The 57,671-nt window shown below is 38.9% G+C and carries 26 protein-coding genes (2 of these 26 cut by a window edge); 19 read left to right on the top strand and 7 right to left on the bottom strand.

The window, feature by feature from the left end; translation table 11 throughout:
* From H6G97_RS09660 to H6G97_RS09675, 5 genes are all read right to left on the bottom strand, one after another.
* Positions 1-1,204, bottom strand: the 5' portion of a protein-coding gene (locus tag H6G97_RS09660; RefSeq protein ID WP_190940404.1) for a 16S rRNA (cytosine(967)-C(5))-methyltransferase. Its footprint begins 212 nt before the window's first position; only the first 1,204 of its 1,416 coding nucleotides appear in the window; it begins with the start codon at positions 1,202-1,204; the stop codon falls past the left edge of the window.
* Positions 1,205-1,303: 99 nt separating this feature from the next.
* On the bottom strand, positions 1,304-2,758 hold the full coding sequence (locus H6G97_RS09665) for a glycoside hydrolase 100 family protein (protein ID WP_190940438.1): 1,455 nt from the start codon (positions 2,756-2,758) through the stop codon (positions 1,304-1,306).
* 810 nt (positions 2,759-3,568) lie between these two features.
* The gene (locus H6G97_RS09670; protein ID WP_190940405.1) at positions 3,569-5,350 is read right to left on the bottom strand and encodes a DnaJ domain-containing protein; all 1,782 of its coding nucleotides are present in this window, start codon (positions 5,348-5,350) and stop codon (positions 3,569-3,571) included.
* Positions 5,351-5,485: 135 nt separating this feature from the next.
* Complete coding sequence (locus tag H6G97_RS54705) at positions 5,486-5,611, bottom strand: hypothetical protein (protein ID WP_277883277.1); 126 nt, start codon at positions 5,609-5,611, stop codon at positions 5,486-5,488.
* A gap of 27 nt (positions 5,612-5,638) precedes the next feature.
* Positions 5,639-6,985, bottom strand: coding sequence for an NAD(P)/FAD-dependent oxidoreductase (locus H6G97_RS09675; protein ID WP_190940406.1), 1,347 nt, complete (start codon positions 6,983-6,985; stop codon positions 5,639-5,641).
* A 271-nt stretch (positions 6,986-7,256) separates the two neighbouring features.
* Between H6G97_RS09675 and H6G97_RS52315 the strand changes: the two genes are divergently transcribed.
* From H6G97_RS52315 to H6G97_RS09700, 6 genes are all read left to right on the top strand, one after another.
* Positions 7,257-7,682 (top strand): MOSC domain-containing protein, encoded by a 426-nt coding sequence (locus tag H6G97_RS52315; protein WP_338421643.1) that lies wholly within the window; start codon positions 7,257-7,259, stop codon positions 7,680-7,682.
* A complete protein-coding gene (locus tag H6G97_RS52320) occupies positions 7,615-7,914 on the top strand; it encodes an MOSC domain-containing protein (protein WP_338421644.1) in 300 nt (99 codons plus the stop codon). Before H6G97_RS52315 ends, H6G97_RS52320 begins: the two co-directional genes overlap by 68 nt.
* A 761-nt stretch (positions 7,915-8,675) precedes the next feature.
* Positions 8,676-8,885: a hypothetical protein gene (locus H6G97_RS52325; protein ID WP_242054871.1), complete on the top strand. Its 210-nt coding sequence runs from the start codon at positions 8,676-8,678 to the stop codon at positions 8,883-8,885.
* Between the two features lie 244 nt (positions 8,886-9,129).
* A complete protein-coding gene (locus H6G97_RS09690) occupies positions 9,130-9,912 on the top strand; it encodes an iron-siderophore ABC transporter substrate-binding protein (protein WP_338421645.1) in 783 nt (260 codons plus the stop codon).
* A 36-nt stretch (positions 9,913-9,948) separates the two neighbouring features.
* Positions 9,949-10,827, top strand: coding sequence for a ferric iron reductase (locus tag H6G97_RS09695; protein WP_190940407.1), 879 nt, complete (start codon positions 9,949-9,951; stop codon positions 10,825-10,827).
* A gap of 36 nt (positions 10,828-10,863) precedes the next feature.
* Positions 10,864-12,195, top strand: coding sequence for an MFS transporter (locus H6G97_RS09700; protein WP_190940408.1), 1,332 nt, complete (start codon positions 10,864-10,866; stop codon positions 12,193-12,195).
* A gap of 251 nt (positions 12,196-12,446) precedes the next feature.
* Here H6G97_RS09700 and H6G97_RS09705 read toward each other — a convergent pair whose 3' ends face one another.
* On the bottom strand, positions 12,447-15,137 hold the full coding sequence (locus tag H6G97_RS09705) for a TonB-dependent siderophore receptor (RefSeq protein WP_242054872.1): 2,691 nt from the start codon (positions 15,135-15,137) through the stop codon (positions 12,447-12,449).
* Positions 15,138-15,718: 581 nt separating this feature from the next.
* Here H6G97_RS09705 and H6G97_RS09710 point away from each other — a divergent pair.
* From H6G97_RS09710 to H6G97_RS09770, 13 genes are all read left to right on the top strand, one after another.
* On the top strand, positions 15,719-21,094 hold the full coding sequence (locus tag H6G97_RS09710; RefSeq protein WP_190940409.1) for a non-ribosomal peptide synthetase: 5,376 nt from the start codon (positions 15,719-15,721) through the stop codon (positions 21,092-21,094).
* 65 nt (positions 21,095-21,159) lie between these two features.
* Positions 21,160-22,026 (top strand): TauD/TfdA family dioxygenase, encoded by an 867-nt coding sequence (locus H6G97_RS09715; protein ID WP_190940410.1) that lies wholly within the window; start codon positions 21,160-21,162, stop codon positions 22,024-22,026.
* Positions 22,027-22,090: 64 nt separating this feature from the next.
* Entirely contained in the window at positions 22,091-28,075 is a 5,985-nt protein-coding gene (locus H6G97_RS09720) for a type I polyketide synthase (protein ID WP_190940411.1), read from the top strand.
* Between the two features lie 45 nt (positions 28,076-28,120).
* Entirely contained in the window at positions 28,121-28,999 is an 879-nt protein-coding gene (locus tag H6G97_RS09725; RefSeq protein WP_190940412.1) for a class I SAM-dependent methyltransferase, read from the top strand.
* A 58-nt stretch (positions 29,000-29,057) separates the two neighbouring features.
* The gene (locus tag H6G97_RS09730; protein WP_190940413.1) at positions 29,058-34,655 is read left to right on the top strand and encodes a non-ribosomal peptide synthetase; all 5,598 of its coding nucleotides are present in this window, start codon (positions 29,058-29,060) and stop codon (positions 34,653-34,655) included.
* Between the two features lie 50 nt (positions 34,656-34,705).
* Positions 34,706-41,080, top strand: coding sequence for a non-ribosomal peptide synthetase (locus H6G97_RS09735; protein WP_190940414.1), 6,375 nt, complete (start codon positions 34,706-34,708; stop codon positions 41,078-41,080).
* The gene (locus H6G97_RS09740; protein WP_190940415.1) at positions 41,077-45,915 is read left to right on the top strand and encodes a non-ribosomal peptide synthetase; all 4,839 of its coding nucleotides are present in this window, start codon (positions 41,077-41,079) and stop codon (positions 45,913-45,915) included. The genes H6G97_RS09735 and H6G97_RS09740 overlap by 4 nt, the downstream gene beginning before the upstream one ends.
* A 7-nt stretch (positions 45,916-45,922) precedes the next feature.
* Entirely contained in the window at positions 45,923-46,951 is a 1,029-nt protein-coding gene (locus tag H6G97_RS09745; RefSeq protein ID WP_190940416.1) for a TauD/TfdA family dioxygenase, read from the top strand.
* Between the two features lie 14 nt (positions 46,952-46,965).
* Complete coding sequence (locus H6G97_RS09750) at positions 46,966-50,193, top strand: non-ribosomal peptide synthetase (RefSeq protein ID WP_190940417.1); 3,228 nt, start codon at positions 46,966-46,968, stop codon at positions 50,191-50,193.
* A gap of 10 nt (positions 50,194-50,203) precedes the next feature.
* A complete protein-coding gene (locus H6G97_RS09755) occupies positions 50,204-54,709 on the top strand; it encodes a non-ribosomal peptide synthetase (RefSeq protein ID WP_190940418.1) in 4,506 nt (1,501 codons plus the stop codon).
* Positions 54,710-54,753: 44 nt separating this feature from the next.
* Positions 54,754-56,178 carry an aspartate aminotransferase family protein gene (locus H6G97_RS09760; protein WP_190940419.1) on the top strand — a complete coding sequence of 475 codons (1,425 nt, stop codon included), beginning with the start codon at positions 54,754-54,756 and terminating at the stop codon, positions 56,176-56,178.
* A 49-nt stretch (positions 56,179-56,227) separates the two neighbouring features.
* The gene (locus H6G97_RS09765; protein ID WP_190940420.1) at positions 56,228-56,989 is read left to right on the top strand and encodes a class I SAM-dependent DNA methyltransferase; all 762 of its coding nucleotides are present in this window, start codon (positions 56,228-56,230) and stop codon (positions 56,987-56,989) included.
* Positions 56,990-57,013: 24 nt separating this feature from the next.
* Positions 57,014-57,238: an MbtH family protein gene (locus tag H6G97_RS09770; protein WP_190940421.1), complete on the top strand. Its 225-nt coding sequence runs from the start codon at positions 57,014-57,016 to the stop codon at positions 57,236-57,238.
* Between the two features lie 79 nt (positions 57,239-57,317).
* On the opposite strand, the gene H6G97_RS09775 is transcribed toward H6G97_RS09770, so the two are convergent.
* On the bottom strand, positions 57,318-57,671 hold the 3' portion of the coding sequence (locus tag H6G97_RS09775; protein WP_422394176.1) for an EamA family transporter. It continues 18 nt past the right edge of the window; the window shows 354 of its 372 coding nt (coding positions 19-372); the start codon falls outside the window, past its right edge — the gene reads right to left on this strand; the stop codon is at positions 57,318-57,320.

Raw genomic sequence — 57,671 nt, forward strand, 5'->3', positions numbered from 1 at the left:
CATAAACTAGTACACCACCAGCTTTGACAAAAGTTGATGTATGTGTTAATAATTCTTGTTGCAACACCGAAAGTTCTCGGACAGATTCTGGTGTCTGTCGCCAACGCGCATCAGCGTGACGGTGCATGGTTCCCAAACCAGAACATGGGGCATCGAGTAATACACGGTCTGCGGTGTTTTGAAATTGGTTGAAGTGGCGGCTGTCGCCAGTGTAGATTTGAATAGATTGTAAATTTAACCGTTGAGAATTTTCTTGGAGTTTGCGAAGACGAGAAGAAGTGCGATCGCAAGCCCAAATTTTCCCTTTATCCCCCATTAACTCAGCGATGTGGGTTGTTTTACCTCCTGGTGCAGCACAGGCATCAATTACCACCTCACCCGGTTGAGGGTCGAGCAAATGACCTACTAATTGGGCACTGCTATCTTGTACAGTCCACCAACCTTCTCTAAAACCCGGTAGTTTTTGAATTGATCCAGCATTACCAATCAATCGTAAAGCTTGGGGTAAATAAGGAATGCGTCTTACCAAAACACCAGCAGATTGCAAAGCTGTTTCAACTTCCTCAATTGAAGTGCGAAGTGGGTTGATGCGTAAGTCAATTGTTGGTGATTGGTTCATCCATTCACACAGTTTTTCTGTGTCAGCCAAACCCAATTGTTCTAACCAAACTTGAATAATCCAGTCAGGAAAGCTGTGTAAAATACCCAAGCGTTCCACAGGGTTTTCTGGAAGCTGTAACGGATCAACATCGGGGGCTGGGGACTGGGGGAGCAACAATGAATTTTTCTCCGCTACTCCCCCTGCTCCCCCTGCTCCCCCTGCCTTTCTAAGATACTGGCGTAATAGACCGTTAACAAAACCCGTGAGTCCAGAAAAACCGTTTTCTTTAGCGAGTTCGACGGTGGTATTGACAGCAGCTGAGGCGGGAATACGCTCTTGATAACGCAGTTGGTAGAAGCCTAGATGTAAGATGGTGCGGACGTCTTGTGGTTGCTGATGAGATTTCTTTTTGGCGAGTTGGTCAATGAGAGTATCAAGAGTGCGTTGCCTTCTGACGCTCCCATAAATCAATTCTGTCAGCAAGCGGCGATCGTTATCAGGCAAGTTAACTTTTTGCAGCACTCGATCTAGGGCAACATCAGCATAAGCCCCCTTATGAACATCTCGCAGGGCGATAAAAGCTAGTTGACGGGGGTTTGTCATGGAAAGAAACAAGATTCAGGAGTCAGGAGGCTTTTGTATTCTAACTCCCAACTCTTGTACAGACGCGATTAATCGCGTCTCTCTCAACTCCCAACTTCTTTATCGAGTCAGATACGGATCTACACTGGCGATTTCAAACTCACATGCTCTAGAAACTTGTTCTGCTGGTAATTTTCCAAAGCTGATTAATGGTAAATATGTAGGGTTTGCCATCAATTCTTTTGCCAATAAAAACCCAGTAATTGTCCAAGTTTGATATTTTCTAGCTTGTTTGCCAATCAATCGCCCTTTCTTACCGTCGTAATATTCTGGCCATTCATCTGTACTGAGGCGTCCTTGGGCAACTTGAATCGCCTTTTGTGCAAGACTTGTTCTATTAGTTTTTACCGCCGCTGCTGCCAACATCCACATTAGAACTGGCCAACTACCAGCATTATGATACGACCAGGGTATATTTTTGGGGTCACATCCAGTTACAATTCTGTATTCTTCATGTTCCAAAGCTGGGAAACATATTTTCATTGGCATATCTCCCACTAAGTCATCCCATCGTTCCTCAATGAGAGTCATAATTGCTTGTGACTGTTCTTCGGTGGCTAAGTCGGAAATGATTGCCATTAAGTTTCCGAGTGAAAAGAAGCGAGTATCTAGCTGCGATGGGCCAACATTACCTGCTAGATAACCACCTTTTTTTGGCAGCCACTTATCTAATTCATAATAGGGAACAGAATCTACATATATGTTGAACAGATTAACAGCAGCCTTGCCATATTCTTCACTTTTGAAGCGATAAATTGCATTCAGACGATTAATATCTATCCAATAATGCTGGCGAATATGAGCGCATAAAAGAGGCAATCGGTTATCAATGGCTTCAACAATATCGTAATTACCTTGACAAACTAGCAGTTCACGAGATGCACGCAATGCCGTGTAAAAGAGAACTTGTAGTTCTATAGGATGCCCATAAATGCCCATACGACGGTCAATCATACAAGCACCATCTGGAACCAACAGCGTTGGGTACATATCAAAACGATTTGCCAAGCAGATTTCCATGATTAACCTAATTCCATTTTGGAATTCAGGTTGATAGGCTAGAGAAAAATCTTCTGTGGCGATTACATAAGCACGCAATAAAATAATCCACCATAGGCAAGAATCTACAGGTGTAACTCTAGCGATCGCATGTTCACCAAAGTCTGCTTCTAAATATTCGTGCCCATTGTCTGATACCACTTTAAAGCTAGCTGGTATTAATCCTCGTCCTGGCTTATAGGCATCTAATGCCTTTTCTTTAGGTTGCAACTTTAAGGTTTCTTCTAAGAAATTACGAACAATATCTGTTCTACCTTTGATCAGAAAAATTAAAGCGGAAGAGACAAAATCCCGGACGAAGCACTGATCGTAATTGAGCGCTTCTACAGATGCATCATAAGCGGCTACCGTCCCAACAGGGCGGCCTTGATAGTAGAGAATTGATTTTTCGAGTGCTTGCCACGCTTCATCCACTTCTTTTAAATTCTCAGTAGTTTCCAATTCGTTTATGTGCATCGCCAGAATAACTCCATTTGGATTTTGAATTTGTGGTAGAGGCGTCTTCATTTATTATTTTTGCTATTTTCAGGATAACAAAAACCATTCTTTGAATAGCAAATATAATTGTCCGATAAATTAATCAACTAACAAAAAATAAATCTGCTGACATTTACACAGATTTATTGCTAGATTAATTTCCTTATAATCAATTACTCTTTTGATGAATTATAGTTGTTTTTTTCATCGCAAGTAGTAACATGATTCTCCAAAACAGTCATACAAGATATATTTTTAGATTATTTATTATTCCCTTGTATGCCCGGAATCTTCGCTTTACCAAAAAAATATATCTTCAGTGCTGTTTGTGGTTTGTGTGAAGTTAAAACTAGTTGCAGTATATTTACTTGCACCGGATTACTTTTTGACACGAATAGGTCAGATTATTCCCCTATAATCTAATAATTTATAACGTTTTTTCAGAATATGCAAGATAAATGCTTAAAAATTTTAAGATGTCAATACTTCTAAAGAGTTGTATATTTTAGCCTGCGGGCAGACGGAATGGGAAAATTATAGGAGTAATTCCAACAATAGTAAACAAAACAGAATTAATGCTTATAGCAATTTCTTATAGCAATCTTTATTTAATTGAATTACAATCCTCGGTAAGGTCGCATAGCCGTGCAACTCTACAGTATGGTTTAATAGTATGGTTTAATTACCTAAAAATTTCTGTAAGTCTGATGCAGAGAAAGAGGAGAAGTGCGTAGACACTGAGTAGCTTGTTGTCAAACATGGCACTGTCAGTTTAATTTGATTGGTAATTTATTTATCAACGTTAATATATTTATGAGCGTTTAACTGCTCCTGAAATTCTTTATAAGCTTGATTAATTGCTTGCATTGAGACTTGTGCAATCGCAGAAGTATTAACATCAGGATGATACTGTCTTGCTAACCGGAGATAAGCAAATTTGACATCTTTGGGATGCTCGCTCTGATTTACGCCCAAGACTTCCCACCATTCCCCAGACAATCCAGAGTCGAGAGTAAATTGCTTAAAGCTTTGCATTTGACTCCAAATCTTGATGCTTCCGCCATTACCGCCACTTACCAGCGTCTTGCCATCAAGGCTGAAAGCAACAGGATTACACCCTAAAAGACTTTGTAGTAGTTCCCCTGTGTGGAGATTCCAAAGTTTGATCGTACCGTCTCTGCTGGCACTGGCGAGGGTTTTTCCATCGGGGCTGATGGCAACAGACAAAACCGCCGTTGAGTGTCCAGTCAGAGTAGCAAGTAATTCTCCGGTTTGGAGATTCCACAGCTTTATTGTGGTGTCTGTGCTACCACTAATAAGAGTTTGACTGTTAGGGTTGATGGCAACTGTATTTACTGCTTCTAAATGTTCAGTGAGAATGCAGTGCTGTTGCCAAGTTTTGACATCCCAAAGCCTAATAGTTTTATCAGCGCTACTGCTTGCAAGGATTTTACCATCGGGACTGATGGTGATAGACAAAACTGCATCTGAGTGTCCATTCAAGGTGCGTTTTACTGTTCCCGTGTAGCGTCCCCAAATTCTAATCGTTTTATCGGCAGCACCACTAGCAAGAATCGCGCCATCAGGACTGTAGGCAATCGAGTTAACAAAACCATTATGACTACAGGCATTTAAATAAAAGAATGTATGGAGAAATTTTTTTGTGTCCATCTGCCAACTGGTAATTTTGCAATCGACACTACCACTTGCAATTTGCTTTCCATCAGGGCTGATAGCAACAGATAAAACTGCTTCTGCTTGTCCAGAAAACGTGTAAAGCCATTTTCCGGTTTTCAAATTCCACAAATTAACTTGTCTATCATCACTGCCACTAATTAAGGTAGTACCATCAGGATTGATAGCGATCGCATTAACTGCCGCTAGATGTCCTTTAAGTGTGCGTACACATCTCCAAGTTTCAGGTAGCTGGGTTGTCAGAGATATTATTTCTGGTTCAATATTGGGAGTAAAAGTTTTAGGGGTAACAAATTCTGATTTTTCCTTGAATTCAGCCTTGAGTGCTTGTAACTCATCTTCCACCGCCAAAACAGCAAATTTTTGGTTGAGATCCTCACCAAATAAAAATGCTTCTAATTCCATCACTGCTTCTGAATAAGCATCCATCAGCAAAACTTTCTCTTCCATTCGCTCAAAAAGCTGTGTTGGAGTTTCGCTAACTTCAGATTCATCTAACAGTTTGGCAATACCATAGGCGGCGAGTCCCACCACTGCACCAATTCCCGCCATCGGTACTGCACCAATGCCAAACGCCAGCCCTACTTTAGGTGCAACTAAACCCATACTACCGACGACGCTATACACACCAGCACCGCCGACTGCACCAATTCCCATTGTAGCGATCGCCGCGGCATCTCCTTTTGTTATGGCTTTAAAAGCGCCATAAGCAGCTGCACCAGCCACAGCGCCAGCACCAACTACAGGAGTTGTACCAATGCCAACTGCACCAAATCCACCTGCTAGTCCCATCCCGCCTACCGTTGCGGAAACACCAGCACCTCCGATAGTTCCACCTGTAATAAATGCTGCGCCTGTTTTAGAGTTTTGTGTCACTGATTTTTGTTTTTGAAGTTTCTCCTTTAGACTAGCTTTGCTATGGCCAACTGTCTCGATTTTCCTTTATCTGCCCAAAGGCTAGAAAAGTAAGCACTTGCCTTTGTTTGCTCCTATTCCTGAACTGTTGCGGTGTTATCTGCGATCGCCTAGCTTGTGAGTACTATCGAGTATCTTTGTACGGGTAAGATGGTCTGATTTGGCAGTGCTGAGTGTTCTGTCGGATCTACCGTAAGTTTTATCGTCAACACTTTGTAGCATCGTTGACGAATGCTGTGATACCTGAAGTTACAGAGGTGTCACAGAAGGTTCTTGCACCCTATCATTAACAGTTTTTGGTTCTACAAAAGCTTCTCGACCTGTAATCAATCTAGAGCGACGATTACGAGTGATATAATTCCACGCCCACTGAAATACTACTAGTAATTTAGTGTCAAACTCGATTAAGAAGTAGATGTGAACTAATAGCCAAAAGGCCCAAGCAATGAAACCCGTAAGTTTGATTAAGCTTAAATCTACAACAGCTAAATTTTGCCCAATCATCGCCAAACTACCCACATCGTTGTAATTAAATTGTGGCAAAGTCTTACCTTGAAGCCGTCGTTGAATTAGTTTACCTACATACTCTCCTTGTTGTTTAGCTACGGGTGCAACACCAGGTAAAGGTTTAGCATCTTGATGGGAGAAGTTGGCTAAATCTCCAATTACGAAAATGTTGTCATAACCCTCGATAGACAAGTCAGGTTCTACAATTACACGCCCAGAGTAATCGCGCTCTACACCTGTAGTTTCTGCTAAGACTTTACCCATTGGGGAACCTTGAACACCTGCTGCCCACAATATAGTTTTTGAGGCAATTTCTGTAAATTCATTGTCTTGCTTGAAAGTAACAATATCACCTTCAATATTTGTCACCCTGGTGTGAGTGTGGAGTTCTACACCCAACTTTTGCAAAGATACTGCTGCTGATGCCGATAACTCTGGCACCATGTGTGGGAGGATGCGAGGGCCCCCTTGTAATAGTAAAATTTTCGTTTCTGAGGTGTCGATGCTGCGAAAATCTTCTTTGAGAGTTTTGTATGCCAGTTCTGCGATCGCACCTGCTAATTCTACCCCAGTCGGGCCACCCCCCACAATCACAAAATTCAAGAAAGCACGGCGTTTTTCTGGATCGGTTTCTTTTTCTGCTGCTTCAAATGCACCAAATATCCGGCGACGCATTTCTATGGCATCTTCCACAGTTTTCAAACCAGGAGCAACTTTTTCCCAGTGATCTTTACCAAAATAGGAATGGTTAGCACCTGTGGCAACAATTAATGTATCATACGGTACTACTTCATCACCCAAAATAACTTGTTGCGCTTTTGGATCAATATTATTTACTTCTCCCAATAACACCTTTGTATTCTTGCTTTTGCTAAATACAGACCGCAATGGTGCAGAAATATCAGAAGGTGATAGCGTACCTGTGGCAACTTGATATAAAAGCGGCTGAAATAGGTGAAAGTTACGTTTATCAATGAGAGTAACATTTACATTCGCTGCATTCAAAGCCTTTGCTGCATACAGTCCACCAAAGCCACCACCAACAATTACAACCTGATGTTGTGCATTATTATTAAGTGAGACTGCCATAAGACATATTTCCTTGTGTTAAGAAGCTGTAACTATTCTTAACAAAGATGTAACAGCATTATGATAGAGGTTGCTGTTTATTTAGAACAATTGAAAAAATAATGAAAGTAGCCAAAGTTAGTTTGGTAGAGCGGATGAGCAATCCAGAAGTAATTTAAAAATCAGCACTAATTTAAGTATCAGTCAAAGCACCGTCAAATCTCACGTTAATCGAATTTTATGCTACGAGAACATAGCAATTCTCTTAGGACAATAAACATTAAATATGAAAATGAAACTCATCTCTGTTAACGTAGGGCTTCCCCGTGAAGTGATCTGGAAAGGGAAAACAGTTACAACTGGAATCTTTAAAGAGCCAGTTAGCGATCGCGTCATGGTGCGATCGCTTAATTTAGACGGTGATGGACAGGCTGATTTAACCGTTCATGGAGGAGCAGACAAAGCAGTTTATATATACCCCTTCGAGCATTACGATTACTGGCGAGGCGAATTGCCTGACACAGAGTTGCCACTAGGCATTTTTGGTGAAAATTTCACAACCACTGGGCTAAAAGAAGACGAGGTGAACATTGGCGTTCACGAAGTGTGCGCGATAGCGCTCTCGCTTTCGTATCGGCACTGTAACATTAATGGTGACACAGCCTCGCCTACCCTGCTACAAACTGGGAATTCGCTTTGGACGAGCGGATATGGTTAAACAATTTCTCGCAAGTCGTCGAACCGGCTTTTACTTTCGTGTTTTACAAGAGGGCGAAGTTGGAGCCGGAGACACTTTAGAGTTAGTGAGCCGGGATGATAACAATATCACGGTTGCCAATATTACTCAACTTTATGTGCGTGAGCAGGACAATCCAGAGTTAGTTCACCGCGCCACTCAACTTGAAGCTTTACCCGCAAGTTGGCGCGACTATTTCCAGCGAATGGAATGAAATATAGGGCTTGTGTAGATTGGTTGAGACACGAAACCCAACTAAAAAAGGAGAGTAGTTGCAATGACAATTCATCAAAACGGACTTTTTGTGTAACCTAATCAAGCTCGTTCTTACTACTTTGGTCAAGACCTCTTGGTGAAGAGACAGGGGAAGCTTATGCGCTTTGTGAGGTAATCGTTGCACCTGGTAGCGGTACACCTCCCCATCAGCACACCAGAGAAAATAAATCATTTTATGTTCAAGAGGGAGAGATTGAATTCCAATTATTAAACCCTTTCTACATAGGCTTTACGTCAAGTGTTTCTTGAAAAAGCACTAATCATAAGTGATTAACCGGACTTGAAATTATATGTCAAATGGGTTTCATAGCGTTTGCTTGCTAGCTTACGACTTAGGTATGAGTAACCAAAAAGCAAGAGCTTGGGCAAGGTATGTAGGGGTATTTCTTTATTTTCCATTGATACAAGTCCAAAAATAGTTGAAAAAAAATACTAATAAGTATAAAGTATAATCTTGAAGCTTTACAGTCACATCAAGCTGTTAATCTAAATATTGGTAGAAAAGACTTCGCTTAGACGCTTGATAAATGTATAAAATTCTCAATTAAGATACCAAAAATTAAATGTAAAATAAAGCACATTTAACTTACTTAAATAAATAGATTTTTCGATTATAAGATAATGACAAGAGCAACCACAGCATTACCCAGAAACTGGAGTATACAAAAAATCTCGTCATTAGCAGGCCTGATTCTTGGAATGTTGCTCCTGCTAAATTTCTTAGTGTACAGTGCCATGCTGGGTACAACAAAAAACAAGATTCTGGAACCCCTTATCATCTTTGATGGTTCCTATGAACATTTAGTGGTTCAGACTGTCATATTACCGCGATCGCTCTCAGAGTGTCGTGTTGTTGCTGACCCAGTTGTCGGAACATCGATGTGTGTACTAATAAGAAAAAGTTATTAGAGGATGTCTGACTAGTTAATTTCCACAGTTATTGCTAAAGTACACAATGATAAATAAACGCTGGTATAAACAAATCAAATTATTCTTGATAATAACCCTGAATGTAATGCTCTTTAAGGGTTGCTATAATTTTTTGCCTCAACAAATATACTCATCAAATGTAAATTCAATAGTATCAGAATGCCGAAAAATTAAGCATGAGTTAGGAGAAAGCTGTATTCCTCTCAATCCCCAACGGATCATTGTGACTGACCAAGAAAGTTTAGAATCATTAGTGGCTTTGAACTTAAAACCAATAGCAACAACAATCTCAAACCGAGTTGGGAATAAAGCACGTATATTGAAGGATAAAATCGATGGTATTACTTATTTAGGCAAGGAAAGCCAGATAAACATCGAAAAGATTGTACAATTAAATCCTGATTTAATTTTAGGTTTTTCAATTAATCCTCAAGAATATAAATTGTTTTCTCAAATAGCCCCAACAATTTCAATAGTTTATACAGAAACTGGTTGGAAAGAAACTTTCAAACAGATAGCTGAAATAGTATATAAAAGTTACGAAGCAGAAAAAACACTAGAACAATATCAACAAAGGATTGAAAAATTAAAATTAGCTTTTGCTCAAAAACTTGGACAAAAAGAAGTTTCGGTAATGCGATTTTATACAGATATTCAATTCACTCAGTTTCTTAGCCAATTATCATTCCCTGTTAGTATTTTAGAGGAACTAAAACTATCTATTCCCCTTGCACAGCGTCAAGTTAGCAATTCAAATGTAAGTTATGAGAATGTTAGTTTAGAACGTGTAGACTTGCTAGAAGCAGATGCAATGTTTATAGCTTTAGACCCAGGTGCAGAAGAAAATTTTCAAAAATATAGCAATAGTCCTTTATGGCAAACGTTAGATGTAGTTAAAAAAAATAGGGTATACACTGTTGATTCTGGTTACTGGATTTTTGGCAGCGTCCTATCAGCAAATGCCATTTTAGATGACGTTGTTAAATATTTGTTAGAAGCCTCTTAAAGGGATATTAAGTTTGAGTTATAAGGAAGTTTAGAGATGCCAAAACCACTAATTATCCCTAATGAGTGTAATTTTATAGAAGAAATATTTACACATGCTCAACATACTTTAAATAGTTTCTACAGTGACTGCATGATCTTGACTCAGCCTCCTGATGGTGCTGAGGTCATCGCACTTAACGATTACTTACAACCAGAAAGGCTTATATCTGCTATAAAAGCAAGGTCTGAATACGAAAGAACTCAAGATATTCGCATTGCTGCATCTATCTGGAACAAAGTTTACAGCTGGACAACATTACCAGGTGTTTTAGCTTTGATGACTTGGGCGGGTGTAGGACTTGATGCTGCTGTTGAAAATATAAGTTTTGTTTTGGAAGACGGTCAACCAAAGGCAGTATGGTTTCACGATCTCAGCCGTACTGTAATTTATCCTAAGCGATCGCCTATCCCAATCCCCAAAAACTATCCAGGAAAAATAGTCAACAGCGTTGATGCTTTACACCAAGCCGTATTCACTGGCTTGTTTCAACAAAATTTAGCACCAATGATTGACCGCGTTCATAGTTTAACCAAACTCTCCAAAAAAACTATGTGGGGTAATGCGGTTAACGCGTCTGAAGGACAGTTTGCCGAACTTAGTAAGTGTACTAGCCCAGAAGCAATAGAAACAGATTACTCGGTCTTGTATGAACAACCTTACAGTTCAGTAATGCCGGGTCGTAATCCCCTTTACAATTTGGTACGCACCGAACAACTCAATGAACCGGGTTTACCTACCCAAGTTACAGTTCGACTTACTTGCTGCTTATATACTTTCATTCCTCCTTATGATGAAAAGTGTGCTAACTGCCCTCTTATAGAACCGCAGGAAAGAATTGCACTCATCAAAGAAGAGTTGACTGAAAATAGCTGAAATAACACTAATCTAACTATTGCAAAAATACTACAAATGCCACAACAACCAAACCCTGCCAGTATGCGTAATTTTATGATCGTCTGGGTTGGTCAGCTAGTATCTACTATCGGTAGCAGTATGACCAGTTTTGCGATTGAAATTTGGGCATGGGAAATTACAGGTAAAGCAACTACTATCGCTTTGGTCGGTTTTTTTAGTTTGCTTCCCAGTATTATTATTACACCCATTAGCGGTGTCATTGTAGACCGTTTTAATCGAAAACTATTAATGATGGTAGGTGACACAGTAGCAGTTTTGACTACTATTATTATTTTATTGCTGTATCTCACCAATCATTTGCAAATTTGGCACTTTTATCTTACGGGCGCTATCGTCGGGACTTTCAATCAATTTCAGTCTTTGGCATACTCGTCATCAGTATCGCTGATGATTCCTAAAAAACACTATACCCGCGCTAGTAGCCTAGAATTTCTGTCTAGTTATGGAAGCAATATAATTGCACCCGCGTTGGCTGGATATCTCTACACAGTGATTGGTTTTTTAGGAATTTGGTTGATTGATATATTTACTTTTACCATCGCAATTAGCAGCTTGTTGTTAGTAAGTATTCCTCAACCACTACCAACAACAGCGAATGAAAATGTAGCCCATATTTGGCGAGATTTAGGATTTGGTTGGCGCTACATTAATACCCAAAAAAGCTTACTGGCTCTGTTAGTAGTTAATTTATTATTTTGGCTTCCTCATGACATTGGTAATTCCCTATACTCACCGATGATTCTTTCAAGAACAAATAACAGTACTTTAGTGCTAGGTAGTTTAGCTTCTGCTGCTGGTTTTGGCGGCGTAATGGGAGCAATAGTTCTTAGCACTTGGGGTGGTTTTAAACGTAAAATTAAAGGCGTTTTATTGGGGATGATAGGTGCAGGTTTAAGCAAAATTTTCTTTGGTTTGGGTAGAACTCCTTGGGTTTGGATTCCTGCACAATTTTGCTCATCTTTCAATTTTCCTTTAAATGGGAGTTCGGATACTGCTATTTGGTTAGCTAAAGTACATCCTAATGTGCAAGGAAGAGTTTTTGCAGCGCGATCGCTACTTTTGCAGATAGCCTCTGCGGTGGGCTACTTAATAGCAGGGCCTTTGGCAGATAAGGTTTTTACACCTGCGTTAGAATCAGGGGGTGTTCTGGTTGGTATGTTCGGAGGATTACTTGGGACTGGTACTGGTGCAGGGATAGCCCTTTTATATGTAATTTGTGCTGTTTGGATGTTATTGGTTGGTTTGGTTGGGTTTTCTGTACGCGTGCTGCGGGATGTAGAAACTATTGTGCCAGACTATGATGCAGAATATAGTCAGTTGAAATAGTCGTTATGCTCAAAATCTTATTCACGCAAATAAATGAATAGATTTATATTATTTTGTGGACTTAGTACTCCTTTTCTCACTCAATCAATAATTCATTATGTTTTTCCCTCCAATGTTGTGCGGGTCTGAAATATATCACATTTTGGAATTAAGCGATAAATTTTAAAATAAAGCAGCCCTTCATTTACAGTAGGGCTGGCTTAAAACCTAATATGGCAAACTAATCGATCAAAAAATCCTTTTATCCTCTATTACAACTGCCAACCCAATGTAAATTTTATGGTGCGCGGTGCGCCAGGAAAAACCCGCAGGTCGCTTTCAGCTGCCTCAAAATATTCATTATCAAACAAGTTCTGGAAATTCAGAGCCGCTCTAAAGTTATTCCTGCTGTAAAACAAGGCTGCATCAGTGCGTACATAACTTGGTAAACTGAAGCTATTATTTAAATCTCCCTGTCTTTCTCCTACATAAAAAAGCCCTAAACCAAATCCTAAGCCTTGCAGATTACCTTGTTGAATATCGTACCTACTCCACAAACTAAAAGCGTGTTCTGGGACATTATTAATGCGGTTTCCTTCAGGAATCTTATTGTCTTCAGTTACTTGTGCATCGGTATAAGCATAGCCACCAATAATTCTCCATCCTGGTAAGATTTCACCTGTTATATCTAATTCAATACCCCGACTTCTTTGTTCTCCTGCCTGAAGTGAAGTTCTTCCACTCGCATCGCTTAAATCTGTAAAGAGAACGTTTGAGCGTGTAATTTGGTATAAAGCTAGAGTTGAAGAAAGATTATCTGTCCAATCTACTTTCATCCCCACTTCATACTGAGTACCTCGTTCTGGTACAAACAGTGTGTTGCTAGTTAAGTCCGTAACCTGTTGAAATGAACGGCTATAGTTAGCATAAAGAGACACTGCTTCACTCGGTTGATATACAATACCAACACGAGGACTAAATGCTTCATCCTGTTGAGAAGAAGCTCCGAGAGGATCTTCTAGTTCCTGCGTGACGATATCAAATCTTCCACCTAGAACCAATTTCAAGTTTTCTAACAAAGAAATTTGGTCTTGTAAATAAATTCCTAAACCTTGAGAGATTGTAGGTGCATCAGCAAATTCTTCAAGGTCTGCTCCAGCACTCTCGCGTCGATAAATGGGATTAAAGATATCTATGGGGTCAAGTTCTCGCAAGAAGTTTCTTCCTTCTTGGTAAGAAACATCTCTCGACAGATCAACACCAAATAACAGTTTGTGATCAATGCTTCCTGTTTTAAAATTTCCCACAATATTTGTATCTAAATTGTAGGCTTGTTGGGCAAATTCCGCAATGAACAAACCTCGTTCGAGAGTGTCCCCTAAAAGGGCTGATGGAAACAAAGAATTTTGTTCCACACTCAGGTATGAGAAATTAAAGTTATTGCGGAACTGCCAGTTTTCACTAAAACGATGCTCAAAATTGTAACCGATTCGTAGAGATTGGCGATTATTTTTGTCGATTTCATCAAAAGGCTCGCCGATAAAACGATTGATTGGTAATTTTCTATTATTTGGGTTAGGTAAGACTGTACCAACAGCAGGTAAACCCCGGTCATTGGGTTGCTTTTGATTTGAATACTCAGCCTCTAAAGTCAATTCGGTGTTCTTACCCATCAGCCAAGTCAAACTGGGAGCAATGAAGTAACGCTCTGTTTCAAAAAAATCAACAAATGTGTCTGTTGTGTATGCTGATGCGTTCAAGCGATACAGCAAAGTTCCGTCATCATTTAATGGCCCTGTAAAATCTATAGACCCACCGTAGGTATCAAAACTGCCGATAGTTCCCTCAATAAAGTAATAAGGGGTACTCTGAGGTTTTTTCGTGACAATATTAATCGTACCTCCAGCACCACCCTGACCAAATAGAACTGAAGCTGGCCCTCGCAGAACTTCTATCTGCTCGATATTCTCAATGTTTACGTTAGTTGTGATGTTAGTATCGTCTCTTAAACCGTTGCGGATAATGTTGCGGTTGCTAAAACCACGAATGGTAAATCCTTCAAAAGGAGAACGTTCTGAGTTATTTGATATAACACCTGGTGCATTTCGTAAAGCTTCATTCAAGCGCCTCACCTGCTGATCTTGCAGTACTTGTCGAGGAATCACTTGAATTGCTTGGGGTACATCACGCAGGAGAGTGTCTGTTTTAGTTGCGGTGCTGGCTGTAGGTACACGATACCCGTCTTGTTCACCTGTCACTACCAATTCAATCGGTTCATCACTCTCCGCAGTTGGTTGCTCTGGTGGTGTTTCACTGGTCGGTTGTTCTGGTGGCTGCGATCGCTCTGTTTCACTCGTCGGTTGTTCTGGTGGCTGCGATCGCTGTGTCGCTGAAGCAACAGGAGCAAGTTCAAAAACTAAACCTTCATCACTATCAAATAACTCTGCTGTTGGTAAACCCGCCTCACCCGTGACTGTTACTCGAACAGTATTAGCATCAGCTTGAGTGACACTCACAGACACAACCCCACTTGCCGGGTTAGCAATGCTAAAATCTTTACTTTCGGGCAGTTCTAGCACTGCATTGGGTATATCCGCTATAAAACTGTTGCCTTGATTACTATTGACTGGTTTGAGTGCTTCTGCGTTAGGACTTTCTAAAATAACTTCAATGCCTTTGTCTGTAGAATTTACCCTAACAGCCGTAACTTTAGTTATTGAGCTATCATTGCGTTGTCCGAGCAATTGTGTCGAATTGGTAGAGTGAGATTTTTGGCTATCAATAATAGATAGTTCTGTTGTATGCGTCCCTGCATGGGCTGGTTGTACCAAGCTGCCAATTACCGCTAATGCCAACCCTACCGAACGTATATCACTCATCAATCCAGACTTCATTCGTATTGCTCCTGAAACTAATCCTTTAAATAACAGGCTTTTAACTAACGGCTCTAATGGCATCTTCATACTCATCCTCACACCCAATGAAAAACGTCACATCGAAATGAATAACGCCATATTTTATCGATAGTACTTGACAGCATATCTATAATTTTTCTCAAGTTTAGCTGCAAAATATTTGCAGCTAACTTGGAAGTATTAGGAAACATTATCATAAGGAGTGGACGTAGGCAAGTATTTATTCAAACTTTCCCTGATCAGATAGCTCATTAGTATTGTCTGATAAAAAGCCTACTGTTTAAGGATCTGGCAACAATTTCTTATTCTTTTTAAGCAACAAAAATGAGAAAATTAATATTTTATCATCTACCCACAGATATACTTTGAACCTATCTCCATATTTATATTGTTACAAGATGATGATAAGCCTTATTGATAGAACCTAATAGTTGCTTGCTATTTTGACTAAGTTGATTTATGCTGCAAACAATTGACAATTAATAGCAATAGTTTGATATTATTGTTAAAAGCTAAAGATTAACGTAATACCAATGGGGCAGTATAAAGGCGTTTAATCCCTTTAAACAAGCTACTACTGCTAGTTAACTATAAGAATTCGCTCTGTGCATCAGGGCTTTGAAAGTACAATGACTCAATATGTCAACGATTTAGAAGAAATAATCTGTAAGTGTTCGACAGTGGTAGAACTACTGCGTTACAGGTCTATAGAACAAGCAAACACTGAGGCTTTTACCTTTCTGTACGATGGCGAAGCGCAAGCAACGACTTTAACTTATCAAGAGTTAGATCGGCACAGTAGAGCGATCGCATCTCAACTGCAAATATTAGGTTTAAGCGGTGAGCGTGCCTTATTGCTTTATCCACCGGGGATCGATTACTTACCAGCCTTCTTTGGGTGTCTATATGCTGGTCTGGTAGCAGTTCCAGCATATCCGCCACGCAACCAACGCAACACCCCCAGAATCTTGGCAATTTTGCAAGATTCACAAACAGCAGTAATCCTGACAACAACGGCCATCTTGGCTCAGTTGAAGTCTTTGCTTGCCGATAAATTTGATATAAACAATCTCCTCTGGCTAACTACCGACAACCTCACACCAGGTATAGAAGAAGGTTGGCAAGAGCCTGTTATCAATACAGATACTCTGGCGTTTTTGCAATACACTTCTGGTTCTACTGGCACACCCAAAGGTGTCATGGTCACTCATGGCAACTTACTACATAATGCTGAGGTGACACGCCAGTATATGGAGCATACATCTAGTAGTAAGTTTGTCACTTGGCTGCCTGTTTATCATGATATGGGACTGATTGGCGGCGTACTGCAACCTTTGTATGGCGGTTTTCCTTGTATTATGATGCCACCCGCAGCTTTTCTTCAACGTCCTTACCGTTGGTTACAGGCGATTTCTCGTTATAGAGGAACTACCAGTGGCGCTCCCAACTTCGCTTATGAACTTTGTATTGAAAAAGTTACGCCTGAACAACGCTCAAATCTAGATTTAAGCAGTTGGGATGTGGCTTTTAATGGCGCTGAACCAATTCGCCAAGAAACCTTAGAGCGTTTTGCAACTACCTTTGCTGAATGCGGTTTTCGTCGAGAAGCTTTTTATCCTTGTTACGGCATGGCAGAAACCACTTTGATGGTATCTGGTAGCGTCAAGTCTGCGTTAGTAAGAACCAAGCATGTATACAAAAACGCTTTAGAACACAATCATGTAATTGAAACTGTTACTAACAATGATAATAATTCAATAGTATTAGTCGGCTGTGGTCGCAGTGTGCCACAACAGCAGGTTGTAATTGTCAACCCAGAAACTTCAACTCGTTGTCAGGATAAAGAAGTAGGAGAAATATGGGTATCTGGCCCCAGTGTTGGCAAAGGTTATTGGAATCGTCAAGCAGAAACAGAACAGACTTTCCATGCCTTTTTGCAAGACACAGGGGAAGGGCCTTTTCTTTGCACAGGTGATTTAGGCTTTTTGGATAATGAGGAAGTCTTTATTACCGGTAGAGCCAAAGATTTAATTATTATTCGTGGTCGCAACCTTTACCCACAGGATATTGAACTGACCGCAGAACGTTCTCATCCATCATTACGTGCTGGTGGTAATGCAGCCTTCTGTGTAGAAGTTAATCATCAAGAACAATTGGTAGTCGTACAAGAATTAGAATTTCGTGCCAAACCAAATTTAGAAGAGGTTACAGCTGCAATTCGTCAAAGAGTAGCAGAAGAGCATGAAGTGCAAGTTTATGGGGTGGTTTTGATTAAACCAGGTAGTATTCCCAAGACTTCTAGTGGTAAAATTCAACGCCGTGCTACGAAAGCAGAGTTTTTGGCTGGTGAATTACAGATAATAAGTAGCAATATTACTCAAAGAATTAATTTTGTAGAAACCGAAAATAATCTCCAGCTAAATCGCATAACTCTTTTGTCGCTTACCCCGAATGAGTCTCAACTATTATTAGAGTCTTATCTAGTTGAACAAGTAGCGCGAGTGTTGAAAATAACACCCATGCAAATAGATAGTAAGCAAGCTTTAAGTAGCTTAGGATTTGACTCTTTAAGAGTTTTTGAGCTAAAAAACCTAATTGAAAGCCATTTAGAAGTCGCTGTGTCCGTAGCAGACTTTTTTGAAGGTTTGAGTATTCAAGGATTGGCAACAAAGATCCTGGCTGAAATTACAGCGGGTGATGTGCCATTAATAACTTTGACTAAAGTTGAGAAAAGCACTGACTATCATCCTTTATCTTTTTCGCAGCAGGGACTGTGGTTTATTCATCAGTTAGCACCTGACACTCCTGCTTACAACATTCCTATTGTTATTAATTTAACAGGAAAGATAAACATAGCTGCACTGAGACAAAGCCTCAGCGAAATTATCCAACGTCATGAAGTCTTGCGAACTAAGTTTGTATTAGTTGATGGTCAACCCGTTGAGGTAATTAATCCGACTGTTAGCTTTAGCTTACCGATAGAAGATTTGCGGGAGTTGTCAGAGGATAATGCGGTAGTTGCAGCACAAAGTCTAACGACAGAGTTAGCTCAATATCAGTTTGACTTGTCTTGTCAACCACTATTGTGTGGCTTGCTACTACGCTTGACAGATAATGAATACAGGTTGCTGATTACCTTCCATCATATAGTTTCAGATGGCTGGTCTGTTGGGGTGTTCATTCGAGAATTAGCAGCGCTATATGATGCATTTGCTAATGGGAAACTCTCTCCACTCCCTGAACTGCCTGTTCAATATGTAGATTTTGCTTATTGGCAACGAAATAATTTACATTCTGAGCGCATTCAAACCCTACTTACATACTGGAAACAGCGATTAGGTGGTAAGCTGCCTATATTAGATTTACCTTGCGATCATCCGCGTAGACGCGGAGCGGCTTGTCGCAAGACATCGCCTGTACAAACCTTCAACGGTGCTAAAGTCCAACTATCCTTACCCAAAAATCTTACAGACTCATTAAAGCAACTGAGCCATCAAGAAGGCACAACTCTATTTATGACCCTGTTGGCGGTGTTCAAAACGTTGTTGTACCGCTACACAGGACAAACAGACATCTTAGTAGGTTCGCCAGTTGCTAATCGTAACTCTGTTGAAGTTGAATCATTAATAGGATTATTTGTCAATGTTTTAGTGTTGCGTACTGATTTATCTGAGCAACCTACTTTTAGAGAATTACTCGCACGAGTCAAATCCACAGCTTTAGAAGCATATATTCATCAAGACTTACCTTTTGATAAGTTAGTAGAAGAACTACAGCCTGAACGCGATCTCAGTCATAACCCCCTATTTCAGGTGATGTTTGTTCTTCAGAATGTGGCGATCGCTACACCAAAGTTATCAGATGTTTCTCTAACTTTCGCGGAGGGTGATAACGGCTCGGCTAAGTTCGACTTAACTCTGTTCATGGAAGACAGAGAACAGGGATTAGTTGCAACATTGGAGTACAACACAGATTTATTTAACACCGATACTATCCATCGGATGCTAGGACATTTCCAGACATTACTAGAAAGTGTAGTTAGCAAACTCGATACTAAAATTGCAGAATTGTCGTTGTTAACAGAAGTTGAAAGACATCAGTTACTTATTGAATGGAATGATACTAAGAGAGACTACCCGCAAAACCAGTGTATACACCAACTATTTGAGCAGCAAGTAGAACATACACCAGATGCGATCGCTCTCATCTTTGGAAATCAAAAACTTACCTATCGAGAGTTAAACGAACGTGCCAACAAAGTTGCTCGCTATCTCAAAACTCTGGGTGTAAAACCAGACGTATTGGTGGGTATCTGCATGGAACGTTCTTTAGAGATGGTAATTGGGATATTAGCAATTATTAAAGCAGGTGGTGCTTATGTACCTTTAGATCCTACTTATCCCAAAGAGCGTTTAGCATTCATGCTGGGAGATGCTCAAGTGTCGATGCTGTTAGTGCAACCACATCTAGTCCCAGAACTACCGCCACATCAAGCACAAGTAGTATGTCTAGACTCCGACGCTCAAGAGTTTGCTGCTTACAGCCTTGAAAACCCAACTAGTGAAGTTACAACAGAAAACCTAGCTTATGTAATTTACACCTCCGGTTCCACAGGAAAACCCAAGGGTGCAATGAACACTCACAAAGGTTTATGCAACCGCTTACTGTGGATGCAAGATACATATCAACTCACAGCAACCGACAAAGTTTTACAGAAAACACCATTCAGCTTTGATGTCTCTGTTTGGGAATTCTTCTGGCCTTTATTGACAGGTGCGAGTTTAGTTCTAGCCAAACCAGGTGGACATCAAGATAGCCGTTATTTAGTTCAACTAATTGCCCAAGAAAAAATTACGACGCTTCACTTTGTTCCTTCAATGTTGCAAGTATTTCTAGAAGAAATAGAACTAGAGAAATGTGGTAGTATTAAACAGGTGATTTGTAGCGGCGAAGCGCTATCTTTTGACCTACAAGAACGTTTCTTTGAAAGATTAAACGCCGAATTACACAACCTCTATGGCCCAACCGAAGCGGCAATAGATGTAACTTATTGGGCTTGTCAACCTAATAGTAATGAGAAAATAGTTCCCATTGGCCGTCCGATAGCCAATACACAGATATATATCTTAGATAAACATTTACAACCTGTTCCCATTGGTGTAAGTGGTGAGTTACATATTGGTGGTGTAGGATTGGCGCGTGGTTATTGGAATAAACTTGAATTGACTCAAGAAAAGTTTATTTGTAGTCCATTTCAATCAGGACAGTTTTTATACAAAACAGGTGATTTAGCGTGTTATCGTTCTGATGGAAATGTTGAATATTTAGGCAGAATTGACCACCAAGTTAAAATTCGTGGTTTCCGCATTGAACTAGGAGAAATTGAAGCAGTCTTAAGACAACATCCAAAAGTAAGAGAAACGGTAGTAATAGCTAGAGAAGATATCCCAAAAAATCAGCGCTTGGTAGCTTATGTAGTTCCCGATTCAGAAATGACATTTGCTTTGCATGAATTACGCGATTATCTCAAGGATCAACTACCTGATTATATGGTGCCTTCTGTTTTTGTGGAGTTAAAAACATTACCACTTTCACCTAATGGTAAAATAGACCGCCATGCCTTACCTGTACTAGACATTCAACGCCCTGATTTAAAAGAGGCTTATGAAGCACCAAATTCTGAAGTAGAAAGAGCGATCGCTAAAATTTGGCTTGAGATATTACACTTAGAACAAGTGGGTATTAATGATAATTTTTTTGATTTGGGTGGTAATTCGTTATTAATGGTTCAGGTTAATTATAAATTACGAGAAGTTCTACACAGTGAGATTTCAGTTGTAGAAATGTTCCAGAACCCAACTATCAAATCTTTGGCTAAGTATATAAATATAAGTTCAAAAGAAACATCAGCTTTTGAATCTTTAAATAACCGCATTCAAAAGCAAAGAGAAGCTGTAAATAGACAAAAAAGCTTGATGAAACGCGGCAGAAATCTAAATAACTAACTATTGTACTGATGCCATAAATACCAATTAATACCAATTACTTAAATTAGGGAATAAAGACTATAATGTTTGAAATTGATACATTATCAATCAGCAGTGCAAAAATAATTCATAACAATACTTCGCAATCAATTTTGCAACTGCCTGTACAAGAAACTTTAGACTACTTTAAATCAAATGGTGTTTTATTATTTCGAGGATTTAGTGTTAACTATGAACAGATGAAGGCATTTGCCGAAAAATTCAGTTCAAGATTTATCTTAGATAAAGATAGACCAGTAGTTGATCCACGCAATAAATATGTCACTTTAGTAGACCCAGGGATGCACTATGTTAGCCCCCATTGCGAGAATGCAAATTCTCCATTTCGTCCTGATGTGATCTGGTTTTGCTGTGGTGTACCAGCTTCTCAAGGCGGTGAAACTTTATATTGGGATGGTGTACAAGTTTGGCAAGAATTAGATGAAGAATTGCGACAATTATTTATTGCTAAAAAAATCAAATTCTTCCAAAAATTTCCGGCTGCTGACTGGAAGCGCTTTTTGGGAGTTGGCGCTACTCTAGTTGATGTCAAACGCACTCTCAATGGTATTCCTGGATTAACTTACAAAATTAATGAAGACCAGTCTATTTCTATAGAATATGTTTGCTCGGCTGTAGTCAAAACAAAATATGGTCATCAAGACGCATTTGCTAATAGTCTAATTGCTGAATACAAAAATCCTAGAGGAGCCGTCACTTTTGATGATGCTTCACCTATCCCATCAACAGTTATCAACCAAATTCAGCAAGTGATGAATAACTTAACTGAGGTGATACCCTGGCAAGGTGGCGATTTAGTGATGATAGATAATTCTAGATTTCTGCACGGTCGCCGCTCATTTACTGATATAAAACGCAGAATTTACTCTCTCCTCAGTTACATGAAATAATCGAAAAGTCTCTCTAAGCTTCTGCGTTAAAAAAATTATTTTAAACCAACCCAAGTAAGAAAAGATGGGTAGTACAGCATCTGAAACATCAATGGAAGGAATAGCAATTATTGGCATATCAGGACGTTTCCCTGGAGCTAATAACGTTAAAGATTTTTGGCACAATTTACAAGCGGGAATAGAATCAATTTCTCAGCTTACAGATGAAGAGTTATTATTAGCAGGTGTTGCTCCTAGCTGTGTGGATGATAGTAACTATGTCAAAGCAACCGGTGTTTTAGAAGATATTGATTTATTTGATGCTGCATTTTTTGACTTTAATCCTAAAGAAGCGGAAATTACAGATCCACAACACCGTTTATTTTTAGAGTGTGCTTGGGAAGCATTGGAAAGTGCTGGTTATGACTCTAATAGATGTGAAAGTCGGATAGGAGTTTATGCTGGTGCTAGTTTAAATAATTATTTATCCTTTGACTTAAATGCTGACAAATTTGGCTCGGCACAGTCTTATCAAAAATTAATTGGTAATGATAAAGATTTTCTGTCTACCCGTGTCTCTTACAAATTAAATTTAACTGGCCCAAGTCTGACTGTTCAAACAGCTTGTTCTACTTCATTAGTAGCAATAAACTTGGCTTGTCAAAGTTTAATTAATTATCAATGTGATATGGCTTTGGCAGGAGGGGTTTCGATTCGAGTTCCTCACAAAACTGGTTATTTGTATCAACCAGGAGGAACTTTATCTCCTGATGGCCATTGTCGTGCTTTTGATGCTCAAGCCCAAGGTACAACTGTTGGTAATGGTGTAGGGGTTGTTTTACTCAAACGGCTAGAAGATGCGATCGCCGATGGTGATCACATCTATGCAGTCATTAAAGGTTGGGCTACCAACAACGATGGTTCACTGAAAGTTGGTTATACAGCGCCTAGCATTGATGGGCAAGCAGAAGCGATCGCCGAAGCCATTATGTTAGCCGACGTTGAACCGGAAACCATCAGCTATATTGAAGCGCATGGTACTGGTACAACTTTAGGCGATCCGATTGAAATTGCGGCTTTAACCAAAGTTTTTCGCTCTAGTACAGACAAAAAAGGTTTTTGTGCGATCGGTTCTGTCAAAACAAATATTGGTCATTTAGATGCAGCCTCTGGAGTCACAGGACTAATCAAGACAGCTTTAGCCCTAAAAAATCAACAAATACCACCCAGCTTGAATTTTGAACAACCCAATCCCCAAATTGATTTTGACAATAGTCCTTTTTACGTCAATACAAAACTAACCCAATGGAAACAAGAACTATCTCCGCGTCGCGCGGGTGTTAGTTCTTTGGGAATGGGGGGAACGAATGCTCATGTTGTTCTTGAAGAAGCACCAGTTATTGAGCAGGGGTGCAGGGGTGCAGGGGCGCAGGGGAGAAAATATAATCTGTTAGTCATCTCTGCCAAGACGGAATTTGCATTAGAAACTGCTACTGATAATCTAGCTCAACATCTTATACAACATCCTGAGCTAAATCTGGCGGATGTTGCTTATACCTTGCAAGTAGGGCGTAAAGAGTTTAATCATCGTCGTATCTTGGTGTGTGAGAATATTCAAGATGCGGTCAGTGCGTTAGAAAATAGAGCTTCTCAACGCGTTTTTACTCACTACCAAGAACCATGCGATCGCCCGATTACCTTCATGTTTCCTGGGCAAGGTAGTCAGTATGTCAACATGGGCAAGGAACTCTATCAAACAGAGTCAGTCTTTCGTCAAGCTGTAGACCGTTGCTGTTTGATACTTCAGCCTCTATTGAGTCTAGATTTACGTACAGTCATCTATCCCCAAGAGTCTGACACAGAAACAGCACAAGAAAAGCTCACGCAAACATCCCTAACCCAGCCAGCATTATTTGTCATCGAGTATGCCTTGGCGCAGTTGTGGATGTGGTGGGGCATTTCTCCCAGTGCAATGATTGGTCATAGCATCGGCGAATATGTGGCTGCTTGTCTTGCTGGTGTGATGTCCATAGAAGACGCATTAACTCTTGTTGCCATGCGTGGGCGACTCATGCAGCAATTGCCAAGCGGGAGTATGCTATCGATTCCTCTCTCAGAAGTAGAAGTCAAACCTTTACTAAATGAAAACTTATCTATAGCTGCCAATAATTCCCCTTCTTCTTGTGTAGTGTCAGGAACTCATGCCGCTATAGATGCACTTTCTGAGCAACTAATTGCTCAAGGAATAGAATGCCGTCGCCTGTATACTTCCCATGCTTTCCATTCTCAGATGATGGAACCGATTTTACAGGCGTTTATTGCGGAAGTTAAGAAAATTACTTTAAATTCACCGCAAATTCCCTTTATCTCCAATCTCACCGGAACTTGGATATCGGCACAGGAAGCTACAGATCCGCATTACTGGGCAACTCATTTACGACAAACAGTGCGGTTTGCAGATGGTATCTCTGTGTTACTGCAAGAGCCAAACCGCATTCTCTTAGAAGTAGGGGCGGGGCGGACGTTGTGTACCTTTGTCAAACAACAAGCCGGAGTAACTCAGCAGCCGATACTGTCTTCATTACGACATCCTAAAGAAGAACAAGCAGATACAGCGTTCTTGCTCAATACACTTGGTCGCCTCTGGTTTTTCGAAGTTGTAGTAGATTGGTCTAACTTTAATACTTCTGAGCGCCGTTATCGCATCCCGCTACCGACGTATCCTTTTGAACGTCAGCGTTATTGGATAGAACCTCAGAAAAAATCTAGTGAATCTCTGGCTGCTAACAAGAAAAAGCCCGACATAGCAGACTGGTTTTACCTACCTATTTGGAAACAAGCAATTGCTCCCCAACCTGTAAAATCTGAAAAACAGGTCTTGGTATTTGCTGATACTTATCAAGTAGGTTCACAAATAGTCAAACGTTTAGAAAGTGAAGGGCAAAATGTTATTACTGTCTGGCAGGGAGAGCAGTTTGGCAAATTAAGTGAAAGGGAATATACCATCAATCCCAGTCAGTCTGATGATTATGATGCTCTAATCGAAGAATTGCAATTTTTTGGGCAAATTCCAGATGTAATTCTACATTTATGGAGTATCACACCAACTGAACAAACAATATCAGGAATTGAGTTATTTGAGAATTGCCAAAACCCAGGTTTCTATAGCTTGTTATTTTTGGCACAGTCTCTGAGTAAACAAAATATTACTCAAATTGTAGATATTTTGGTCGTTACCAATGATATATACGATGTGACAGGGCTGGAAAAATTAAATCCAGAGAAAGCAACTGTTTTAGGAATGTGTAAAACAATTCCGCAAGAGTATGCCAATATTTGCTGTCGCAGCATTGATATTGTGCTTCCTCTGGCTGGAACTGTTGCAGAAAGCCAACTGTTAGACCAACTTTTAGCTGAGTTAAATGCTAAAGAATTTGAGAGTGCGATCGCTTATCGTGGGCATCATCGTTGGGTACAATCTTATGAACCATTACGGCTAGATAACGACCAACCGCCCAAGTTGCGACAAGAAGGAGTCTATCTAATTACTGGTGGTTTAGGTGGTATCGGTTTAGAAATTGCTGAGTATTTAGCTCAGACAGTCAAAGCGAAACTAGTACTGATTAGCTCTTCGGCTTTCCCTAGCACAGATGAATGGCAGCAATGGCTGGAAACACACGACGAACAAGATAAATTCAGCAGTAAGATTCAGAAATTACAAGCACTAGAACAACTGGGTGCAGAGATTATAGTCCTAAACGCTGATGTAGCCAATTTAGCCCAAATGCAAGCGGTTATTACTCAGGTTGTAGACCGTTTTAGTCAGATAAATGGTGTCATTCATGCTGCTGGAATTAAGCTGTTTAAAACAGTTCAAGAGATAACTAGAAACGAATGCGAACAACAGATCAGAGCTAATGGTCATGGACTGTTTATTTTAGAAACAGCATTGCAAGGAATAAACCTTGACTTCTGTGTCTTGATATCTTCCTTATCATCTGTTTTAGGTGCATTAGGAATGGCAGCGTATCCAGCAGCCCATCACTTCACCGATGCCTTTGTTCACAAGCACAACCAGACAAGCTCTACACCTTGGATTAGTGTGAATTGGGATAACTGGTTAACCAGTCAATTAGCTACAGAGTTGGTGACAAAACCAGAAATTTCTACTGAATTGTTCATGAGCAATCATGAAGGGGTTGAGGTATTTCAACAAGTCTTATCTATAACTAAAGTTAATCAGATAGTTGTTTCAACAACTGATTTACAAGCCAGAATTGAACAGTGGATTAAGCCTTCAGCAATTATTAATCAACCTAATTCACTAACATTGCACTCCAGACCATTCTTGCAGAATAGTTATATTGCTCCTAGAAATGAAATAGAGCAAACCATTGCTAATATCTGGCAAGAAATTCTAGGTATTGAACCGATAGGTATTGAAGATAACTTTTTAGAATTAGGGGGGGATTCGCTTCTCAGTATTCAGATTACCGCTAGAGCCAACAAAGCAGGATTGCGGTTTACTAATCAGCATTTGTTTGAATACCCAACTATTGGACAATTAGCAGAAATAGCAGGCAGAACTCAGACTGTCTTCAGTGAACAGGGATTAGTGGAAGGAGAACTACCCCTAACACCGATTCAGCACTGGTTTTTTGAGCAGAATTTAGTTGATGCACACCACTGGAATCAAACAGTTGTGTTAGAAGTGCAACAATCTCTGAACCTGGTGTTCTTGGAACAAGTGATTCAGCATTTACTGATTCATCATGATGCTTTACGTCTGCGTTTTAGAGAAGAAGGATCAGGTTGGCAACAAATAAATGCTAGTTCTGATGAAGTTGTACCGTTTGAACAAATAGATTTATCAAGACTGTTACCGCAACAGCAAGAACAGGCGTTTGAGGCAGCTGCTATGAAAATACAAGCGAGTCTCAATCTGACTTCTGGCCCAATTGTGCGGATTGCCTTATTTGATTTTGGAACCCATCAACCAAGCCGGATACTGTTGGCGGTTCACCATTTGGCCATTGATGTTGGTTCTTGGCGAATTTTGCTAGAAGATTTGGAGACTGCATACCAACAACTAAGCCAAGGACAAGCAATTAAGCTACAGTCGAAGACGACTTCATTTAAACAGTGGGCTTTGCGGCTAACTGAGTACGCCCAGTCAATTGAATTACAAAGAGAACAGGTTTATTGGTTAGCAGCTGAACGTGAATGGTTATTACCTTTGCCAGTAGATTATGCGGATGGTGCTAATACTGTAGAATCGGCTGATACTATTTCTGTAATCTTGAGTGTTGAAGAAACGCAAGCATTACAGGAAGAAATTGCTGCCATATATCGAGCCCAAACGGATGATGTGTTACTTGCTGGTTTAGCACAAGCATTTAGTAAATGGACTGGTAAGCAATCATTGCTGGTTGACTTAGAGGGAAATGGCAGAGATGTAATTTTCGATGATATTGATTTATCCCGTACAGTAGGCTGGTTTACCAATATCGCCCCCATGTTATTGGAAATTGGGGAGACTGAAGAAACTGGGGAAATCTTAAAGCAGGTGAAAGAGCAAATTCGTAGTTTCCCAAATCAGGGTTTGGGTTATGGTGTTTTACGCTATTTGAGTGGCGATGAGATTATTACCGAAAAATTGCGATCGCGTCAGCGAGCCGGAGGCTTCTCGCTACAACAAGCAGAGGTACTTTTCCTTTACCTTGGCAACTACGAGCAAACTGTACCTGAGTCTTCTTTATTCACGCCAAAATCTAGCGGTTTGTCTCGCAGTTCACGCGCACAACGCAGCCATCTCATAGAAATTAATGCCTTGATAGTCCAAGAACAACTCAAAATCGATTGGATTTACAGCCAAAACATCCATCAACGGCAGACTATCGAGAGTTTAGCTCAAGATTTTAAAACAGCATTACTTTCTCTAATTACTGGTAGTCAGTCTTCTACAGTGCCAAACTATACGCCTTCAGACTTTACTGAATTTGAATCTAGCCAATGGAATCAAGACGACATTAACAATATTTTGGCAGCCATTAATCAAGTTACAAGTTAAATAAATCGGAACGTGTAAACCATAATATTGATAGAGCCAATCACGATGTTATTAGCCAAAAATTCAACTCCTTTTTTCCAAAAATTGCAGCATCAAATTATGTCATTCCTCTACCGGAATGACTTACAAAAATTATTACCCCTTTATAGTAGTAAATGGAACCCTCATTTATTTGGTCAGCATTACCAAGAGCATTTTGCACCACTGAGAAATAAAAATTTAAAAATTTTAGAAATTGGTGTAGGAGGTTATGAAGACCCTTATTCTGGTGGTGATTCCTTGAAAATATGGAAGCAGTATTTTCCCAACAGTATGATTTATGGGATGGATATTGTAGATAAAAAGGTTTTGGAGGAAGACCGCATTAAAATTTTTCAAGGTAGCCAAGAGGATGAAATCTTTCTCAATAAAGTTGTAGCTGAAACTGGTAAATTTGATATTATTATTGATGATGGTAGTCATCGTAATGACCATGTAATTAAAACATTTAAAATTTTGTTTCCAGAATTGAATAATGGCGGAATCTATGTAGTAGAGGATACGCATACATCTTATATACCAAGTTACGATAATTGGTCAAAGTTCTGCAAGGATGATGTTGCTCCTCATTGGGCAGAATATGGTGGCAGTCTGGATTTGTATGACCAAAAGACTATGATGAATTTCTTCAAAAGACTAGTTGATTGCTTGAGCCACCAAGAATTTATTCATCCAGGGTACACTCCTAACTATTTTGATAAGCATATTGTCGGAATACATTTTTACCGCAATCAAGTTTTTATCTATAAAGGAGATAACACAGCACCAGGTAATGTAGTTGAAAACAACACTTTAAGACCTGAATTTTTAAAAGAAATAGGTATAGATTCATTAGCAGATTTGGGGTTAAAATTTCCTGCTATCGATGATCCAACAAACCTGTAAAAATATATTCAGCAACTCTGTTAAAAGCATCAATAAAAGGTGAAACTGTGTAAAAATTATGAAAAATATTGATGAATTCTATCCACTATCACCAATGCAGCAGGGCATACTCTTTCACACACTTTATGCACCCAAATCAGGAGTATATGTTGAGCAGTTAAGTTGTGATATCCAAGGGGATTTAAATATTGCTTTATTTCAACAAGCATGGCAAAAGTTAGTTGAAAAGCATTCAATATTGCGAACCTCCTTTATTTGGGAAGGAATTAAAGAAGCTGTGCAAGTAGTGCATAAACAAGTAAAACTACCTTGGCAGCAACAAGACTTATCTAAATTAGAATTGATTGAACAGCAAGAACACATTGAGACTTGTTTAGTAGCAGAAAGAGAAAAAGGTTTTGAAATTTCTCAAGCCCCACTGATGCGATTAAAGCTACTCCAATTAACTGAAAAACACTACAAATTTATTTGGACTCATCATCACTTACTCTTAGATGGCTGGTCTTCTTCCTTACTACTTCAAGAACTATTTACTTGCTATCAAGCATTAAACCAAGGTGAAGATATACAGTTACAAAAACCTCGCCCTTATCGAGACTATATTGCTTGGCTACAAAAGCAAAATTTATCAAGTGCAGAAATTTTTTGGAAAAAATATCTCAAAGGTTTTACTACAGTCACTTCTGTAGGGGTAGAGCAGAATCTTAGCAACCAGATTAGTGAAAATAAAAACTATAATACGCAGATATTGCGCTTATCAACTACAGAAACAACCTCGTTGCAGTCTTTAGCTCGGCAACAACAACTAACGCTCAATACAATATTGCAGGGAGCATGGGCGATTCTTTTAAGTCGCTATAGTGGTGAGAACGATATTGTTTTTGGGGGAGTTGTTTCTGGTCGTCCTACCAATTTAGCGGGTGTAGAATCAATGGTCGGAGTGTTTATTAACACTTTACCAGTAAGAGTAAGCATTAATCCAAAAGAATTTCTCATACCGTGGCTCAAGCAATTACAAAGACAACAAAATGAAGTGCGTCAATACGAATACACTCCATTAATAGAGATTCAAAAGTGGAGTAAAATTGCAACTGGGCAACCTTTATTTGAAAGTATATTTAATTTTCATAATTATCCACTAAACTCTTCGTTACAACAACCAATAGATAACCTTAAAATATCTAATATTGATAGTTTTATTCACCCTCACTATCCGCTTACTATTTCAGTACAAGTCGATTCAGAATTATCACTAAAAGTTTCCTGCGATCGCACTCGCTTTAACAATGATAAAATTGCTCGGATGTTGGGGCATTTGCAAACTTTACTATTAGGTATGGTGGCAAATCCTGAACAGTGTATTGGCGAATTACCATTACTAACAGCTACCGAGCGTTATCAGTTATTAGAAGAGTGGAATAATACACAAGTTGATTATCCGCAAGACCTATGTATTCATCAGCTAGTTGAGGCACAAGTCGAGAAAACCCCTGATGCTGTTGCTGTGGTATTTGAGAATCAGCAATTGACCTATCGGGAACTAAACGCCAAAGCAAATCAACTCGCCCACTATCTGCAAAAACTCGGAGTAGAAAAAGAGGTATTAGTAGGGATTTGTGTAGAGCGAAGCTTAGAAATGATCATCGCTCTTTTAGCGACTCTCAAAGCAGGCGGTGCATACATACCACTAGACCCTACATTACCTCAAGAGCGCTTGGCGTTCATGCTGGAAGATTCCCAAATCTCCGTCTTATTAACCCAGCAACACTTATTAACAACTCTTCCACTTCACCACGCCAAAGCTATTTGTTTAGATAGCAACTGGGAAAACATCACTGCATATCAGCAAAACCCAGTTGATATAAATACTGATGCAAGTAACCTAAGCTATATAATTTATACTTCTGGTTCTACAGGCAAACCCAAAGGTGTACAAATTACTCATCGCAGTGTAGTAAATTTCCTCATTGCAATGCAGCAGAAGTTGCCGTTAACAAATACAGACAACCTGCTATCAGTAACTACCCTGTCTTTTGATATTGCAGTTTTAGAAATCTTTCTTCCCTTAATAACAGGAGCTAAATTAATTTTAGCCAGTCGGGAAGTTGCAACAGATGGCATTCAGTTATTACAACAATTAAATAATTCTGCTGCAACTTTTATGCAAGCCACCCCAGCCACTTGGCGAATGTTATTAGATGCAGGCTGGGAAGGAAATGGACAACTTAAAATACTCTGTGGTGGTGAAGCATTACCCCAAAACTTAGCTTCACAGTTACGTCAAAGGGCGGCTAGTATCTGGAACTTATACGGCCCTACAGAAACAACCATTTGGTCTACCATTCATCAAGTAGATGAGCGTGAAGCTATAGTTCCTATTGGTCGTCCGATAGCTAATACTCAAATTTACATTTTAGACAAATATTTACAACCAGTACCCGTAGGTTTTCCTGGAGAACTTTATATTGGCGGCGCAGGTTTAGCGCGGGGTTATTTTAATCAACCGGAATTAACTAAAGAAAAATTCATTCATAACCCATTTAAGCTAGAAACATTACTCTACAAAACAGGTGATTTAGCTCGCTATCTACCTACTGGTGACATTGAATATTTAGGACGCATTGACTATCAAGTTAAACTCCGAGGTTTCCGCATTGAGTTAGGTGAAATTGAAACCCTGTTAGAACAGCATTCCGCAGTACATCAATGTGTAGTAATGGTACGGGAAGATGTACCAGTAAATCAGCGTTTAGTTGCTTATTTAGTTACTAAAAATGTCACTATTGACGAACTGCGTCAGTATTTACGGCAAAAGCTACCTGAATACATGATACCCAGTGCTTTTGTCTTCTTAATTTCTCTACCTTTAACTCCTAACAAGAAGGTAAACCGCCGCGCCTTACCCGCACCAGAAAATAATAGCTTGGAATTAGCAAGCACTTTTGTTGCGCCTCGTCATCCAGTCGAAGAAGTCTTAGTGGAAATTTGGACTCAAGTTTTAGGCGTTTCTCAAGTTAGTATTCACGACAACTTCTTTGAGCTAGGCGGACATTCGTTATTAGCAACTCAAGTTATTTCGCGTATTCGCAAAACTTTTGGGGTGGATATATCACTTCAACGTTTATTTGAATTCCCTACTATTGCAGAACTAGCTAAAAATATTCAACAAACCAGTCATCAGGGTGTTTCTGCAATTAAGCCCGTTCCGCGCGATGCCTGCGGCGGGCGTAGCCATCGCAATTTACCTTTATCTTTTGCCCAAGCTAGATTATGGTTACTAGAACAGCTAAATCCTGGTAGCGATATCTACAATATGCCCGCATTAGTTCGCCTTGTGGGTGAGTTAAATGTAGAGGCGTTAGAGCAAAGTATTAACGAAATTATTCGCCGTCATGAAGTTTTACGTACTACCTTTAGTTTAGTTGATGGGCAACCATTACAGATAATTACCCCCGATGTGCAGCTAAAAATACCTGTAGTTGACTTGCGGGAATTGCCGAAAGTTCAACAAGAAACAGAAATTGAGCATTTGAGTATTAAAGAATTCCAACTTGCCTTTGATTTTACCCAAGCACCATTACTCAGATGCACGCTTTTACAGCTAGGCGAACAAGAACACATATTACTATTCACTATCCACCATATCGTTTTTGATGGTTGGTCACAGGGTGTATTAATTAGGGAGATAGCAGCACTTTACGCCGCCTTTGCTGTTGGTGAACCTTCTCCTTTACCAACATTACCTATTCAATATGTAGACTTTGCAGTTTGGCAACGTCAACACTTGCAAGGACAAAGACGAGAAACTTTACTCAGTTACTGGAAGCAGCAATTAGCAAACTTATCTGTTTTGCAACTACCCACAACCCGTCCCCGTGCTGAAGTGAAAACTAACCGGGGTGCTAGTCATAGTTTTGTGATACCTGCCTCGGTTGTGCAAGAAGTGCGTAGTTTACCGTCGAAGACATCGCTTTCTCAGCAAGCAGGTGTAACCTTATTTATGACGCTGCTGGCGAGTTTTAAAATCTTACTGCAACGCTACAGCAACCAAGATGATATTGTTGTTGGTACAGATGTTGCTAACCGCAACCAAGCAGAAATTGAACAATTAATTGGATTCTTCGTTAACTTATTAGTCTTACGCACGGACTTAAGCGGAAATCCCACCTTCCTAGAGTTATTGCAACGTGTTCGCACACAAACATTAGCAGCTTATGCTCATCAAGATTTACCTTTTGACGAGTTAGTTAGAGAATTACAACCTGAGCGAAATTTAAGTAATACAGTTCCATTATTTCAGGTGTTATTTGTCCTGCAAAATACACCTACATCAGCCTTAGAATTACCAGAAATTACCTTAAATTTAATGGAATTAGAAGGCAGAAATGCTAGATTTGATTTAGCTTTGTTTTTGACAGATACTGAGCAAGGTATAGAAGGCAAATGGCAATATAACGCCGATTTATTTGCCCCAGATACTATTACTCAATTTACCAACCACTGGCAAACATTAATCAATAGCATTGTGACTCAACCGCAGAGCCGCATCAATACATTAGAAATGCTTACGGAAGCAGAGAAATCACAAAAAACTATGCAACAACAAGAACGTAAATCCACTAAAAGACAAAAATTTATGAGCATTGCTCCTAAAGCAGTGAGTGTGTCAGTAGAGCAATTAATTAAAATAGATTATCTGCAAGAAGGGCAAAAATTTCCGCTTGTGATTCAGCCTAATATTGCAGAAGTTGATTTAATATCTTTGACTGCAAATAATCGAGATTATCTGGAAACAGAATTATTCAAACATGGAGCTATTTTATTTAGAGGTTTTAATGTAAAATCAGTTTCAGAGTTTGAAAATTTTGCTCAAACAATTTGTCCAAAATTATTTGCTGAATATGGGGACTTACCCCGCACTGGAGAAGGTGGCAAAGTTTATGGTTCTACTCCTTACCCAGCAGATAAAGCTATACTTTTACACAATGAAAGCTCCCATTTACATTGTTTTCCCTTAAAGATTTGGTTTTACTGTGTTCAGCCTGCAACTGAAGGTGGAGAAACCCCAATTGTAGATTGTCGCAAAGCTTATCAATTGCTCAGTCCGCAATTGCGAGAAAAACTAGCTACAAAACAACTAATGTACGTCAGAAATTTCGCTGAAGGTTTAGATGTTAGTTGGCAAAACTTCTTTCAAACCACAGATAAAAATGAAGTGGAAAATTATTGTCGTCAAGCCGGAATTGAGTTTGTATGGTATGATCAGAATGGTTTAGTGACTCGACAAAATCGCCCAGCTTTAGCAGTACATCCTAAAACTGACGAACCTGTATTTTTTAACCAAATTCAATTACACCATATCTCATATCTAGATACAGACGTTAGAGAATCGCTGCTATCAATATTTGGTGAGTCAAAGTTACCCCGTAATGTTTACTTTGGTGATGGTACACCAATTACAGAAGACGAAATTGCCGAAATTGATGCAGTATATCAGCGATCGCACATTAGTTTCCCCTGGCAAAAAGGTGACATAATCATGCTAGATAATATGCTGGCTGCTCACGGCAGAAACCCCTTTGTTGGACAGCGTAAAATTGTTGTTGCAATGGGAGAAATGACTAATAGTAAAGATATTAATACTCCTAAAAATTAATCCTCTGTGTTTACTTCGCTCGCCTCTGCGTTAAACAATCTTAAATCAATATGCAAACTGAAACTATTAGCGGCTTTCGGCTCGCACCTCAACAAAAAAAACTGTGGAATTTACAACAAAATAGTTCTGCTTTCTGCTCGCAAGCGAGTATTTTGATTGAAGGCAATCTCCAACCAGAGATTCTGCAAAAGGCTATTGAGGATGTTGTCAATCGTCATGACATCCTGAGAACCAGTTTTTATTGCCTACCTGGAATTAAAACTCCAGTAATGGTAGTCGCAGATAAGAGTTCATTTAATTCGGAATATCTAGATTTAAGTGGTTTATTGCCGGAAGATATTTCTACGAAAACTCAAGAATTACTCTGGAAAGCGCGACAGGAATATCAAAATATCTCTCAAGTTTCTCCACTAAGTTTATATGTAATCAAGCTGTCAGATACTCAGCATATTTTAATTATTTCTCTACCCGCATTATGTGCTGATACTAGAACAATCAAAAATTTAGCTAATCAAATTAGTCAAGCTTACTCTCACTGCTGTCAAGGTAAGACATTAAGCGAGGAATATGTACAATATGTACAATTATCTGAATGGCAGAATCAATTACTTGAAGATGAAGATGCAGAGGAAGCTCAAGAATATTGGCAGCAGCAAAAAACTAGCTCTTTAGCAGTATTAAAATTACCTAATGAACGCCAAGTAAATAATCAGCAATTTGTAACTGATAGTGATCAATTAGTTATTAGCCAAGAATTATCTGATAAAATTCATTATTTTGCCCAAAAGTATGATAAAACAACTGATGTCATCTTACTAGCCTGTTGGCATATACTAATTTATCGACTAACAGGAGAGTCAGAAATTGTTATAGGTACAGCAAGCGATCGCCGTGAATATGAAGAGTTACATAATGTACTTGGTTTGTTAGCAACTTGGCTACCAATTAAAACTAAATTTACATCTAACTTAAACTTTATAGAAGTATTAGCAGCAGTAGGGCAAACATTAGAAAATGCTGCTGAATGGCAAGATTATTTTGTTCCTGAAGCTGTGGAGCAGGATAAATTAATAGCTTTTCCTATCGGCTTTGAATTTGAAAATATTTCTGAAACTAAATTTGATAATACCGAAGTAACATTCGCTTTACAGGAAATCTACAGCTTTATTGAACCTTTTAAAGTAAAACTCACTTGTTTACAAAGTAATGATAGTTTAGTTGCAAAGTTTTACTATGATATTAATTATTTTTCTAAACAAACAATTCAACAACTAGCAAAAATTTTTCAAGTATTATTAATAAATTTTATCAACAATCCACACGTACCTATTAGTAAATTAGGAATACTCAGCCCCAGCGAACGTCAACAACTGTTAGTTGAGTTTAACCAAACAAAGACTGATTACCAGCACGATAAATGTATTCATCAGTTATTTGAAGAACAGGTAGAAAAAGCGCCTGATGCTGTAGCAGTAGTGTTTGACAATGGAGAATTAACCTATGCTGAATTAAACCGCGAAGCTAATCAATTAGCTCACTACCTACAAAAGTTGGGAGTAAAACCAGAAGTAGTAGTGGGAATTTGTGTAGAGCGATCGCCAAAATTTATAATATCCTTATTGGCTGTTCTCAAAGCTGGCGGTGCCTACCTCCCACTCGATTCCAACCTTCCCCAAGAGGCCTTACAGTTTCGCTTACAAGATGCTCAAGCATCGGTTTTAATTAGGGAACAAAGAAATAGTGAAAGCTTTATCAATATCACAGAGGTAAACTTAAATACTGATTGGGCAATTATTTCTCAAGAAAGTACCGAAAACCTCATTAATCAGAATATTAAGCCGGAAAATCTAGTTTATATAATCTATACTTCCGGTTCTACTGGTAAACCTAAAGGCGTTGCAGTTGAGTATCAACAGCTGCTTAATTACTTGTACGGGATATTGCCGAAACTGCAACTTCCGGCTAATGCAAGTTATGCAAGCGTTTCCACCTTCGCCGCAGATTTAGGAAACACCGTCATTTTCCCTTGTCTGTGCAGTGGTGGATGTCTGCATATCTTATCTTGGGAACGCGCATCAGATCCGGCTGGGTTAGCTACTTATTTCCGCCGCCATCCTATCGACTGCGTGAAAATAGTTCCCTCTCATTTAGCAGCTTTGTTAAGTTCTGAGTGTTGGGAAATCTTACCTCATCAGTTACTCATTCTCGGCGGTGAGGCAGCTGATTGGAATTTGATTGAGAAAATACAAAAGAATGCGCCTCAGTGTCGAATTCTCAATCACTATGGCCCCACAGAAACAACTGTTGGTGTATTGACTTACTCAGTAGGAGAAAAAATTCCGGAAACTGCAACGGTTCCCATCGGTAAACCAATTGCGAACACCCAGATTTACGTATTAGATGCAAATCTGCAACCAGTTCCTTTAGGGGTAGCAGGAGAACTGTATATTGGCGGTAACTCCCTAGCGCGGGGATATTTAAACCAACCTGAGTTAACAGCGGAAAGATTTATTCATAATCCCTTCAGTAATAGTGAACAGCAATTTTACAAAACAGGCGATCGCGTCCGCTATCTGTCTGATGGTAATCTAGAATTTCTTGGTCGTCTCGACAATCAGGTGAAAATTAGAGGCTACCGCATTGAACTAGGCGAAATCTCCATAGCCTTGAGTCAACACCCAGCAGTTAGGGAAAGTGTAGTGATTGCGAGGGAAGACATATCAGGAGAAAAGCGCCTTGTCAGCTACATAGTCCCTACATCTCATTCAGTATCAGATCATGACTTCCGCAACTTCCTAAAAGCAAAGTTGCCGGAGTACATGATACCCACATCCTTTGTCATTCTCAAAGCATTACCTCTCACCGCTAACGGTAAATTAGACCGTAATGCTTTACCTGTACCAGAAGAAATAGTCAGTAGAGAAACAACCTTTATTGCTCCTCGTACCCCTGTAGAAGAAGTATTAGCAGGTATTTGGGCGCAATTGTTGGGTATACCACAGGTAAGTATTGATGATAATTTCTTTGACTTGGGTGGACACTCCCTACTTGCTACTCAAGTAGTTTCCCGCATCCGCACTACCTTTAGCGTAGAAATTCCTTTACTACAACTTTTTGAAACTGCAAATTTAGCAGCACTAGCGGCGCAGATCGAAATTGCAATACGGGGTCAACAACAGGAAATCACAACCATTACCCCCGTTCCTAAAAATCAAAATTTCCCCCTATCTTTTGCTCAACAAAGACTGTGGTTTTTTGACCAATTTGAACCGGGTAGTCCATCATATAATTTGCCTAGAGCAGTGCGGTTACAGGGAAAACTAAATATCAATGCACTTTCAGCTAGTCTTAACGAAATTATTAGACGACATGAAATTTTGCGAACCAGTTTTGTAATATCTGATGGGAAACCAATCCAGGTAATTTCTACCTCAATAAACTTGCCATTACCAGTAGTAGATTTACAAAATATTCCCCAAGAACAGCGAGTAGCAGAACTATCTCGCCTAACTAAAGAAGAAGCACAAACAGGATTTGACCTCACTCAAGCACCATTATTACGAGTGCAACTGCTGCAATTAGATGCAGAAGATCATATAATTTTACTCACGTTGCATCATATTGTTTCTGATGGTTGGTCAACAGAGATATTAATTCGAGAAGTAGCTACACTATATACAGATTTGAGTTATGGTAGGCCTTCTTCTTTGCCACAATTATCTATACAATATGCAGACTTTGCTGTTTGGCAAAGACAATGGTTAGAAGGAGAAGCATTAAAGAATCAACTTGCTTATTGGCAGCAGCAACTATCTGGTGAATTACCAATATTGCAACTACCTACTGACCGTCCTCGTCCCATAGTCCAAACCTACGCTGGAAACACCCTATCATTTGTCCTGCCAAAAAGCTTAAGTGACGAATTAAAAAATCTTTCAAAACAAGAAAGTGCCACTTTATTTATGACACTGTTAGCAGCGTTTAAAACCTTACTATATCGCTACACAAATCAAAGCGATATTTTAATTGGTTCGCCTATTGCTAACAGAAACAGAGCAGAAATTGAAAATTTAATTGGCTTCTTTGTTAATACTTTGGTATTACGAAGTAACCTATCTGGTAATCCTACTTTTCGTGATTTGCTCAAACAAGTGCGAGAAGTTGCACTAGAGGCTTATGCTCATCAAGATTTGCCATTTGAAAAGTTGGTAGAAGAAATCCAACCAGAACGCAATTTAAGCCATAATCCTCTTTTCCAGGTAATGTTTGTGCTGCAAAATGCACCAATGAGACAATTAGAATTGCCTGGATTAATGGTAGAACCTCTAGAAAATAAAGGCACAACAGCTAAGTTTGACCTAAGTTTAGTTATAGAAGATGTAGAGCAGGGATTAATTGTTAATTTTGAATACAATATAGATTTATTTGATGAAATAACAATTTCACGTTTAGCTGCAAACTTTGAAGTTTTGCTAACAGGAATTGTTACTAATCCTCAGCAGCATCTTTGGGAGTTGCCTTTATTAACCGCTACTGAAACACAGCAGTTATTAGAGTGGAGTCAGGGTGAAATTAGTTTACAACCGGAATTATGTTTGCATCAAATATTTGAAGCACAGGTAGAGAAAAACCCTGATGCTATAGCAGTAGTATTTGAAAATGAATATTTAACCTATAAAGAACTTAATCAAAGAGCCAATCAACTCGCTCATTACTTGCAAAAACAGGGAGTAAAAAAAGAGGTATTAGTGGGGATTTGTGTAGAGCGATCGCTCTACATGGTCATTAGCATCATAGCAATACTCAAAGCAGGCGGTGCATACATCCCCCTAGACCCAGCCTATCCACAAGAACGCTTAGGCTACACGTTGGCAGATGCCCAAATTTCGGTACTATTAACCCAAAAACATCTATTAGAAATATTACCTGCACACAACACCCAAACTATCTGTCTAGACCAAGACGAGAACTTATTCATTACCCAAAGCACCGCTAACCCCATTAGTCAATCCACACCAGATAACTTAGCGTATGTAATTTACACCTCCGGTTCTACAGGTCAACCCAAAGGTGTATTAATCGACCATAGTAATGTTGTCCGTTTGTTTACGGTGGTGCAACCTTGGTACAACTTCCATCAACAGGATGTTTGGACACTGTTCCACTCTTATGCTTTTGATTTCTCAGTTTGGGAAATTTGGGGTGCTTTACTCTATGGTGGAAAACTTGTTGTTGTACCTTACTGGATGAGCAGAACTCCTGAAGCATTTTATGAATTATTGTCCAAAGAGCAAGTAACAGTTTTAAATCAAACGCCCTCAGCTTTTCGCCAACTTATTCAAGTAGAACAATCAGTTAGTGAACTTCCTTTTTTAAACCTGCGTTTAATCATCTTTGGTGGTGAAGCTCTAGACATCCAAAGTTTGCAGCCTTGGTTTGCTCGTCATGGAGATGAATCACCCCAATTGGTGAATATGTACGGGATTACAGAAACCACCGTCCATGTTACCTATCGACCGCTAACTAAAGCTGATTTGCACACAACAGCTAGTGTGATTGGTAGACCAATTCCTGATTTACAAGTTTATCTATTAGATAAAAATCAGCAATTAGTACCCATTGGTGTTCCTGGTGAAATGTATATTGGTGGTGCTGGTTTAGCTCGTGGTTATCTCAATCGCCCTGATATCACCCAAGAACGGTTTATTGTTCATCCTTTGAGCAAGCAAGGCAAACTTTATAAGTCTGGTGATTTAGCCCGTTATTTACCTAATGGTGACATTGAATACCTGGGACGCATTGACCATCAGGTGAAAATTCGCGGCTTCCGCATCGAATTGGGTGAGATTGAATCAGTATTAAATAAATATCCCGACGTACAAGCAAATGTAGTGATAGCGCGGGAGGATAAACCAGGTGATCAACGCTTGGTAGCTTATTTAGTTAGCAAATCACAGCAAGACATTAATACTTTTAAACTTCGCAGCTTTTTAGAAGAAAAACTTCCTAGTTATATGCTACCAACGGCGTTTGTTATCTTAGATAAACTGCCTTTAACCTCCAATGGTAAAGTAGACCGTAAAGCTTTACCTACACCAGATACAACAACTAAAATGTCAGCAAGCTTTGTCCCGCCCCGTACACCGACAGAACAGATAATAGCTGATATTTGGGCTGAGGTTTTAGGACAAGAACAAATAGGTATTTACGACAGCTTCTTTGAGTTGGGAGGACATTCACTTTTGGCTACACAAGTTATTTCTCGATTGCGTGAGGCGTTCAAAATCGATTTACCTTTACGTAGCTTGTTTGAAAATCCGATAGTGATAAATCTAGTGGAGCGAATAGAGGAAATTTTGACAGTACAAAAGTTGCAGGCTGTGCCTATGCAAATGGTGGACGACAGAGAGGAAATAGAACTATGAAAACGATTGAGGAATTTTTGTCTTACCTTTGCAGCCTGGATATAAAATTATGGGTTGAAAATGACCGCCTGCGTTGTAGTGCGCCTAAAGAAGCCCTCACACCAGATATTAAAGGGGAATTAGCAGCACGCAAAACGGAAATTTTAACTTTTATCAGCCAAGCAAATCAAGCTTTACAATCCATCTCAAAATCTATTCAACCTGTCCCTCGTCAGGGAAATATACCTTTGTCTTTTGCCCAGCAGCGACTTTGGTTTTTTAGCCAAATAGAACCAAATAGTAATGCTTATAACATACCTGTAGCAATCAGACTCATAGGTAAATTGAATGTAGCTGCATTGTCCAAAAGCATCAATGAAATTATCAGAAGGCACGAAATATTAAGAACTAAATTTAATGTAGTAGATGGAGAAGCAATACAAGTAATTCATAACGGAGAAAACTTTACTTTTACAGTTATAGATTTGCAGGCGCTTCCAGAAGATAAAAAACAACAAGAAGTGCAAAATCTAGCTGTATTAGAAGCACAAAAACCCTTTGATATAGTACAAGATTGCTTAATTAGAACCACGTTAATCCAACTATCAGAAACAGACCATGTAATCTTGTTGACCATGCACCATATAGTTTCTGATGGTTGGTCTACAGGGATATTCATTAAAGAAATCACAGCACTTTACACAGCCTTTTCTCAAGGTCAGTTTTCCCCACTTCCCGAACTACCAATTCAATATGCAGACTTCGCTATTTGGCAAAGAAAATGGCTGCAAGGCGAGGTGATAAAAACCCAACTCAATTACTGGAAACAGCAATTGGGCGGTAATTTACCTATTTTAGAATTACCAAGCGATCGCCCTCGACCCGCAATTCAATCTCATAACGGTGCAACACAGCCTTTCCAATTATCCAAATCCCTGACTGAGAAACTCAAATCCCTATCACAACGGGAGGGAGTTACCTTATTTATGACCTTGCTGGCAGCATTCAAAGTGTTGCTATATCGCTACACACAGCAGGAAGACATTATAGTGGGTACTCCCATTGCTAACCGAAATCGAGCAGAAATTGAAGGGTTAATTGGCTTTTTTGTAAATACTTTAGTACTACGTACAAATTTTAGCAATAATACCTCCTTTAGAAAACTGTTGCAGCAGGTACGTGAAGTTACTTTAGGGGCTTATGCTCATCAAGACTTACCCTTTGAACGGTTAGTAGAAGAACTACAGCCAGGACGGGATTTAAGCCATAGTCCCTTGTTTCAGGTGATGTTCGTTCTTCAGAATGCAGCACCAGAATTCATCCAGTTGCCAGAATTAACGCTACAACCATTAACAGCAGAAAAAAAGACTGCAAAATTTGATATAACTCTGTCACTTTCTGAGACTGAGGCAGGGGTACAAGGAGATTTAGAATACAATACAGATATATTTGATGCTGCCAGAATTACCCGAATGCTGGGTCATTTTCAGATATTGTTAGAGGGAGTTGTTGCTAATCCCCAGCAAAACCTTTCGGAATTACCATTATTAACAACAAATGAGCAACATAAACTATTACTAGAATGGAATAATACTAAAATTGATTATCCTCAAGACCAGTGCATTCATCAAATATTTGAAGCACAGGTAGAAAAAACCCCTGATGCTGTAGCAGTGGTATTTGAGAATCAGCAATTAACCTATCATGAACTAAACATTAGAGCCAATCAACTCGCTCATTACTTGCAAAAACAGGGAGTAAAACCAGAGGTATTAGTAGGGATTTGTGTAGAGCGATCGCTCGAAATGGTAATCGGTATCTTGGCAATTCTTAAAGCAGGCGGTGCATACGTCCCCTTAGATCCAGCCTATCCGAAAGAACGGTTAGGTTATATGTTGGCAGATGCCCAAGTTGCAGTGCTGTTAACCCAAAAACATCTATTAGAAACATTACCCGCACACAACGCTCAGACTGTATATCTAGACTCTGACGAACATTTACTCCTCACCCAAAGCACAGCTAACCCCATCAGTAATGCGACATCACAAAACTTAGCGTATGTAATTTACACCTCCGGTTCCACAGGTCAACCCAAAGGTGTGTTAATCGACCATAGCGATGTTGTGCGTTTGTTTGCGGCGGTGCAACCTTGGTACAACTTCCATCAACAGGATGTTTGGACACTGTTCCACTCTTATGCTTTTGATTTCTCAGTTTGGGAAATTTGGGGTGCTTTACTCTATGGTGGAAAACTTGTTGTTGTACCTTACTGGGTCAGCAGAACTCCTGAAGCATTTTATGAATTATTGTCCAAAGAGCAAGTAACAGTTTTAAATCAAACGCCCTCAGCTTTTCGCCAACTCATTCAAGTAGAACAATCAACAGGTGAACTTAAGGATTTAAACCTGCGCTTAGTCATTTTTGGTGGTGAAGCTCTAGACATCCAAAGTTTGCAGCCTTGGTTTGCTCGTCATGGAGATGAATCACCCCAATTGGTGAATATGTACGGGATTACAGAAACCACCGTCCATGTTACCTATCGACCGCTAACTAAAGCTGATTTGCACACAACAGCTAGTGTGATTGGTAGACCAATTCCTGATTTACAAGTTTATCTATTAGATAAAAATCAGCAATTAGTACCCATTGGTGTTCCTGGTGAAATGTATATTGGTGGTGCTGGTTTAGCTCGTGGTTATCTCAATCGCCCTGATATCACCCAAGAACGGTTTATTGTTCATCCTTTGAGCAAGCAAGGCAAACTTTATAAGTCTGGTGATTTAGCCCGTTATTTACCTAATGGTGATATTGAGTATCTGGGGCGTATTGACCATCAAGTTAAAATTCGAGGTTTCCGCATTGAAATTGGGGAAATTAAGGCAGCAATTCATCAACATCCTGAAATCAGAGAAACTATAGTTATAGTCAGAGAAGACATACGAGATGATAAACGCCTTGTGGCTTATATCGTTCCTCAATCAACAAATATTTCTGTTTTGGAACTGCGTAACTTCTTAAAAGCTAAATTAGTAGATTACATGATACCAAGTGCCTTTGTTGTGTTAGAGAAATTTCCTCTGACGCCCAATGACAAAATTGACCGTCGTGCCTTACCTGCACCTGACATAATTCAGCATTCAGAAGAAAATACTTATCTAACTTTGACCCCAATTCAAGAATTGCTCACTGGTATTTGGGCAGAAATTTTAGGTATCAAACAATTGGGGATTCATGACAACTTCTTTGAATTAGGTGCTCACTCTCTGTTAGTAACTCGTGTTATTTCTCAAATTCGTAACGCCTTCAAAGTTGAATTGCCTCTACGTTGTGTATTTGAATCACCAACAGTGGCAGAATTAGCCAAAGAAATTGAAAAAGTAAAACAGGCAGAGTTACACCTGAACTTACCAACGATTGAACGTGCTTCTAGATTAGAGAAAATACCTCTCTCATTTTCTCAACAAAGATTGTGGTATCTAGACCAATTGCAACCTAATAGTACTGCTTTCAACATCTTTGCTGCTGTGCGTATTGTTGGTTTACTAAATATCTCAGCCTTAGAACAAAGTTTTAATGAAATTGTTCGCCGTCATGAAATTCTACGTACCAACTTTACTGTAGTTGATGGAGAACCAATTCAAGTTATTGCTCCATTTTTAACTTTAAAAATCAATATAGTGGATCTCAGCGAATTACCGGATGTTGAACGGGAGTATACAGCCAATGAATTAGCTCAACAAGAAGCGGTAAAGCCTTTTTCTTTAGATAAAGAGCCGTTGGTAAGAGTTACTCTTATAACTTTAACTAAAGTAGATTATATACTGCTGCTTACTATGCACCATATTATCTCTGATGGTTGGTCTACAGGAGTTTTAATTAAAGAATTAATAGGATTGTATAAAGCATTCTGTCTGGGTAAACCTTCTCCACTTCCAGAGCTATCAATTCAATATGCAGACTTTGCAATTTGGCAACGTCAATGCTTCAGGGTAGAGGTATTAAAAAACCAATTAAGTTATTGGAAGCAGCAATTAAAAAACTTACCAATTCTCAAATTACCCACAGATTATCCTCGGTCTGATATTGCTATGTATCGGGGATCAAAAAAAGCTTTAACACTCAATTCAAAATTAATTGAAAATATCAAAAGTATTAATCTGCAAGAAGGCACTACTCTTTTTATGACCCTATTAGCAGCTTTTAAAGCTGTACTACATTACTATGGCGGTCAAGAAGATATTGTAGTTGGTACTGATGTTGCCAATAGAAATATATCTGAAACTGAAGGTTTAATCGGATTTTTTGTTAACCAATTAGTTCTACGTACTTCTGTTGATGGGAATCCAACATTCTCAGAATTATTACAACGAATAAGAGAAGTTACCTTAGGCGCATGGGAGCATCAAGATTTACCTTTTGATGTTTTAGTAAATGCTCTCAATCCAGAACGTAATCTAAATTTGTCCCCACTATTTCAAGTAAAATTTGTTTTTGATAATACTCAAACGCAAACATTAAAGCTGCCTGATTTAACAATCAGTTCAATAGAAATACCTAAAAAATCAACTCAGCTTGACTTAATTTTGAGGTTAACAGAAACGCCGCAAGGTATTATTGCTAATTTAGAATACAATATAGATATATTTACATCTGCAACTATTACTCAAATGCTGAGTTTTTGGGAAATAGTTTTAATTCAAGTTGTGAATAATTCAACTATTAGATTACAAGAATTAGTAGATGCGATCGCAGCAGTAGATGAAGAGCAAAGAAATCTTGCTAAAGTTAAGCATAAACAAGATATTCAACAAAAAATTAAAACCATCAAACGTAAAACTCTTAATCATAAGTCATAGATAGAATATGAAGAAATTAGAAATCAGCAATCTACGAAGAAAAACAGTCAACTTCCAAGCAGAAGAATTAATTACAACAGAAACTTTAGGTAATAGTGGTACTTTACCTCTAATAGTTAAACCCGCAATCAATAATATTGATTTGATAGATTGGTTAGATTACCATCGGAATTTTCTTGCCAAAAACTTACTCAAGTATGGTGCTATCCTATTTCGTGGATTTAATATCGATTCACCATCTACATTTGAAAAGTTTGGTTTAGCTATTTGTAATGAACTTTTTAATGAAAACGGTGAACATCCCCGTGAAACAGTAAGTGGCAAAGTTTACACTCCGGTTTTTTATCCACCTGATAGAAAACTATTATGGCATAACGAAAATTCCTTTAATCATCGTTGGCCGATGAAAATTATGTTTGGTTGTCGTCAGCCAGCACAGCAGGGAGGAGAAACCCCAATTGTTGATAGCCGTAAAGTTTTTCAATTAATAGATCCTAAAATACGCGAGATTTTTATTGAAAAACAAGTTATGTATGTTCGCAATTATGGTGATGGCTTAGGGCTTGATTGGCAGACAGTATTTCAAACTCACAGTGAAGCAGAAGTTGAAAAAAAATGCCAAAAAAATGCAATTAATTTTGAGTGGAAATTAGGAAATCATCTGCGTACTTTTTCTATCCGCCCAGCAGTTATCAAACATCCTCAAACAGGGGAATTATCTTGGTTTAATCAAGCACAACATTGGCACCCAACCTGTTTAGATGCAATTACAAGAGAATCTCTATTTACATCTTTCAAGTCAGAAGATTTGCCAAGAAACTGTTATTACGGTGATGGTACTCCTATCGAAGATTCTGTCATGAAAGAAATTTGTGAGGTTTACCAACAATTAGAAGTGAGCTTTCCTTGGCAACAAGGAGACGTATTACTCATAGATAATATTTTAGCCGCCCACGCTAGAAACCCATTTGTGGGTGAGAGAAAGCTATTAGTCGCTATGGGTGAAATGACAAGTTATAAAGAAATCGGATACTAAGGGTAATAAGTAAGATGTTAGCTCAAGTTCAAGGGTTCCAACTTTCACCACAACAAAAGCGGCTTTGGTTATTACAACAAGATAATTCTGTTTATCGTGCTTGTTGTGCAATTGTAATCACAGGCGATTTGCAAATCGATATATTAAAAGAAGCGTTGCAAAAGGTTGTTGATAGAAACGAAATTCTACGTACTAATTTTTATCGGATACAAGGTATTAAAATTCCTAGTCAAGTCATAGAAGCTAGTAACTTTTTGTTTTCAGAACAAGAAATTATTAAGAATAATAGTTTACTTCAATTAATAGATGAGCTATTTCTTCAAGAAGAGCAATCCAGTAAAAAGGAAGTAGAGTATTTATTATCAATAAAATTATTGCACTTTAATAAAGATACTAATATTTTATTTATTAATATCCCAGTCCTTTGTACAGATGCAGTATCTTTAAGTAATTTAGTGACAGAGGTTAGCAGTTGCTATACTGCCTGTCTACAAGATAAAGATATCTTAGATGAACCCTTGCAATATGCTGATATTGCTGCTTGGCTAAATGAATTATTAGAAGCTGAAGAAACTGATGCAGGTAGAAGATATTGGCGACAAATAGAAATTTCTAGGTGTGGAAGTTACACACTAATTAATGAAAACCCACAAGTACAACTAGATAAATTTCAGCCAGAAGTTTTTACTACATCAATAAATCAGCAATTAGTTAGTAAAATTAACGAACTTGCTCAAAAGCATCAAACTTCTACTTCGACATTCCTATTAACTTGCTGGCTAATTTTACTGTGGCGGCTAACTGGAAATTCTGACTTAATTATTGGTAGTGCTTTCGATGGGCGTAACTATGAAGAATTAAAAGCAAGTTTAGGATTGTTCGCTAAATATCTACCTCTAGCTTGCCATTTGGAAGATGGCGATCGCTTCAGTGATATATTAGCAAAAGTTAATCAAATTACTGCGGAAATGTCTGATTGGCAAGAAAGCTTTAGTTGGGAAACCGCTTTAGCCAATCAGCAAAATGCAGAAACAGCATTCTTTCCTTTCTGCTTCGAGTTTACAGAAGCACCAAAACAGCACAAAGCTGGGGAAATAACATTCATACTTTATCAGCATTACGTTTGTGGCGATCGCTTTAAAGTTAAACTTGCTGGTATACAAACAGTTGATGATGATTTAAAAGCAGAATTTCACTATGATGCTAACTTATTTGCCATAGCAGATATTAAAAATCTTGCTAATCAATTTGCTAGTGTGTTAGAAAGTGCAATTGAAAATCCCCAAGCTAATATCTCACTGCTTAATATTTTAACACCAGCAGAAAGAAAGCAACTTTTAGTAGATTTCAATAATACTAAAACTCCCGAATTACCATATCAGTGTATTCATCATTGCTTCGAATTACAATGTCAGCAAACACCAAATAATATTGCTCTTGTTTTTGAAGAGCAAAAACTTACATATCAAGAATTAAATATCCATGCCAATCAACTAGCACACTACTTGCAAAAGTTAGGGATTGGTTCAGAAAATCTGGTAGGTATTTGTGTAGAGCGTTCCCTTTTGATGGTAATTGGTGTTTTAGGTATTCTTAAAGCTGGTGCAGCTTATGTACCTATTGATCCGAATTACCCAGCAGAACGTCAAGAATATATATTGGCAGATACACAAATGCTATTATTGCTAACTCAAGCAAGTTTAGCAGTAAATTTAAAAGCAGATAATATCAAAACTATTTACCTCGATACTGATTGGGACGCTATCAACCAACAACCACAAGCAAACCCAGTTAGTAAAACGAATGCTCATAATTTAGCCTATGTCATTTACACATCTGGTTCTACTGGTAAACCCAAAGGAACTTTAATTGAGCATTATGGATTAGTTAACTATCTCAATTGGTGTACCCAGGCTTATAAAGTTGAGCAAGGTTCAGGCACATTAGTTCATTCTTCTTTGGGATTTGACTTGACTATTACAAGCTTATTTTCGCCTTTACTTGTAGGTAGTCAAGTAGAACTGCTTCCAGAACATCAGGGTATAGAAACTCTGGCTCAAACTATCAAAGCCAGAACTAATCTTAGTCTCGTAAAAATTACACCGGCTCATCTAGAATTACTCAGTCAACAATTATCACCTCAAGAAGCAGCAGGTAAGACAAATGCTTTTATTATTGGTGGTGAAAATCTCACTACACAACACATTAATTTCTGGCAACAATTCGCACCTGATACTGTACTAATAAATGAATACGGCCCTACAGAAACGGTGGTTGGCTGCTGCATTCATCAAGTACCACAAACACATAATTATTCAGGTTCAATTCCTATCGGTTATCCTATTGCTAACACCCAACTTTATGTTTTAGACCAATACTTACAACCAGTACCAAAAGGTGTAGTGGGTGAGTTATATATTGGCGGTGCGGGATTAGCGAGAGGCTATCTCAACCAACCGGAATTAACTGCACAGAAGTTTATTCCTCACCCCTTTAGCGATGAACCAGAAGCGCGTCTTTATAAAACAGGCGACCAAGTGCGCTTTTGCGTAGATGGGACTTTAGAATTTTTAGGACGTTTGGATGACCAAGTAAAGCTGCGGGGTTTCCGCATCGAGTTAGGAGAAATTGAATCTTTACTTTGCCTACACCCAACGGTGAAGGATGCAGTAGTAATGGTGCGGGAAGATGTTGCTGGCGATCAACGTTTAGTAGTTTATCTGGTTATACAACCAGATTCTTCTTTATCGGTAGACGATTTACGGAGTTTTTTGCAAGAAAAGCTACCAGATTACATGATACCTTCTGCTTTTGTACCCTTGCAGACGTTCCCTTTAACCGCTAATGGTAAAGTAGACCGTAAAGCTCTACCTGCACCGGATAAAATCAACGCAGATATAGAACAATCCCTTGTTGCGCCCCGTAATTCACTAGAAGAACAAATAGCGGATATCTGGTCGCAAGTGCTGAGGGTTGAAAAAGTTGGAATACATAATAACTTTTTTACCTTGGGTGGACATTCCCTGTTAGTGACTCAATTGATATCGCGGATGCGGGATGCTTTGGATGTGGAATTACTCATACAGGATGTTTTTGCAAATCCGACAGTAGCGGAGTTGTCTGTAATTGTTACCCAAAAACTAACCGAGCAAGTCGATGATGAAAGTTTAGCGCGATCGCTCGCTGAATTAGAAGATTTATCCGACGAAGATATCCAACTAATCCTTTCTGATAGCCAATAAACACAATTACATGAGTAACCTGCTGCAAAAAATTGCTGAACTATCTCCCGAAAAACGCGCCCTGTTGCTGCAAAAACTTAATCAGCAAAAGGGGAAAGCCTCGCAAGCTAAAATTCAACCCCAAAGTCGAGATACTCAGAATTTTCCTTTATCTTATGCCCAACAAAGGCTGTGGTTCTTTAGCCAACTAGAACCCCAAAGCAGTGCGTATAATATTCCTGCCGCCATCCGTTTAACAGGCAGGTTAAACATCGCCGCTCTAGAAAACAGCATCAACGAAATCGTCCGTCGCCATGAAACGCTACGCACCACATTCACAGTCGTCGATGGCGAACCAGTCCAAGTAATTAATGCAGCAGATAAGCTACAACTACCCATCATTGATTTGCAGACGATCCCCGCAACCGAGAGGGAAACTGAAGCTTTACGCCTAGCCATGCTAGAAGCGCAAACACCATTCAACCTGGAAAAAGAATTGCTACTGCGGGTGAGCTTGTTACGTCTGGGTGAGATAGACCATGTAATCTTGTTTACCATGCACCACATCGTGTCCGATGGCTGGTCAACAGGTATACTCATCCGCGAATTAACAACACTTTATCAAGCTTGCGATCGCGGTCAACCGTGCAACTTACCCGCACTGCCAATTCAGTATGCAGATTTTGCAGTTTGGCAAAGACAGTGGTTACAAGCAGAAGTGTTAAACAACCAGTTAAACTACTGGAAGCAACAGCTAGGTGGTGATTTACCAGTCTTAGAATTACCCACAGACCGCCCACGCCCAGCAATTCAGACTGACCGAGGCGCAACTGAATCTTTTGCACTCTCAGAGTCAGTAACAGCAGCACTCAAAAACCTCTGTCAGCAGGAAGGAGTCACCTTATTTATGACCCTGCTGGCAGCATTTAAAGTCTTGCTGCATCGTTATACTCAACAGGATGACATTCTAGTTGGTACTCCGATTGCCAACCGCAACCGTTCCGAAATCGAAGGGTTGATTGGCTTTTTTATCAATACTTTAGTATTGCGGAGCAACTTAGCAGGAAACCCGACTTTTAAAGAACTACTAGCACAAGTACGCGAAGTTACTATTGGCGCTTATGCTCGTCAAGATTTGCCCTTTGAACAATTAGTAGAAGAATTACAACCAGAAAGAGATTTAAGCCATAGTTCTCTGTTTCAGGTAATGTTCATTCTTCAAAATGCACCAACAGAAGTTTTACATCTGCCAGATTTAACCCTTAACCCCTTAAACGTAGAAAGTAAGACAGCCAATTTTGATTTGACGCTCTCAATGGTAGAGACAGAAGCAGGGCTGAAGGGGGGAATAGAATATAACACAGATTTATTTAATGCTGACAGAATTAGCCGAATGTTGGGACATTTTCTAACCTTATTAGAAGGTATTATTACCCATCCTGACCAACCTCTGTTTGACTTACCCCTATTAACAGCAACAGAACATCAGCAAATACTAACTACTTGGAATAGCAATCAAATATATGTACCTCAACAGTGCATTCATCAACTGTTTGAAGCGCAAGTAGAAAAAACTCCTGATGCTATAGCAGTGGTATTTGAGAATGAAAAATTAACTTATAAAGAACTCAACCAACGCGCTAATAAACTAGCACATTATTTGCAAACTCAAGGAGTCAAACCAGACGTTCTAGTAGGTATTTGTTTAGAGCGTTCCTGCGAATTACTAGTTGGACTTTTAGGAATTATCAAAGCAGGCGGAGCCTATCTTCCACTTGACCCAGCATATCCCCAAAAACGCTTGGCATATATGTTAGAAGATGCCCAAGTATCAACCATCCTCACACAAGAAAAACTGGTTAACAATTTACCAATTCATAATATACAAATCATTTATATCGACTCTAACTGCGAGCAAATTACTAATCAAACTAGAGAAAATCCTGTAGGTCAGGTAATAGCAAATAATTTAGCTTACGTTATTTATACTTCTGGTTCTACAGGTAAATCTAAAGGTGTGATGATAGAACATCGCAGCTTAGTAAATGCTTACTTTGCTTGGGAAGAAGCTTATCATCTGCAAAATAATGCCACCTCTCATTTGCAAATGGCGAGTTTCTCCTTTGATGTCTTTTCTGGAGACTTAGTTCGCGCTCTTTGTTCTGGTGGTAAATTGGTACTCTGTCCGCGTGAGTTATTACTAGAACCAGAAAAACTTTATCAACTCATGCTTCAGGAACAAGTAGACTGTGCAGAATTTGTGCCTGGAGTTTTGAGAAACTTAATACAATACTTAGAGCAAAGTCAACAACGCCTTGACTTTATGCAGTTGTTAATTTGTGGCTCTGATAGTTGGTATGTCCAAGAATATCAAGGCTTTAGGCAATTTTGCAGTCCAAAAACTAGGCTAATAAATTCTTTTGGTTTAACTGAAGCAACTATTGATAGTACCTATTTTGAAACCGGATCAACTAACTTATCTGTAGAGCAGTTAGTACCCATCGGTCTACCATTTGTTAATACTAAAATTTATATTCTAGACTGCTATTTACAACCCCTCCCTGTGGGAGTAATAGGAGAAATTTACATAGGTGGTGCTGGTTTGGCGCGGGGTTATCTCAATAGACCAGATTTAACAGCAGAAAAATTCATTCCTAATTCTTTCACTCAAGAGACAGGAGAATATCTTTACAAAACAGGTGATTTAGGTCGTTGGCTACCAGACGGAAATATTGAATTAATTGGTCGGGTAGATAATCAAGTAAAACTACGAGGTTTCCGAATTGAATTGGGCGAAGTTGAAGCTGTACTTGGCAAACACCCAATGCTTAAAGAGTCTGTAGTTTTAGTTCGGGAAGATAGACCCAAGCAACAGCAATTAACTGCTTATGTTGTGCCAGAGTCAGCACATCTGAACCAGATAAACTCTAGCAATTTGCAGCAGTTTTTACAAGAGCAGTTACCCAGCTACATGATACCTTCTGCTTTTGTTATGCTGGCGGCTTTCCCTCTCACACCCAATGGTAAAATTGACCGTCGCGCTTTACCCAAACCCAACCTTCAAGAGATTGAAAATACTTTTATTGCTCCTCGCACTGAAACAGAAATAAAGTTGGCGCAACTTTGGTCTGAAGTGTTATGTGTGGAAAAAGTAAGCATTGACGATAATTTCTTTGAGCTAGGAGGTAATTCTTTATTAACAACCAAGTTAATTTTGAAAATTCGGGCAGATTTTCAAGTAAATTTACCTTTACGTGTTTTGTTTGAATCACCTACCGTGGCTAGTTTAGCTATTAATTTAGAAAAGCATCAGCAAGGCGAATCTAATAATAAATTGAGTCAAGAAAATATTATCAACTGGAATCAAGAAACTATTCTTGATTCAACAATTTATCCAAAACTTCCTTATAAACAACCTGAATCTGAAGCCAAAAATATATTATTAACAGGAGCGACTGGCTTTTTAGGTGCTTTCTTGCTATTTGAACTTTTGCAGCAAACTAACGCCAAAATTTATTGTTTAGTACGCGCTAACAATTCAGAAGCAGGTAATAAAAAATTACAAAAGGCTCTAGAGTCTTATTTAATCTGGAATAATAGTTTTAGTCAGAGAATTATTCCTGTTATCGGAGACTTATCTCAACCATTATTTGGGCTAAATGAGCAAGAGTTCCAAGAGTTAGCTAATCAAATTGATGTTATTTATCATAATGGGGCTTGGGTGCATCATATTTATCCCTACTCTGTTTTAAAAGATGCAAATGTTTTGGGAACACAAGAAGTTTTGAGATTAGCTTGTCAAGTTCAAACAAAGCCATTATATTTTATTTCTACTGCTAGTATTTTTTCACCCTTGAAAGACTCGGCTGTTACAGTAGCTACTGAAGCAGATAGTATTGATAATTATCCAGTACCTAGTAGTGGTTATTTACAAACTAAATGGGTATGTGAAAAGCTAATTAAAACTGCTCAAAACAGAGGTTTACCAATTAACATTTACAGAATTGGTAGGGTTTCCGGGCATAGCCAAAGTGGAGTTTTTAATGTTAATGACTTAGTGTACAAACTAATTATTGGTTGTGTTCAACTTGGCAGTGTTCCCGACCGTGATATTCAGGAAGATATTATGCCTGTTGATTATGTTAGCCAAGCTATTATCCATCTATCAAAACAACAAAAATATTCAGGACAAGCATTTCATTTAGTGAACAATCAACTTTTACACACGAATACTCTACTTCAGGTAATTCAATCGTTTGGTTATCAAATTAAACAATTGTCTTACGAACATTGGCAATTAAAATTAATTAACATAGCCGGTGCTTCACCTGAACATACTTTATATCCACTTGTGCCATTTTTCTCAGAGGGGAATTCAGATAAGCAACCTGTAAAAACAGGCAGTTTAAAAATTGATTGTCAAAATGCGATCGCAGAATTATCTAACTCACAAATTATCTGTCCAGATATTGATGAAAAATTGTTGTCTACCTATATTTCATATTTGGCACAACAAGGATTTTTAGACAAAAAATAGCCGCAAATTTACAGATAGCTTTGACTAACAAATACATAAACATCATGCAAACACAAGAATTGAACTTACCACAACTTCCTAATCAAAATGGTCTCAACAACCATCAACAGCAGTATCTTAACGATTTTATTCAACGCTACAACCAAAAAACGCCAACATCTAAAAAACAAGCTCATACCTATCGTCATGTTTTAGCTGATGTCAGAGGTTCAGCAGGATTTCGTACTGCTATTAAAGAAATTGTTTATCCTATCGTTGGTAAATATGCCTCTGGTTCACGGATGTGGGATATAGATGGCAACGAATATGTAGATTTAATGATGGGTTTTGGCGTCAATTTATTTGGTTATAATCCAGCATTTATCAAAGAAGCTCTGACAGAAAGATTAGAACAAGGTATCCACATTGGCCCACAGTCAGACTTAGCGGGTGAAGTAGCAGAGTTATTCTCTGAACTGACCGGAATGGAACGCGTAACTTTTAGTAATACAGGTACAGAAGCAGTAATTACTGCTTTACGTCTTGCACGCGCCGCCACTGGTCGTCACAAAATAGCGATGTTTTCTGGTTCTTATCATGGACATTCTGACGCTAGCTTGGTTAAAACTAGAATTCAGGATGAAGTTACGCAAGTAGTACCAATGTTTCCTGGCGTATCTCCTACCGTTGTTGCAGATGCTTTAGTTTTGCAATATGGAAATATTCAGTCGTTAGAAACTATCAAACAACATCAGACAGAGTTAGCTGCTGTCATTGTGGAACCTGTACAAAATAGCCGTCCAGATATCCAACCAAAAGAGTTTTTACATCAGTTGAGAAAATTAACACAAGATGCAGGAATAGTGTTGATTTTTGATGAAATGCTCACTGGTTTCCGTATTCATCCAGGCGGGGCGCAAGCATGGTTTGGTGTACAAGCTGATATTGCTACTTACGGAAAAATTGTTGGTGGCGGTATGCCCATTGGTGCGATCGCTGGTAAAGCTGAATATATGGATAGAATTGACGGCGGAATGTGGAATTTTGGTGATACATCTGCTCCGCAAGTGCAGACAACATTTTTTGCTGGTACTTACTGCAAGCATCCTTTATCTATGGCAGCAGCAAAAGCAGTCCTCAAGTATCTCAAAACCCAAGGTTCTAGTCTTCAAGAAGAATTAAATCAACGTACTTCTCAATTTATTCAACAATTAAATTCCTATTTTGAAGAGGATGGAGTGCCAATTAAATTGTCAAATTGTGGCTCAATTTTTAATGTTGTACCTTTCGGCGACCCATCTAATCTTGCCAATTCGCCTGCATCAGCCAACATGGATTTAATTTACTATCACCTAATTCATAAAGGTGTTTTTCTACGTCCTGGTGGTGGTTTATTATCGACAGCCCATACAGATGAAGATTTAAATTTCATTATTCAAGCAGTTAAGGAGAGCGTTAAAGAATTGCGAAATGGTGGTTTTTTACCATAATAATGTCCATAAATAAGCTTAACTTTGTAACAATTAGGAGATTGGCAAAATGGTGGCACTAAACATTAACTCTAAATATGACTCTTGGGCGCGTATTTACAATCAGTATTGGGGAGCGAGATACTGTGAAAATAATTTGCCACCTTTTGAACAATTATTACAAGAATATCAAATTTACAAAGGCGCAAGTATTCTTGATTTATGTTGTGGTACTGGACACATGGCACAACATTTAATCGAGCAAGGCTATAAAGTTACTGGTCTTGATATTTCCGAAGCAATGTTGCGATATGCTCGTGAAAATGCTCCAAATGCTCAATTCATCCTTGATGATGCTAGATTTTTTAAGTTGCCACCTAGTTTTGATGCTGTAATTTCTCCTAGTGGCAGCCTCAATCATATAATGACCATTGAAGAACTGCAACAGGTTTTCACGAAAGTGTATAATGCACTGCTAGATAATGGAGTTTTTTTGTTTGCTTTGAATTTAGAAGATGGTTATACATCATGGAATGGTGTAATCACAGATGGAGATGTAAAAGACGATTTCGCTTGGGCTTGTTGTGATAGCTATAATTCGAGAGAAAAGATAGGACAATTTAAAATAACTATCTTTCAATTGGTAGAAAAAGTTTGGCAACGTTTTGATATTAATAATTTAGTTAGAGCTTACTCTCAAGGAGAAATTTCATCGGCTCTTGAATGTGTAGGGTTTAAAAATATTAATGTCTATGAGCGCAATGGTAATTTAGCTAACTCGGAATGTAATGATTTTGCTATTTTTGTCGGTCACAAACAGTCTAATAAATAAAAATAAGTTTGAGGTAAATCAATAATGAGCAGTACACGAGATGAGGATACAACTATTTATAAAGTTGTAGTCAATCATGAAGAACAATATTCTATTTGGCCTCTTGAGCGAGAAAATGCTCTCGGCTGGAGAGATGCAGGTAAAAGTGGACTCAAAGCAGAATGTCTAGAATACATTAAAGAAGTGTGGACTGATATGAGACCTCTAAGTTTAAGAAAGCAGATGGAGGTAACATCTACTAAACATTAAGCATAAATTATTTCTCGATTGCTATTTGTAGAGAGGTTTAACTTCTCTACAATTACGATCGCACCTGCGGAATCTGGGTTTAAAAGATTAAAACTAAAGTTCCCATAGTTACTAAACTGCTTCCTAATATTATTTTCCAGCTTAAGGGTTCTCCCAGAAAAATAACCGAAAACAATAAAACTAATACTAAACTTGATTTATCAATTGGTGCAACAAGGGAAGCTTTTCCTGCTTGCAAAGCTTGGAAGTAAAAAATCCATGATAACCCTGTAGATACTCCAGATAATAATAAGAAAATCATCGTTTTTTGGGGAATAGCTAAGAGACTAACTACATTTCCTTGAAAAAATACTATTCCCCAAGCAACTACTAAGATAACAACAGTTCGGATTGCTGTTGCTAAATTAGAGTTGACATTTTCTACCCCAATTTT

Source organism: Nostoc flagelliforme FACHB-838 (assembly GCF_014698065.1).
GTDB lineage: Bacteria > Cyanobacteriota > Cyanobacteriia > Cyanobacteriales > Nostocaceae > Nostoc > Nostoc flagelliforme_B.

Bases quoted from the DNA above. Each gene is read 5' to 3' on its own strand.
- H6G97_RS09730 (WP_190940413.1), top strand. From the start codon at position 29,058: ATGAAAAATATTGATGAATTCTATCCACTATCACCAATGCAGCAGGGC.
- H6G97_RS09675 (WP_190940406.1), bottom strand. From the start codon at position 6,985: ATGGCAGTCTCACTTAATAATAATGCACAACATCAGGTTGTAATTGTT.
- H6G97_RS52320 (WP_338421644.1), top strand. From the start codon at position 7,615: ATGGTGACACAGCCTCGCCTACCCTGCTACAAACTGGGAATTCGCTTT.
- H6G97_RS09750 (WP_190940417.1), top strand. From the start codon at position 46,966: ATGTTAGCTCAAGTTCAAGGGTTCCAACTTTCACCACAACAAAAGCGG.
- H6G97_RS09760 (WP_190940419.1), top strand. From the start codon at position 54,754: ATGCAAACACAAGAATTGAACTTACCACAACTTCCTAATCAAAATGGT.
- H6G97_RS52315 (WP_338421643.1), top strand. From the start codon at position 7,257: ATGAAACTCATCTCTGTTAACGTAGGGCTTCCCCGTGAAGTGATCTGG.
- H6G97_RS09765 (WP_190940420.1), top strand. From the start codon at position 56,228: ATGGTGGCACTAAACATTAACTCTAAATATGACTCTTGGGCGCGTATT.
- H6G97_RS52325 (WP_242054871.1), top strand. From the start codon at position 8,676: ATGTTGCTCCTGCTAAATTTCTTAGTGTACAGTGCCATGCTGGGTACA.
- H6G97_RS09745 (WP_190940416.1), top strand. From the start codon at position 45,923: ATGAAGAAATTAGAAATCAGCAATCTACGAAGAAAAACAGTCAACTTC.
- H6G97_RS09700 (WP_190940408.1), top strand. From the start codon at position 10,864: ATGCCACAACAACCAAACCCTGCCAGTATGCGTAATTTTATGATCGTC.
- H6G97_RS54705 (WP_277883277.1), bottom strand. From the start codon at position 5,611: ATGCTACAAAGTGTTGACGATAAAACTTACGGTAGATCCGACAGAACA.
- H6G97_RS09705 (WP_242054872.1), bottom strand. From the start codon at position 15,137: ATGAAGATGCCATTAGAGCCGTTAGTTAAAAGCCTGTTATTTAAAGGA.
- H6G97_RS09735 (WP_190940414.1), top strand. From the start codon at position 34,706: ATGCAAACTGAAACTATTAGCGGCTTTCGGCTCGCACCTCAACAAAAA.
- H6G97_RS09755 (WP_190940418.1), top strand. From the start codon at position 50,204: ATGAGTAACCTGCTGCAAAAAATTGCTGAACTATCTCCCGAAAAACGC.
- H6G97_RS09665 (WP_190940438.1), bottom strand. From the start codon at position 2,758: ATGCACATAAACGAATTGGAAACTACTGAGAATTTAAAAGAAGTGGAT.
- H6G97_RS09725 (WP_190940412.1), top strand. From the start codon at position 28,121: ATGTTATTAGCCAAAAATTCAACTCCTTTTTTCCAAAAATTGCAGCAT.
- H6G97_RS09770 (WP_190940421.1), top strand. From the start codon at position 57,014: ATGAGCAGTACACGAGATGAGGATACAACTATTTATAAAGTTGTAGTC.
- H6G97_RS09720 (WP_190940411.1), top strand. From the start codon at position 22,091: ATGGGTAGTACAGCATCTGAAACATCAATGGAAGGAATAGCAATTATT.
- H6G97_RS09715 (WP_190940410.1), top strand. From the start codon at position 21,160: ATGTTTGAAATTGATACATTATCAATCAGCAGTGCAAAAATAATTCAT.
- H6G97_RS09710 (WP_190940409.1), top strand. From the start codon at position 15,719: ATGACTCAATATGTCAACGATTTAGAAGAAATAATCTGTAAGTGTTCG.
- H6G97_RS09740 (WP_190940415.1), top strand. From the start codon at position 41,077: ATGAAAACGATTGAGGAATTTTTGTCTTACCTTTGCAGCCTGGATATA.
- H6G97_RS09695 (WP_190940407.1), top strand. From the start codon at position 9,949: ATGCCAAAACCACTAATTATCCCTAATGAGTGTAATTTTATAGAAGAA.